At 46.1% G+C, this 57,671-nt stretch carries 49 protein-coding genes (2 of these 49 cut by a window edge); 22 read left to right on the forward strand and 27 right to left on the reverse strand.

The features are described 5' to 3' along the window. The 5 genes from FN831_RS08285 to FN831_RS08305 form a co-directional block, all read left to right on the forward strand. Positions 1 to 1,756 carry the 3' portion of a SusC/RagA family TonB-linked outer membrane protein gene (locus FN831_RS08285; RefSeq protein ID WP_185960423.1) on the forward strand. The gene continues 1,526 nt to the left of window position 1, outside the view, so the window shows 1,756 of its 3,282 coding nt (coding positions 1,527–3,282); its start codon lies beyond the left edge, outside the window; its stop codon occupies positions 1,754 to 1,756. 23 nt (positions 1,757 to 1,779) lie between these two features. Then, positions 1,780 to 3,219: a RagB/SusD family nutrient uptake outer membrane protein gene (locus FN831_RS08290; RefSeq protein WP_142527759.1), complete on the forward strand. Its 1,440-nt coding sequence runs from the start codon at positions 1,780 to 1,782 to the stop codon at positions 3,217 to 3,219. A 17-nt stretch (positions 3,220 to 3,236) separates the two neighbouring features. Continuing rightward, positions 3,237 to 5,807 carry a zinc-dependent metalloprotease gene (locus FN831_RS08295; RefSeq protein WP_142527760.1) on the forward strand — a complete coding sequence of 857 codons (2,571 nt, stop codon included), beginning with the start codon at positions 3,237 to 3,239 and terminating at the stop codon, positions 5,805 to 5,807. 82 nt (positions 5,808 to 5,889) lie between these two features. Continuing rightward, positions 5,890 to 7,536, forward strand: a complete 1,647-nt coding sequence (locus FN831_RS08300) for an amidohydrolase (protein WP_142527761.1) — start codon at positions 5,890 to 5,892, stop codon at positions 7,534 to 7,536. 35 nt (positions 7,537 to 7,571) lie between these two features. Then, on the forward strand, positions 7,572 to 9,194 hold the full coding sequence (locus tag FN831_RS08305; RefSeq protein ID WP_142527762.1) for a peptidase dimerization domain-containing protein: 1,623 nt from the start codon (positions 7,572 to 7,574) through the stop codon (positions 9,192 to 9,194). A 92-nt stretch (positions 9,195 to 9,286) separates the two neighbouring features. Here FN831_RS08305 and FN831_RS08310 read toward each other — a convergent pair whose 3' ends face one another. The 6 genes from FN831_RS08310 to FN831_RS08335 all read right to left on the reverse strand — a co-directional run bounded on the left by FN831_RS08310 (position 9,287) and on the right by FN831_RS08335 (position 16,774). Next, complete coding sequence (locus tag FN831_RS08310; protein WP_142527763.1) at positions 9,287 to 9,526, reverse strand: hypothetical protein; 240 nt, start codon at positions 9,524 to 9,526, stop codon at positions 9,287 to 9,289. Then, the gene (locus tag FN831_RS08315; RefSeq protein ID WP_142527764.1) at positions 9,501 to 11,018 is read right to left on the reverse strand and encodes a S8 family serine peptidase; all 1,518 of its coding nucleotides are present in this window, start codon (positions 11,016 to 11,018) and stop codon (positions 9,501 to 9,503) included. Before FN831_RS08315 ends, FN831_RS08310 begins: the two co-directional genes overlap by 26 nt. An 80-nt stretch (positions 11,019 to 11,098) precedes the next feature. Beyond that, positions 11,099 to 12,175 (reverse strand): hypothetical protein, encoded by a 1,077-nt coding sequence (locus FN831_RS08320; protein ID WP_142527765.1) that lies wholly within the window; start codon positions 12,173 to 12,175, stop codon positions 11,099 to 11,101. After that, complete coding sequence (locus FN831_RS08325; RefSeq protein WP_142527766.1) at positions 12,172 to 12,546, reverse strand: hypothetical protein; 375 nt, start codon at positions 12,544 to 12,546, stop codon at positions 12,172 to 12,174. Before FN831_RS08325 ends, FN831_RS08320 begins: the two co-directional genes overlap by 4 nt. Before the next feature lie 227 nt (positions 12,547 to 12,773). Beyond that, entirely contained in the window at positions 12,774 to 15,335 is a 2,562-nt protein-coding gene (uvrA, locus tag FN831_RS08330; protein WP_142527767.1) for an excinuclease ABC subunit UvrA, read from the reverse strand. A 101-nt stretch (positions 15,336 to 15,436) separates the two neighbouring features. Further along, positions 15,437 to 16,774 carry an APC family permease gene (locus tag FN831_RS08335; RefSeq protein ID WP_142527768.1) on the reverse strand — a complete coding sequence of 446 codons (1,338 nt, stop codon included), beginning with the start codon at positions 16,772 to 16,774 and terminating at the stop codon, positions 15,437 to 15,439. A 112-nt stretch (positions 16,775 to 16,886) separates the two neighbouring features. Between FN831_RS08335 and FN831_RS08340 the strand changes: the two genes are divergently transcribed. After that, the gene (locus FN831_RS08340) at positions 16,887 to 17,192 is read left to right on the forward strand and encodes a GNAT family N-acetyltransferase (RefSeq protein ID WP_142527769.1); all 306 of its coding nucleotides are present in this window, start codon (positions 16,887 to 16,889) and stop codon (positions 17,190 to 17,192) included. Positions 17,193 to 17,334: 142 nt separating this feature from the next. Beyond that, on the forward strand, positions 17,335 to 18,096 hold the full coding sequence (locus FN831_RS08345; RefSeq protein WP_142527770.1) for a 5'-methylthioadenosine/adenosylhomocysteine nucleosidase: 762 nt from the start codon (positions 17,335 to 17,337) through the stop codon (positions 18,094 to 18,096). A 12-nt stretch (positions 18,097 to 18,108) separates the two neighbouring features. On the opposite strand, the gene FN831_RS08350 is transcribed toward FN831_RS08345, so the two are convergent. The 4 genes from FN831_RS08350 to FN831_RS08365 all read right to left on the reverse strand — a co-directional run bounded on the left by FN831_RS08350 (position 18,109) and on the right by FN831_RS08365 (position 22,258). After that, positions 18,109 to 18,567, reverse strand: a complete 459-nt coding sequence (locus FN831_RS08350) for a MarR family winged helix-turn-helix transcriptional regulator (RefSeq protein WP_185960424.1) — start codon at positions 18,565 to 18,567, stop codon at positions 18,109 to 18,111. 28 nt (positions 18,568 to 18,595) lie between these two features. Continuing rightward, complete coding sequence (locus tag FN831_RS08355) at positions 18,596 to 20,176, reverse strand: DHA2 family efflux MFS transporter permease subunit (protein WP_142527772.1); 1,581 nt, start codon at positions 20,174 to 20,176, stop codon at positions 18,596 to 18,598. 123 nt (positions 20,177 to 20,299) lie between these two features. Further along, positions 20,300 to 20,566 carry a hypothetical protein gene (locus FN831_RS08360; protein WP_142527773.1) on the reverse strand — a complete coding sequence of 89 codons (267 nt, stop codon included), beginning with the start codon at positions 20,564 to 20,566 and terminating at the stop codon, positions 20,300 to 20,302. Positions 20,567 to 20,698: 132 nt separating this feature from the next. Further along, positions 20,699 to 22,258, reverse strand: coding sequence for an aminotransferase class V-fold PLP-dependent enzyme (locus tag FN831_RS08365; protein ID WP_142527774.1), 1,560 nt, complete (start codon positions 22,256 to 22,258; stop codon positions 20,699 to 20,701). Between the two features lie 147 nt (positions 22,259 to 22,405). Here FN831_RS08365 and FN831_RS08370 point away from each other — a divergent pair, with 147 nt between their 5' ends. Beyond that, complete coding sequence (locus FN831_RS08370; RefSeq protein ID WP_142527775.1) at positions 22,406 to 24,583, forward strand: outer membrane protein assembly factor BamB family protein; 2,178 nt, start codon at positions 22,406 to 22,408, stop codon at positions 24,581 to 24,583. 3 nt (positions 24,584 to 24,586) lie between these two features. On the opposite strand, the gene rpiA is transcribed toward FN831_RS08370, so the two are convergent. Both rpiA and FN831_RS08380 read right to left on the reverse strand, forming a co-directional pair. Then, the gene (gene rpiA, locus FN831_RS08375) at positions 24,587 to 25,276 is read right to left on the reverse strand and encodes a ribose 5-phosphate isomerase A (RefSeq protein WP_142527776.1); all 690 of its coding nucleotides are present in this window, start codon (positions 25,274 to 25,276) and stop codon (positions 24,587 to 24,589) included. Positions 25,277 to 25,374: 98 nt separating this feature from the next. After that, the gene (locus tag FN831_RS08380) at positions 25,375 to 26,733 is read right to left on the reverse strand and encodes a BamA/TamA family outer membrane protein (protein WP_246101431.1); all 1,359 of its coding nucleotides are present in this window, start codon (positions 26,731 to 26,733) and stop codon (positions 25,375 to 25,377) included. A 165-nt stretch (positions 26,734 to 26,898) separates the two neighbouring features. Between FN831_RS08380 and FN831_RS08385 the strand changes: the two genes are divergently transcribed. Together FN831_RS08385 and FN831_RS08390 are read left to right on the forward strand one after the other, a co-directional pair. After that, a complete protein-coding gene (locus FN831_RS08385; RefSeq protein WP_142527777.1) occupies positions 26,899 to 27,483 on the forward strand; it encodes a GNAT family N-acetyltransferase in 585 nt (194 codons plus the stop codon). Positions 27,484 to 27,582: 99 nt separating this feature from the next. Next, entirely contained in the window at positions 27,583 to 30,015 is a 2,433-nt protein-coding gene (locus tag FN831_RS08390) for an ABC transporter permease (protein WP_142527778.1), read from the forward strand. 62 nt (positions 30,016 to 30,077) lie between these two features. On the opposite strand, the gene FN831_RS08395 is transcribed toward FN831_RS08390, so the two are convergent. The 7 genes from FN831_RS08395 to FN831_RS08425 all read right to left on the reverse strand — a co-directional run bounded on the left by FN831_RS08395 (position 30,078) and on the right by FN831_RS08425 (position 35,292). Further along, positions 30,078 to 30,305 carry a hypothetical protein gene (locus FN831_RS08395; protein ID WP_142527779.1) on the reverse strand — a complete coding sequence of 76 codons (228 nt, stop codon included), beginning with the start codon at positions 30,303 to 30,305 and terminating at the stop codon, positions 30,078 to 30,080. A 173-nt stretch (positions 30,306 to 30,478) separates the two neighbouring features. After that, positions 30,479 to 30,958, reverse strand: a complete 480-nt coding sequence (locus FN831_RS08400) for a hypothetical protein (protein WP_246101432.1) — start codon at positions 30,956 to 30,958, stop codon at positions 30,479 to 30,481. 30 nt (positions 30,959 to 30,988) lie between these two features. Continuing rightward, positions 30,989 to 31,672 (reverse strand): DUF6266 family protein, encoded by a 684-nt coding sequence (locus FN831_RS08405; RefSeq protein WP_142527780.1) that lies wholly within the window; start codon positions 31,670 to 31,672, stop codon positions 30,989 to 30,991. 3 nt (positions 31,673 to 31,675) lie between these two features. After that, on the reverse strand, positions 31,676 to 32,320 hold the full coding sequence (locus FN831_RS08410; RefSeq protein WP_142527781.1) for a DUF6266 family protein: 645 nt from the start codon (positions 32,318 to 32,320) through the stop codon (positions 31,676 to 31,678). 417 nt (positions 32,321 to 32,737) lie between these two features. Further along, complete coding sequence (locus FN831_RS08415; protein ID WP_142527782.1) at positions 32,738 to 33,790, reverse strand: N-acetylmuramoyl-L-alanine amidase family protein; 1,053 nt, start codon at positions 33,788 to 33,790, stop codon at positions 32,738 to 32,740. A gap of 87 nt (positions 33,791 to 33,877) precedes the next feature. Further along, positions 33,878 to 34,591, reverse strand: coding sequence for a DUF4142 domain-containing protein (locus FN831_RS08420; RefSeq protein ID WP_142527783.1), 714 nt, complete (start codon positions 34,589 to 34,591; stop codon positions 33,878 to 33,880). 140 nt (positions 34,592 to 34,731) lie between these two features. Continuing rightward, positions 34,732 to 35,292 carry a DUF4142 domain-containing protein gene (locus FN831_RS08425; protein ID WP_185960425.1) on the reverse strand — a complete coding sequence of 187 codons (561 nt, stop codon included), beginning with the start codon at positions 35,290 to 35,292 and terminating at the stop codon, positions 34,732 to 34,734. A gap of 337 nt (positions 35,293 to 35,629) precedes the next feature. Between FN831_RS08425 and FN831_RS08430 the strand changes: the two genes are divergently transcribed. Then, a complete protein-coding gene (locus tag FN831_RS08430) occupies positions 35,630 to 36,412 on the forward strand; it encodes an HAD-IIA family hydrolase (protein WP_142527785.1) in 783 nt (260 codons plus the stop codon). Here the strand turns inward: FN831_RS08430 and FN831_RS08435 are convergent, their stop codons facing one another. From FN831_RS08435 to FN831_RS08445, 3 genes are all read right to left on the reverse strand, one after another. Continuing rightward, positions 36,413 to 36,790, reverse strand: a complete 378-nt coding sequence (locus FN831_RS08435; RefSeq protein WP_142527786.1) for an iron chaperone — start codon at positions 36,788 to 36,790, stop codon at positions 36,413 to 36,415. Positions 36,791 to 36,809: 19 nt separating this feature from the next. Continuing rightward, positions 36,810 to 37,415 (reverse strand): acetate uptake transporter, encoded by a 606-nt coding sequence (locus FN831_RS08440; RefSeq protein WP_142527787.1) that lies wholly within the window; start codon positions 37,413 to 37,415, stop codon positions 36,810 to 36,812. 140 nt (positions 37,416 to 37,555) lie between these two features. Then, positions 37,556 to 37,936 (reverse strand): DoxX family protein, encoded by a 381-nt coding sequence (locus tag FN831_RS08445; RefSeq protein WP_142527788.1) that lies wholly within the window; start codon positions 37,934 to 37,936, stop codon positions 37,556 to 37,558. A 183-nt stretch (positions 37,937 to 38,119) separates the two neighbouring features. Here FN831_RS08445 and FN831_RS08450 point away from each other — a divergent pair, with 183 nt between their 5' ends. The 8 genes from FN831_RS08450 to FN831_RS08485 all read left to right on the forward strand — a co-directional run bounded on the left by FN831_RS08450 (position 38,120) and on the right by FN831_RS08485 (position 46,678). Then, positions 38,120 to 39,175, forward strand: coding sequence for an AAA family ATPase (locus tag FN831_RS08450; RefSeq protein WP_142527789.1), 1,056 nt, complete (start codon positions 38,120 to 38,122; stop codon positions 39,173 to 39,175). 62 nt (positions 39,176 to 39,237) lie between these two features. Then, positions 39,238 to 40,119, forward strand: coding sequence for a DUF58 domain-containing protein (locus FN831_RS08455; RefSeq protein ID WP_142527790.1), 882 nt, complete (start codon positions 39,238 to 39,240; stop codon positions 40,117 to 40,119). A gap of 8 nt (positions 40,120 to 40,127) precedes the next feature. Continuing rightward, entirely contained in the window at positions 40,128 to 41,177 is a 1,050-nt protein-coding gene (locus tag FN831_RS08460) for a BatD family protein (RefSeq protein WP_185960426.1), read from the forward strand. Then, positions 41,170 to 42,168 (forward strand): vWA domain-containing protein, encoded by a 999-nt coding sequence (locus tag FN831_RS08465; RefSeq protein WP_221931312.1) that lies wholly within the window; start codon positions 41,170 to 41,172, stop codon positions 42,166 to 42,168. The genes FN831_RS08460 and FN831_RS08465 overlap by 8 nt, the downstream gene beginning before the upstream one ends. A gap of 4 nt (positions 42,169 to 42,172) precedes the next feature. After that, positions 42,173 to 43,270, forward strand: a complete 1,098-nt coding sequence (locus FN831_RS08470; protein ID WP_142527791.1) for a VWA domain-containing protein — start codon at positions 42,173 to 42,175, stop codon at positions 43,268 to 43,270. Positions 43,271 to 43,324: 54 nt separating this feature from the next. After that, positions 43,325 to 44,098 carry a tetratricopeptide repeat protein gene (locus FN831_RS08475; RefSeq protein ID WP_142527792.1) on the forward strand — a complete coding sequence of 258 codons (774 nt, stop codon included), beginning with the start codon at positions 43,325 to 43,327 and terminating at the stop codon, positions 44,096 to 44,098. A 20-nt stretch (positions 44,099 to 44,118) separates the two neighbouring features. Further along, the gene (locus FN831_RS08480; RefSeq protein ID WP_142527793.1) at positions 44,119 to 45,918 is read left to right on the forward strand and encodes a BatD family protein; all 1,800 of its coding nucleotides are present in this window, start codon (positions 44,119 to 44,121) and stop codon (positions 45,916 to 45,918) included. Continuing rightward, positions 45,908 to 46,678, forward strand: coding sequence for an SH3 domain-containing protein (locus FN831_RS08485; RefSeq protein WP_142527794.1), 771 nt, complete (start codon positions 45,908 to 45,910; stop codon positions 46,676 to 46,678). The genes FN831_RS08480 and FN831_RS08485 overlap by 11 nt, the downstream gene beginning before the upstream one ends. Positions 46,679 to 46,701: 23 nt before the next feature. On the opposite strand, the gene FN831_RS08490 is transcribed toward FN831_RS08485, so the two are convergent. From FN831_RS08490 to FN831_RS08500, 3 genes are all read right to left on the reverse strand, one after another. Beyond that, on the reverse strand, positions 46,702 to 47,970 hold the full coding sequence (locus FN831_RS08490; RefSeq protein WP_142527795.1) for a glycosyltransferase: 1,269 nt from the start codon (positions 47,968 to 47,970) through the stop codon (positions 46,702 to 46,704). 93 nt (positions 47,971 to 48,063) lie between these two features. Continuing rightward, positions 48,064 to 48,780: a LytR/AlgR family response regulator transcription factor gene (locus FN831_RS08495; RefSeq protein WP_142527796.1), complete on the reverse strand. Its 717-nt coding sequence runs from the start codon at positions 48,778 to 48,780 to the stop codon at positions 48,064 to 48,066. Continuing rightward, a complete protein-coding gene (locus FN831_RS08500; RefSeq protein WP_142527797.1) occupies positions 48,781 to 49,818 on the reverse strand; it encodes a sensor histidine kinase in 1,038 nt (345 codons plus the stop codon). A gap of 243 nt (positions 49,819 to 50,061) precedes the next feature. On the opposite strand from FN831_RS08500, the gene FN831_RS08505 reads away from it, so the two are divergent. After that, positions 50,062 to 52,503, forward strand: a complete 2,442-nt coding sequence (locus FN831_RS08505; protein ID WP_142527798.1) for an outer membrane beta-barrel protein — start codon at positions 50,062 to 50,064, stop codon at positions 52,501 to 52,503. 25 nt (positions 52,504 to 52,528) lie between these two features. Here the strand turns inward: FN831_RS08505 and FN831_RS08510 are convergent, their stop codons facing one another. Beyond that, positions 52,529 to 53,929 (reverse strand): sigma-54-dependent transcriptional regulator, encoded by a 1,401-nt coding sequence (locus tag FN831_RS08510; RefSeq protein ID WP_142527799.1) that lies wholly within the window; start codon positions 53,927 to 53,929, stop codon positions 52,529 to 52,531. A 278-nt stretch (positions 53,930 to 54,207) separates the two neighbouring features. Here FN831_RS08510 and FN831_RS08515 point away from each other — a divergent pair, with 278 nt between their 5' ends. Beyond that, on the forward strand, positions 54,208 to 55,026 hold the full coding sequence (locus FN831_RS08515) for a hypothetical protein (RefSeq protein WP_142527800.1): 819 nt from the start codon (positions 54,208 to 54,210) through the stop codon (positions 55,024 to 55,026). On the opposite strand, the gene FN831_RS08520 is transcribed toward FN831_RS08515, so the two are convergent. Beyond that, positions 55,027 to 56,316, reverse strand: coding sequence for an MgtC/SapB family protein (locus FN831_RS08520; protein ID WP_142527801.1), 1,290 nt, complete (start codon positions 56,314 to 56,316; stop codon positions 55,027 to 55,029). It abuts the gene before it with no gap. Positions 56,317 to 56,420: 104 nt separating this feature from the next. Here FN831_RS08520 and FN831_RS08525 point away from each other — a divergent pair, with 104 nt between their 5' ends. Then, positions 56,421 to 57,671: the 5' end (the start) of a hypothetical protein gene (locus FN831_RS08525; protein WP_142527802.1), read on the forward strand. 2,037 nt of this gene lie beyond the right edge of the window; the window shows 1,251 of its 3,288 coding nt (coding positions 1–1,251); it begins with the start codon at positions 56,421 to 56,423; its stop codon lies beyond the right edge, outside the window.

Consider the following 57,671-nt stretch of genomic DNA (forward strand, 5'->3'; position numbering starts at 1 on the left):
CGTGAACCTTGCAAAAGGGCTGACTTACAGGTTAAGTTATGGTGTAGACCGCCTGAGGATCGAGAATAAATCGTTTGAGAGCGCTATCCACGGACCGGGTTTTGCCAATGGCGGCCAGGCAACCAATAACAGTGTACTGATCGATAACTGGAACCTTACACATACCCTCAATTATGCCGCTAAAATGGGCGACAAAAATAACTTCAGTTTATTGGCAGGTTATGACGTTCAGAAATTCAGAAACACGATGTGGGGCGCGCAGCGTACAGGATTGTCTGATTCATTTTACGATACCTTTGAAGGTTCTTACCAGAACATCGTGCCCGGAACAACCAACAATTCCCGCAGTGAGAAAGCCTTCGCCTCGATCTTTGGAAGGGTAAGTTATGATTTTGACAAGAAATACTTCGCTACCATCAACTATCGCCGTGACGGTAACTCAGCACTGGGCACGGGCAAGAAATACGGTAACTTTGGCGGGGTATCAGGTGGCTGGGCCTTGTCTGGCGAGGATTTCTACAAGAATTCTCATTTGGCCGAAATCATGAACAGCGTAAAACTGCGTGCCAGCTGGGGCAGGGTAGGTAACGGAAACTTAGCCAATAACTATGGTTCCCTGTCATTATATACTTCAAGTTTATACGGAACAGTACCAACCTTTGCCTTTAATCAGGGTGGTAACCCAGATCTGGGATGGGAAACGAGCAAACAGACCAACGTTGGTGCAGACATCGGTTTCTTCAAAGACCGTGTAACGATCGATGTTACCTATTACAATAACAACGTGGACGGACTGATCCTCAACGTACCTCAGTCGCCCTCAAAAGGTATTCCCGGAAATGCAATCCTTCAGAACGTAGGTGCAATGTATAACCGTGGTTTAGAGTTTGGTATTACCGCACTGGTTTATCAGAAAGGAAACTTCTCCTGGAATACAAACTTTAACTATACACATAACAAAAACATGGTTACCGACCTGTTCGGTACCGGTGCTGAAATCGTAGGCGCAACGGCTACCTCTTCGGAAACCACCAACATCACACGCGTAGGTTACTCTGTAGGTAGTTTATATGGAGCGGTTACCAATGGCGTTAATCCTGCCAACGGACAAAGGATCTTTATCAATGCCGCAGGACAGCAGGTGCAGTACAGCCAGTCGATCCCTACAGGAGGAAGCCGCTGGACATATCTTGATGGTACTGCCGCCCCGGCCATCAGCGTTAAGGATTACAAGATCCTTGGAAATGCATTGCCTACATTCTATGGTGGTTTCAACAACACATTCAAATACAAAAGTTTTGACCTGGGCGTAAACTTTACCTATTCTGGTGGTAATTACATTCAGAACGGTACAAAAGCAACATGGCGCGATCAGCGTTTCTGGAACAACAGCACAGAAGTGTTAACACGCTGGACTACCCCCGGACAGGTAACTGATATTCCAAGGGTTGTGCTGGGAGATTTGCTGTCAAACGGTTCATCATTCCCGATCTCTGCCAACGTAGAGAAAGCTGATTTTATCCGTTTGCAGACTGCCTCGTTCGGATACAGGTTTAACCCTGCCATATTTGGTAAATCAGGTATTTCTTCACTCAGAATCTATACACAGGTATTCAATGCTTTCCTGATCACCAAATACTCAGGTCAGGATCCCGATATCTCTGTTAACGGAAACACAAATACTACCCCGGGCGTGGATAAGAACTCTGTACCACAGGGCAGGACATTTACTTTCGGTATGAACATAGGTTTCTAGTCTAATATTAAAATATACAAGCCATGAACAAGATCAACTTCAAATCATACATATTTAAACTCAGCTGTCTTACAGTTGGCCTCGGTACGGTTCTTCCAGCCTGCAAGGAGTCGGAATTATTAAATCCTATCCCCGAAACATCGGTTTCGGCAGACCTGGTATTCTCTACGCCTACAAGGGTGCTGGCCCAGGTAAACGGAATGTACAAGGCACTAAAAAGCGGCGATTTCCTTGGCGGGCGTAACCTGATGCTCAACGATATCAGGGGCGAGGAATTCCTCAACCGTCTGCAGAATATCTTTACAGGATACGATGCCTGGAACCATACCATCAACTCTGGTTCTGCCGATGCACTTTCTTCATGGAGCGCCGGCTATGCTGCGATCAACTCAGCAAATCTTGTGATTGACGGACTGGCGGTAAATACAACCGTGGTACCTGCGGCTACTTCCGTGCAATATGTTGCCGAAGCAAAATTTGTCAGGGCCCTTGCTTATTACTCGCTGATCACTTTATATGGGCAGCCTTATGTGAAAGATGCAGGTGCATCGCCCGGTATTCCGCTGCGTCTGAAAGGACAGATGTCTACCACAGACAATGATCTCGCACGAAGCACTGTTGCCCAGGTATATACGCAGATCCTGCAGGACCTGAACGATGCTGAGGTCGGACTGCCCTTAACTTACACAACCGCTGCACTGAATACCACCAGAGCGCACCGGAATACGGCTATTGCCTTAAAAACCCGGGTTTATTTAACCATGGGAATGAACGCAAACGTAATCACGGAAGCACAAAAAATCGTACCTGCATCCGCGCCATACGTAGCTGCTACAGGCGTGGCCAATACCATGCAGCCGAGTATCCTAACAATTTTTTCTGCGAATTATGTATCCAACGAGTCGATCTTCTCGCTGCCAATGGCCGCCCTTGATTTTGTATCGGGCCAGAATTCACTGGGGTACAACTACAATACCAACCAGGAATACAGTTTAAACCCGGCAGGGATTTATGGCAATGCTACATGGCCGGCAACTGATGCCAGAAAAACACTGGTAAAAACAAATACAAATGGAGCATTTCTTACCAAATACCAGAATTCACTGTTCCTGGATTATATTCCTATCCTTAGATATTCTGAAGTACTCCTGAACTACGCAGAAGCTGCGGCGAAAACGGGCAACCTGGCAAAAGGAACCGAATTACTGACCGCTGTCCGCAAACGTTCTGACGCCAGCTATACCTTCCCGGCAGCAGCGACTGCAACGCAGACGGCTCTGGTCAATACAATTCTTGTAGAAAGAAGAATAGAGTTTCTGGGTGAAGGTTTGCGTTCCAATGATCTGCTGAGAAACCTGCTGACGATACCCGCAAAAGGTACCTCGCCTTCGGTTACACCAAGCCAGACAGAATATATTTTCCCGATACCAAACGCAGAAATTTCTTCAAACAAAGCTTTATAGTTAAAAACCAATTACTGATGAAATTATATTGTACCATCGCATTAGGCTTAATTGCAGCAGGCAAGATGAGCTATGCACAGACTCAGGCTCCCGCAGGTATGGGCGCAGGTAAACAGGCCGATGCAAAACCTCAGGCGCCCTCCATGCAGAACCTGAAAAAGTTTGAGGGCTACTTTGATTTTTATTATGATGAAAAAAGCGGTAAGATCTATCTGGAGGTAGATAAACTGGATAAAGAGTTCCTGTACTTCAGATCGCTCTCCAATGGCGTAGGAAACGGCGGCCCCGAAAGGGGCCAGGCCTCTTCCGCCATTGCCAAGTTTGTAAAATCAGGCCCAAAAATCATGCTGGTAGAGCCGGTATATAACTACCGTGCCATCACTACCAATGCAGATGAGATCAAAGCGGTAGAGAACAACTTCGCCAAGTCGGTCATCTTTGCATTTGTTCCGGTATCCGCCGGCGGAGGCAAGTACCTGATCGATATGACACCTTTTATCATCCGCGACAGCCAGGGCATCACCTCGAGGCTTGGCGTATCAAGGGTAAGCGGCCCGGTAACGGTTCGGCCATCCGCCGCAGGAGCGGGCGCGAGCTACAGACTGGATGAAACACGTTCCGTAGTGTATATGGAAAACACAAAAAACTTTCCTAAAAACTCTGAATTTGAATCGATGCTCACGTTTACCGGCGGAAATCCAAACTCAGGCGGATATGAACGCGGCAATGACATCGCACCAGACCCGACAGCCATCACGATCAATATGCACCAGTCGTTCATTGAGCTGCCTGACAGTAACTATGCGCCGCGCAAGTTTGACGCACGTTCTGCATTTGGCCAGTTTGCCTATATGGACTTTTCTGCACCGATGACAGAGCCGATCATGAAAAGATTTATCCGCCGTCACCGTTTGCAGAAAAAAGATCCGAATGCCGCCATGAGCGAAGCGGTTAAACCGATTGTTTATTATGTAGACCGCGGTGCTCCGGAGCTGATCAAGAAAGCACTGATCGAAGGGGGTGCCTGGTGGAACCAGGCCTTTGAAGCCGCAGGCTTCAAAAATGCCTTCCAGATCATGGAACTTCCGGCGGGGGCAGACCCAATGGACATCCGTTACAATATGGTCAACTGGATTAACCGCTCGGGCAATCCGGCTCGTGCATTTTCTTCGGGTGCTTCTTTCCTTGACCCAAGGACAGGCGAGATCATCAAGGGAGTAGTTACCCTGGGCTCAGACCGCCACCGTCAGGATTACCTGATGGCAGAAGGACTGCTGCAGCCCTATTCCGCGGGAAAACCTGTTCCCAAAGAGATGCAGGAGATTGCGCTCTCCAGGATCAGGCAGCTTTCTGCACACGAAATTGGCCATACTTTAGGCTTCAACCACAATTTTGCAGCAAGCCCTAAAGACCGCGCGTCGGTAATGGATTATCCCTATCCAAAGTTCTCACTAAAGAAAGATGGTACCGTAGATCTTTCTGATGCCTATGCGAAAGGTATTGGCAGCTGGGATAAGCGGGCCGTAATGTGGGGCTATACAGAATTTAAAAAGGGAACAGATGAAAATGCTGCCCTGGAAAAGATCATGCACGAAACGCTCGACCAGGGATTTATCTTTATCCCTGATATCGGTGGAAATGCACACCCTACTTCCCACCAGTGGGATGATGGTGCCGATCCGATCGATCAGATGACCAACATCATGACCGTACGCCGTAAGGTACTGGATAATTTCTCTGAGAAATCAATTATCGATGGCGAACCGATGGCTACCATTGAAGAAGTACTGGTTCCTGCATATCTGCTGCACCGTTACCAGATCGAAGCGGTAGCGAAATCAATTGGCGGACTGTATTTTACGCATGCAATCAAAAACGACGGACAGGTGATCACACGTATGGTAGAGCCTAAGGAGCAATGGCGCGCATTTGAATCGCTCATGAGCACGGTGACGCCCGAAGCTCTGGCATTGCCGGAAAAACTGATCAAAATGATCCCGCCTCGTCCCTCAGGATATCCTGCCGGTGTAGAAACATTTAATAGGTATACAGGGCCAACGTTCGACCCGATTGCGGCGGCAGAATCTGCTGCCAGTACAACTATGGCCTATATGCTGGATGACGAAAGGGCAAGCCGCCTGATTGAGTACAATGCCAGGGACAGCAAATATCCGGGCTTTATTGATATCGCTGATAAACTGATCGATCAAACCTGGAATGCACCGGTAGCGGATGGTTATAAAGGCGAGCTGCAGACAGTAGTCAACAATCAGGTCGTTAAATACCTGCTGATGCTGGCCGCAAACAGCCGTACTTCAGAAGTGGTGCGGGGGCAGGCACTGTATGAAATCGAAAACCTCAAACAAATGCTCAGTTCTAAATTGTCCGCAGCACCTGCAAAACAAAAAGCCAATATTCTTTTTGCTTTGTCGCAGTTCGAAGCATTTAAATCCGATCCCAACAAATTCCAGCCGCCTGCGTCAACTGATATGCCGCCGGGAGCGCCAATCGGAATGCCTGGTATGGATTTCCTCCATGGCGGAGAGGTCAACAATTCTGGCTTCAGTGCCACCTTCGATAATCTATAAGATGCTTTTATAAAGGAGACCTGTGGCATAATGCTTTTCAAGGCAGTATGCTGCAGGTTTTATTACCGCTAAAATGATACATATGAACAGAAAAATACAATCCTCGTTTAAGAAGGTACTTTGTTTTGGCGCATCCTGTGTTTTAGGATTTGGGCTATTAGCTCCCGGAGAGGCAGCTGCCCAGACAATGGATGCAGCTAAAGTTGAAGCTCTGAAAACAGAGCTGATGAAAGAAATAGACAAGCAGCAGAAGCAGACCCAGGTCATGGTAGATATGGTGTATAGCTTTGGCGAACTGGGCTTTCAGGAATTTGAAACCTCAAAATACCTTACTGATATCTTACAAAAAAATGGATTTGCCGTAGAACATGGTATCTCTGGTATCCCTACGGCCTGGATGGCCAAATGGGGCTCGGGAAAACCGGTAATCGCCATTGGCAGCGACATTGATTGTATTCCAAAAGCTTCCCAGAAACCGGGTGTGGCCTATCATGACCCGCTGATTGACGGTGCCCCCGGGCATGGCGAAGGCCATAACTCTGGTATGCCGCTAAACATCACTGCGATGCTGGCATTAAAGAAGATCATGGAAAAGGAAAAGATCCAGGGAACACTGGTCTTATGGCCGGGCGTTGCCGAAGAGCAACTGGCTACCAAGGCATATTACGTCAGAGATGGCTATTTCAAAGATGTTGATGCCTGTATCTTCACGCACGTAGGTAACAACCTGAGCACTGGTTATGGCCCTATTGGTACCAGTGGAATGATCTCCGTAAAATTTAATTTTGAAGGAGAGGCTGCCCATTCTGCCGGCGCACCCTGGAAAGGCCGGAGTGCCCTGGATGCCGTTGAGCTGATGGATGCTGCCTGGAACCTGCACCGTGAACATATGCTGCCAAGCCAGCGTTCACACTATGTGATCACCGATGGGGGAGACCAGCCCAATGTTGTACCTTCAAAAGCTTCTGTATGGTACTACTTCCGCGAACAGGATTACCCAAAAGTGATGCAGATGTACAAGGATGGGATCAAGATGGCAGAAGCTGCGGCTTCGATGACCGATACCAAAATGACCTACGAAGTACTGGGTAGTGCCTGGCCGGGTTATATGAATAAATCGATAGCCGAAGCGATGTATAGCAATATCAAACAGGTAGGCTTACCCGCTTGGTCGGAAGCAGATAAACAACTGGCTTTAGCTACACAAAAAGAGCTGAACCCCAATGCACCGGAAATGGTGAAGGGACTGCCTACCAAAGTAGATACATTGCGCAGGCCGGTTCCCGGTGCCGCATGGAACGGCGGAGGCTCTGATGATATCGGCGATATCTCCTGGAATGTGCCTACAATCGTATTGGGTTACCCCTCCAATGTGTCTGGCCTGAAAGGGCACGACTGGGCAAGTGGCATTACGATGGCTACACCGATCGCCCACAAGGGAGCAACTGCAGGCGCGAAAGCAGAAGCCTTGACAGTGCTTGATATGCTGGTAAAACCGGAGATTATCAAGGAAGCATGGACGTATTTCAATGACGTGCAAACCAAGGATATCAAATACACACCGATGATCTCAAAAACTGATAAACCGGCGATCGGACTCAATAAAAAGATCATGGCCGAATTCCGTCCGGAGATGCAGAAAATGTATTACAATCCTAAGAAATACGATTCATATCTCGAACAACTGGGAATCAAATATCCAACGGTACGTACAGACGGTACTAAATAATCATCCTTACTGATATTATCCTACACCCATATAAAATGGAAACGAAAGAAAGATCTTATTTAAAACAAGCATTGATTTCCTGCAGTACAATGGCAGTCGCTGCTTTTTGTGCGATGAACCCGCTGACCGCAAATGCACAGCTTGCACCGGCAAAACTGGAGGCGCTAAAAACCGAGCTGGGCAAAGAAATTGATAAACAGCAGAAAAACACCCAGGTGATGGTGGATATGGTTTTTAGTTTTGGCGAACTGGGCTTCCAGGAGTTTGAAACCTCAAAATACCTGACTGATATTTTAAAGAAAAATGGCTTTACCATAGAGCAGGGCATCGCAGGTATTCCTACCGCCTGGACAGCAAAATGGGGTTCGGGAAAACCTCTTATCGCCATTGGCAGCGATATTGACTGTATACCCAAAGCATCCCAGAAACCGGGAGTTGGCTATCATGACCCGATTATCGCCGGTGCTCCCGGACACGGCGAAGGCCATAACAGTGGAGAGCCTTTAAACATCACGGCAGTTCTTGCCCTGAAAAAAATCATGGAAAGAGAAAAGATTCCCGGAACGATAATGCTCTGGCCCGGTGTTGCCGAAGAACAGCTGGGCACAAAAGCTTACTACGTTCGTGACGGTTATTTCAAAGATGTTGATGCCTGTATTTTTACCCACGTGGCAAATAACCTTGCAACGAGTTATGGTGACAGTGGCGGTAACGGAATGATCTCGGTGAGATTTGACTTTGAGGGAGAATCAGCACATTCTGCAGGCGCGCCCTGGAAGGGTAAGAGTGCCCTGGATGCGGTAGAACTGATGGATCTGGGCTGGAACTATCACCGTGAGCATATGGAAACTACACAGCGTTCACATTATGTGATCACCGATGGGGGAGATCAGCCGAATGTGGTGCCTTCAAAATCTTCTGTCTGGTATTATTTCCGTGAAAGGTCATATCCAAAGATCATGCAGATGTATAAGGACGGGATTAAAATTGCCGAAGCAGCTGCTAAAATGACGGATACCAAAATGACTTATACAGTACTGGGCAGTGCCTGGCCAGGCCATTTTAACCAGCCTATGGCCGAAGCCATCTACCAGAATATCAAGTCTGTGGGACTGCCCGGCTGGTCGGCCGAAGATCAGGCACTGGCCCACGGTATTCAAAAAGAACTGAAGTCGCCCGAAGAAGGGCTGCCAACTACTTTAAGTGTTCTGGCAAAACCTTCTGCCTCTCTCTCCTCAGGCGGCGGAGGTTCTGACGATATCGCTGATATCTCATGGACGGTACCTACAATTGTACTGCGGTATCCCTCAAATATTCCCGGACTGCCAGGGCACAACTGGGCAAATGCCATCTCGATGGCCACGCCGATTGCGCATAAGGGCGTAACCGCAGGTGCAAAAGCTGAGGCGATGACATTGCTTGAACTTTTTACCAATCCGGAATTGCTGAAGAATGCCAAAACCTACTTTACAGATGTGCAGACAAAAGAAACAAAATACATCCCCCTTGTTTCCAAAACTGATAAACCTGCCATTGAGCTGAACAGGAAGATCATGGAAGAGTTCAGGCCTGCGATGAAGAAATACTATTACAATCCTGCAAAGTACAATACATACCTTGAGCAGCTGGGTATTAAGTATCCAACCGTAAGAAACTAAAGCATACGCAATTATCGATATCTCGTTGAAGATGCCCGGGAACCTGCCCGCCACGTTATTGTGATGCGGGCAGTTCCCATGGCTTAAAACCTTTATTTTTTTATTTTCTTTTGGGTTCCCGGAACACTGTAACTCTTCTCCGGATAGATAGTCCATTCTGTACCCAGGTCTGTCCGGACGCCTGCAAGGGAAGATTCATCCAGCTCCAATAAAGCGGTTCGCGGTAAGAGACTGCCATCCAGCACCCTTACCCCATGCGCATCTAACACGGCAGTCATTTTTTTGATGTCTGGCTCAGTACTTTCCTTATGTTTCAGAATGAAGTTCGTCATTGGTGTATAACATTCCCTTTCCTTCAAAGTTAGCACCAAATCCTAAAAGTTTTGTATAAATCGCAAGATATTTAACCATCTCATCCGCCCGGATCTGATTTCTGGGTAAATTGAGTATTTCTTCACTTCCAGAAAGTATCCTTGCGGCCATGCCTGTTGCGGCAGGGCAGGACATACTTGTTCCGTCCATTACAGCGTAGTGGTCACCAGGGTAAGTAGAGATAATCCCGACACCCGGGGCCGTGAGGTCTGTTTCTATTCCCTGGTTAGAAAAATCCGCAATAAAATTGGCCGGGTCTGTACCATAGGGTTCCTGAACAGAACCCGCTTGTACGCTGTTTTCAGGAAAAGTCCCCTTTCTGCCCATAGCAGATACGGCAAGTGCGAGGCTGTAGGCTGCCGGAAAACTCACAGGCCCCCTGTTATCATTACCGCTGGCGGCAAAACAAAGGATGCCGGCATTGTACGCTTCTTTGATATAGCTACTGATCGCTTCGTCATCCTGTGCTTCTCCCAAACTCATATTGATTAGATCGCAGTTATCTTTAATCGCCTGATCAATAGCTTTGATAATATCGAAATTGGAGGCACCCTGTCCTTTTGCAAAAACCCGGTAACTCATGATATCGGCACCTTCGGCTACGCCTTTTAGTTCCCCCGCGGCTGCAATGATCCCGGCAACATGGGTTCCATGCCCCTCATCATCAGTATAGTCGTTTTCATTTTCACCTCTCACCAGGTTTTTTCCGCCCAGGACGCTGAGGTCTTTATGCGGCCCGATACCGGTATCTATTATCCCTATTTTGATCTTGCGGGGCAGTGGCTGCCAGGCTGATGTCTGGTAAAAAAATCTCAGGGCATCCTGATAGCCGGCTGCAATGGGCTCAAGGGTAAAACTCATCTCGCTGCTGAGCGCTACATCCGTTTTAAATTGTCCCCAATAACTATGTCCCGGGTAAAGATATATCCGCTCGGCTACATTGCTGCTCAGTTTAAGGACCACCGTACCACTTGCATCAGTTACGCCGGATGCGCCCCTGCTTGCAGAATAATCACTAAAAAACACTGCGGTCACATCCGGAATTCCCTGCTGCTGCTGATCAAGGATCCTGAGTGTAACTGTGCTGAGCGCCTGCGGCTCTGTCAGGTGGATTTTGATGATCTCACGCGAAGCGATAGCCGGGTTATAGAATTTTTCAGGGATGATCCGTATGCCGGGATAGGAAAACCTGAAGCTGGCAAGCTCTTCGTTGCTGATGCTGATGAGTTTAGCTCCTTCAGTATCAATGGAATCCAGCACGGTTACGGTGATTTCATCGCTGGGCTGTGCTGGTCTTTTCCTTACGTTAAGGCTGAGCGCTGTAGGGGCTTCAGAGGACGACTGAAGCTGGGTGAAAAATTTTGCTACTTTAGGGGTGTCTTGTGGGTTTACACGGGTTTTTGATACAGGTAGCAGGATGTAATTTTCAGGGAACTTACGTTGCTTGTTCATGATGCTAAGATTTGAGAAATGCGCCTAAAATGTTTTCGCTGTCATTTGCCGGTAATCGGGTTTAATTTTATAATGTTCTTTTATTTCGGGAAATCCCTGCTCATAATGCTGCTGAAAGCATATTTTGCTACGAAACCAAAAGATATTCTTTCATGAAAGCGATCAGAACTGTGCAGGTTGTTAAACAGGTCATCCGACTGCGCATACAGCCCGCCTGCAAATTTTCCTTCGCTCTTATAAAAATTAACCGCTGTGCCTGCCTGTACTAAGCGATTAATCCTGTTTTCACTGAGCGGAAGGTATACTCTTGTAAAAAGGGTATTCCATACCAGACGATAGTCATCGCTTACTTTTGCAAAATAAAGCGCATCGGTCTTAAAATTAATTCTGTTGTAGGCAATGTATTCACCAGCATAAGCATGGTAAGTGGTTTCGGTAGACAGCTGTGAGTTTCCAATAACTGTGGTATTGCTGAGTTTATAATCTCTGGCGCTCAGCGAATCCAGGTTATTATAGCGTTCATAACCTGCGGATAAACCAAATGTCCACCTTCGGCCATATTCATAATTCAGCCCGGCAGATACAAATGCCCCCCTGAAACTCACCTTACTGAACCTGCCACCCAGGGAACCGCTGTTCTCCTCAGTATATCGCCTGAAATTATCCGTGTTCAATCCTGCACTGATATAACTGGTAAGGGCCTTTGAAGGCTGCTGTGACCGCATGCTTTTGATCTGATCATTCAACTGTCTTACTGTATTGATCGCCGCTTCATTAGGAAAATCTTCTGATGCCTGGATATCACGTATCCGTTTTAACAGTTCGAAGGTTGAGTTCTGGTAGTTTCTGCGCAGCGCGATAAAAGCACCGATCCTTGACTGAGGGGTAAACTGTCCGCCATTAAACAGTTCAGACAGGCCTTCACTGTTGCTGCCGCGGGCAGCGATTCCCCAGAGCATTTGATGTGGCTTTTCTACCGCCAGTTTTCTGAAGTTGTTCCAGTTTGCAGAAAGGGCCGCTTCTGAAAGATTGAAAGATATACTGGATGCATTCAGCAGGATCGACGATTCTCCGCTGGCATCTTCGGCCACCAGCTGTGCCTTCGTGATGTAATGCATTGTCAGTACAGTAAGCAGGGTAAGAAAAAGTGTTTTCATAGCGCTCTGATCAACTGGTTAAAATCCAAATGGCCCTGAGCATCAGTTTCCACCCTGATAGGGTTTAGAGGAGCAGCTTTTCCGTCAATTTCCAGCTCCAGCGTCCAGAAATCTCCTGCCTTCCCTTCAGCATACAGCGTAACCTGCAGGCCCTGGTCTTGCAGCAGGCAGGAGTAAGATTTTCCGGGCTTTGTTGAGAAACTGTTTGGGTCGGCATCCTGGTCTGCTGCCAGATCAATATTGACATAGCCCATACTGAAGCCGTTATCCAATAAGCTTACAAAGGGTGATTTCTTGAGTTTGTATGTAACCGGAACGGTCATTCCCGGAGGTTTTCCCGTTCCATTGTTTTCTGGCGTTATGGTTCTCATTTGGTTGGTTTTTGTAACATTAAGTTAATCAAAACGAACCATATATGCAAAAGTTTATATTGTATTGTGACAATTAATTATCGGATGACCGCAGATGCGGAGGCGGTGTTATCATTTTATTATAATAATGATAAATCAAAATGGTATAAATGATAAAAAAATAGTCAAAATATATGATGACTCAACAGGGTACAAATATGATCGATCTTTACAGTTTCAGCCCTGCCTTATTTTTCCAAATATTTCGATAGGTAAGGCGCAGTATGGCTGTTTTTCGCTTTTGCAAAATCGGCAGGAATACCTGCTGTAACTACTTTTCCTCCTTTTTCGCCTGCTTCGGGGCCAATCTCTATAATCCAGTCACTTTTTGAAATTACATGCATATCGTGCTCGACCACGATAATCGTATTTCCTTGTTCTACAAGACGGTCAAGTTGCGCCATCAGTTTTTCAACATCCGCAGGGTGCAGACCGGTAGTGGGCTCATCGAGGATATACAGGGTGCTCCCATGCTGGCTGCGCTGCAGCTCTGTCGCCAGTTTAATCCGCTGGGCCTCGCCTCCTGAGAGTTCTGTTGCCGGCTGTCCGAGTTTGAGATAGCCTAAACCTACCTGACGAACTATGTCAAGACCCCGGTGGATAGCCGGATCCGCTTTAAAGAATTCCCAGGCGGCATCAACTGTCATATCGAGCACCTCCGCTATATTTTTATCCTGATAAGTTACCTCCAGGGTTTTGGCATTGTAGCGTGTGCCCATACAAGTGGGACAGGGGGTATATACACTGGGGAGGAATAATAACTCTACCATCACAAATCCTTCGCCCTGGCAATGCGGGCAGCGGCCCTTGGCCACGTTAAATGAAAACCGGCCGGCGTCGAACTTTTTCTTCCGCGCATCCGGCGTAGCCGCAAACAATTTGCGTATGGGATCGAAAAGCCCTGTATAGGTAGCAAGATTTGATCTTGGAGTACGGCCAATGGGCTTCTGGTCTACCTGGACCAGCCTTTTAATACCTTCTGCACCTGATGTAATTGCGCCTGAGACAGTTTTTGTACTGTCTTTTTCCAGATCCAGTATTGTTACATCCAGTCCATCAGCATCCTGATCTTCCCTGACTGCAAATTTCTGACCCAGATGCTGGCTGATCAGTTCTACCAGTATCTGGCTGACCAGCGTGCTTTTTCCTGAGCCAGAGATACCGGTTACGCTGGTAAATACGCCCAGCGGGAAATTGATATCCAGGCCATTTAAATTATTCTTTGATAAGTTTTCCAGTTTCAGCCAGCCTGCCGGCGTCCTTGGTACAGCTTCAGTATGGTGGTTGATGCTGTAGATATAATCCTTGGTTTTTGAATCAGCGACATGCTGCAATCCCTCCGGAACGCCGCTGTATAAAATCTGTCCCCCATGAACCCCGGCACCTGGACCAACATCTACGATCCAGTCGGCATGACGGATCACATCAATCTCGTGTTCTACCACAAAGATAGAATTACCCGAAGCTTTCAGCTTGTCAAGCGCCCTCAGCAATGCCTGCGTGTCCGCGGGATGTAAGCCTGCCGAAGGCTCATCAAGCACGTAAACCACGCCAAACAGGTTGGAGCGGATCTGCGTAGCCAGCCTCAACCGCTGTAATTCCCCGGGCGAAAGGGTAGGTGTGCTCCGCTCCAGGCTAAGGTAACCAAGGCCGAGATCAAGCATAACTTCCAGCCTGGAGGCCATATCCTCGGCGATGCGCCTGGCTACAATCACCTTTTCGGGATGTCCGCCGGCAGTGTTTTTGTGTAGTTTCTTGTTCCCTTTTGCATATGAGCTGAAAATATCATGCAGGCCGCTCAATGGTAGTCTCGACAATTCTGTGATGTCCATTTGGTTAAACCTTATGGACAACGATTCTTTTCTCAGCCGTTTACCATGACAGACCGGGCATTCGCTGCTGAGCATATACTGGCTGACCCGTTTTTTCATCAGCTGGCTCTGGCTGTTCGCAAAAGTTTGCATCACATATTTTCTTGCGCCGGTAAATGTGCCCATATAATCCGGCTGCATTTTATTTTTGATTGCTTTTTGTACCTGTTCAACTGTAAAACGCGGGTACACAGGTACCACAGGCTGTTCTTCTGTAAATAAAATCCAGTCGCGTTCCTTTTTTGGAATATTCTTCCAGGGGACATCCACGTTATAGCCCATGGTAATCAGGATGTCCCTCAGATTCTGGCCCTGCCAGGCTGTAGGCCATGCCGCAACCGCCCGTTCCCGGATCGTAAGGGAATCATCAGGAACCATCGATTTCTCGGTGACTTCATAAACACGGCCCAGCCCATGGCATTCAGGGCAGGCGCCTTCGGGTGTGTTTGCTGAGAAAGATTCTGCATACAGGATGTCCTGTCCCTGGGGATAATCTCCGGCCCTGGAGTACAACATCCTGAGCAGGTTAGATAAGGTGGTCACACTGCCTACCGATGATCTGGTACTTGAGGCACCGCGCTGCTGCTGCAGGGCAATAGCTGGCGGCAGGCCCTCAATCTCGTCTACTTCGGGTACCGACATCTGGTTAAACAAACGGCGGGCATATGGGGAAACTGATTCCAGGTAACGCCGCTGCGCTTCTGCATACAGCGTTCCAAAGGCCAGGGATGATTTTCCTGAGCCTGATACACCAGTGAATACCACCAGTGCATCGCGTGGAATCTGAAGGTCAACATTTTTGAGGTTATTTTCTCTCGCTCCTTTTACCTGAACGTAGCCACTGAATCCATTTTTGCTGTCTGTTGCCTTCCTCGCCATAAACTATCTTAAATCTTGTTCGTATCTGATCTGAAAGCAACAGCAAAGAGCGATTTAAGTTTTAAAGAGTTCATTCGCTATAAAAGCCCCAAATGGAGACACTATTCTGCGTGCTGTTTTTTGCTGTTTAACAGCCGGTAGAACGGGTAAGATAGAAGAAACAGCGCCGCAACGATGAGGAAGCTCCTGGTATCACTGATGGCAAATCCAACAAATAGCACCAGGGTTACGGTCAGTGCGAGAATCGTCATGTATGGATAGCCCCAGACTTTGTAGGGGCGGGGCAGATCAGGCTCTTTTTTGCGCAGCATCAGCAGGGATGCAAAGGAACAGGAGGTAACAACGGTCAGCATCACCGCAGCCAGTGCGAAAACCTGTTCAAAAGTGTTATAGGTAATAAATATGATAGTGATCACATAACAGATCAGGAGCGCAATATAGGGTGTTCCTCCTTTGTTTAGACGCGCGGCCTCGGGAATAAAATAACCTTCCCGGCTTAAGCCCAGAAGTATACGCGAGGGAATCAGCATATAGGCATTGAGGATGCTGATCACCACAAATACCGCAATAACTTCAATCACGAAAGAACTCCAGCTGCCAAAGGCTACGGCAGCAGCTGCTGAAGCGGCCAGCGGCGAATGCGCTATATCATCAAGGGGCAGCACATACATGATTGCACCGTTGATCAGCAGATAAAGTGCAATAACTGTTGCCGCACCAATGAAGTAAGACCGTGGTATGTTTTTACCCGGATTTTCGTCTTCCTCTGCAAAGAATGAAACCGCCATCCAGCCATCGTAGGTGCTTAGGATCAGTTGCATAGCCTTGAAGAATGCGATGACCAGCGTTCCGTTGAACACGGTGGCAGCTGGTATTAAAGTGGCCACATGCTGCTGCGGTTTTGCCAGAAAACATCCGGCTACCAGGGCCAGCAATAGCAGCACCTTTAATATACTTGTGATTTTTTGGGTGGCACTGCTCATTTTTATCCCCGGCAGGTTCAGCAGGGTAAATACTGTCAGGTAACCAATCCCGACCTGCTTGCTGAACCCGGCAAACTGCGGGAAAAGCAATATGGTGTATTCACCCAGAACAATGCAGAAAAATGCTGGTGCACCCACGTTGAGTATAAAGTCGAACCAGCCCGCAGCAAAACCTACATAATTACCAAAGGCTCTTTTTACATAGTTAAAAGAACCACCTGCTTTTGGCAGCATGGTAGTTAGTTCTGCATAGGAGCTTGCACAAAGTAAAATATATAAACCTGTGACCAGCCAGCAGGCAAGAATCAGCAGTTTGTCTGGCAATAAGGCTGCAATGCTTGCAGGAACACGAAAAATACCGGCTCCAATGGTGCTGCCTACTACGATGGATATCCCAAATACTACGCCTAAAACTTTTTTTAATGGTGCTTTGATCTGCTGTTCTGTTTTAAGCATATTTATTCTGATGGGTGTAGGCGTCAAAGATAATATTTGCGAAGATACTTGTAATGTTTATCAAACCAATATCGCTTATATTCGTTACTTATTACATTTAGCCCTTACTATCATGACAGAAATTAAATTTGAATCTCCGGAAAATGAACCCTCAGCGTTTAACCTCTACCTTGAAGGAAAAAAAATAGGCGAAATGATCGTAGAGATCAGGGATGGGGACATGACTGTCTTTCATACAGAAGTTGATCCTGAGCAGGAAGGCAAGGGCTATGCAGCGCAGCTGCTCGAAGCCATGACAAGCTATGTACGCGCACATGATTTAAAAGTGGTTCCGATGTGCACTTATGTACATGTCCAGTTTGACAGGCATGCCGAGCAGTATGAAGACATCCTGAGTAAAAATGGATCCAGGTTTTAATGGCGGCTGACCAATGTTTTATTGAGATCAAGATTTTGGGGATGCGTTCCGTTCAAATAACATCTTATCTTGCGATCACATTGGGTCTGCGCTTACTGACAGTGGCAGAAGAACAAAATCGTAATGAATAGCGAAATTAAAGATGAATAACAGAGTGATTGGAATCATGGGGGCCATGCACGAAGAAATCAATGGCATCCTTCAACTCATGGAAAATGTGAAGGAAGTTGCGCATGGGATGAGGTCTTATTATACCGGCACAATCAATGGCATCAAGGCAGTTGTTGTTTTTTCACGCTGGGGCAAGGTAGCGGCTGCAATCACGGTGTCGAGCCTCATCATCGAATTTAAAATAACAGATCTGATCTTTATCGGAGTGGCGGGAGCTATACATCCGGAACTGAAAATAGGTGATATTGTGATAGGCGACAAGCTGATCCAGCATGATATGGACGCAAGGCCACTGATGCCCAGGCATGAAATCCCACTGCTGGGTGTCACCTGGTTTGAAAGCGATGCACAACATGTGGCACTGGCAGATAAGGCTGCTGAGCTGTTAAAAGATAGCGGGATTGATCACATTATTGATCAGCAGCATATCAGCCGCTTTTCGCTGAGGAGCCCAGCGATATTCAAAGGAGCGATTGCGAGCGGCGACAAGTTCTTTTCTGAGCAGCATGATAAAGATGCGTTGCTTGGGGCTCTGCCTGAAGTGCTGTGTGTAGAAATGGAGGGCGCTGCGGTAGCCCAGGCTTGTTATGAATATGGAATTCCTTTTGTTGTCAGCCGGATTATTTCAGATGAATCCAACGAGCATTCTGTTATTGATTTCCCGGATTTCATCCTGAACATCTCCAGTAAGTATGGTGCTGAAATCATCAGAAATATTTTTTCCCTGATCTGATGAGGTTCCTTGTTAAACAATGACTTCCAACAGGGAACTGTTCATCCTGCTGAGTATTTCAATGCCCGACTTAACCTGATTTTCGCGCACATCTTTTGCCAGTGTCAGAAAACAGTCCTGTGCAAGCGGGGCGAGGCGGTGGTTAAGTTCGCGGGATTGCTCAGTCAAGAATATCAGCTTGATCCGTCGGTTCGACTCATCTTCTTTCCTGGTCACCCATCCGGCCTTCACCATATTGTCGATCAGATAGGTCATATTGGACTTATCCTTAAAGAGCACATCAGCAAGTTCCTGTTGTATCATCCCGTCTCGCTTTAACAGCAGCTTCATAATCTCCAGCACCTCGAAACTGATATCAATATCAGCCTCTTTCAGTTTCACCTGAAACATCTTGCGCAGCCTGTATCTGAGTTCCAGTATCAACTGGCAAAATTCTGCAACCAGTTCCGCCTTTTCCTTGGTATCCATCATACAAAAGTAGTCATTTATTTGAGCAGATCTAATGTGCCGCATCGGCCAGGTTTACCTTGGCATTCGATTTTTTTACAAAAAACATCACCAGCGGGACAAAGATGATAAACACAATGCCAACGAACATGAAGATATCCATATAGGAAAGCAGGGTAGCCTGTTTGGTAACAATACCGTCCAGCATCCCGTAAGCCATATTTCTGGCAGTGCTGAAGTCAAAGCCCCGGTGCTGCATTCCTGAAGCAAGCTGCGACACGCGGTCCTGCACATTCATATCATTCACATTCATGTGGCTCACCAGAGAAGTCCTGTGGATACTCGTTTCCCGGGTGAGCATCGTAGAGATTAGCGCTACACCGAAAGAACCGCCCAGCTGCCGCATCATACTCGTAAATGCAGCACCCTGTCCGATTTCCTGTCCCTTCAGTGTCGACAGGGACATGGTGCTCACAGGTACTGAAAGCAGGCCAAGGCCTAATCCGCGTACCATCAGCGGCCAGAAGAAGTCGTCAGAACTCGTATCCGGAACAATGATCTTGTAACAAAGCATACAGAAGATATAAAAGATAAACATCCCTGCGGCAATCAGATATTTTTGCTGCACGCCCCTCTGGATCAGGATCGCTACCACCGGCATCATTACCGCAACAAACAAGGTGCTGGGGAGCTGAAGCATACCAGCCTGCTGCGCACTCCAGCCCAGGATAGACTGCGTGAACTGCGGGATCACAAAGGTAGAGCCAAATGTACCAAAGCCCATCACAAAGGAGAGCATGACGCCCATCCGCAGGTTCCCGTTTTTAAGCACTCTCAGGTTTACTACAGGATATTTAGCTTCCAGCTGACGCCAGACGAACAGGTATAAACCTAAAACTGCGGTTACACATAGTGTAATGATCAGCTTGCTGTTAAACCAGTCGTCTTCCTGGCCTTTTTCCAAAACGTACTGCAGGGACGAAATTCCCACAGTAAGCAGAATAATGCCAAGCCAGTCGACCTCACTCGCAGAACGTTTTGTGCCATATTTTGGGCTGCGCACAAACTGTATAGTTAAAATTGCAGCAAGTATGCCTACTGGAATATTAATGTAAAATATAAAGGGCCAGGAATAATTATCGACGATATAGCCACCAAGCGGGGGGCCAAGCGTGGGGCCAACAATAATTCCAAGTACATAGATGGCCTGCGCCATTGCCCTTTTTTCGGGTGGCCAGCTTTCTGTAATGATGGTTTGTGAGGTGACGAGCAATGCACCGCCGCCCATACCCTGCAGAAACCTGAAAATGATCAGCTCGGTGATTGACGTTGCGTTTCCGCAAAGAAAAGAACAAACAGTAAAGATGACGATGGAAGCGGCAAAGTAATTCCGCCGGCCAAATTGCTGGGACAGCCAGCTTGTTAAAGGAATTACGATGACATTGGCCAGGGAGTAGGCTGTAATGACCCAGCTGATTTCGTTCAGGGTTGCCCCTAAACTGCCGCGCATATTATTCAAGGCCACGTTGACAATCGTGGTATCAATGATTTCAAGCAATGCGCAGAAAACTGCAGTAATGGTAATGATGGCCAGACGAGGGCCATGCTCGATTAAAGATTCACCTTGTTCCATGTTGAATGATCAGGCAACAAAGTTAAAATTTAAACTGTTTTAATTTTTACTTTGTTGCCTTTTATTTCAATTGAATGATAATCGGGAACAGGGTCAGGCTAAATGAGCCTGTATGAGCAGAAATTAGTTAACGAGGTTATGAATGAATTTCCGGCTCGACTGGTACAGGTCTTCATGAGCAGCGAGCTGGTTAATCCGCACATCACTGTCTGTTACCACAATATCCATGATAGCTTCGGCATCCATACTGATGGTGATCACATCGTTTTCACGCTTATAGTACAATACATTCTGATCACAGTTCTCTTTGCAATAGTCTGTAAATAAGGAGGCCAGGTTGATGAAAATAATAGATGAAGTAAGTTTCTTTTCGTTAGGAATGATGTTCATGAAAAATGAGTTTAAATACGTTTAACATGGATTGCAGGGTATTGTTTGCCCTTTTTTAAAATATCTGCGCATGTGTGTATTACTAACACTAAGTTAAACATTTTTTCCTGTTAAAATACTTTGATCAAAAAACTATTTCATCTTAAATATATGCCGTTTTGCTTTCCAGGTTGCTTTGCCGTATTCACCAACGCTCAGTTCGCCTTCCATCGTATCGCCGCTGATCTTTCCTGTAAAGAAGGAATGCACACGCGCACCATCAAGACCAATCGTACTGCGTATGATGATTTCTCCTCCGCTTAACGAACCTGTCAGGTCCCGGGGTCCGAGGCTGCCGGTGTATGTTCCTTGTAGCGTATTGCCGGATTGCTCAAACATAAAAGTCTGGTATACCGTACTGGCATAAAACTTTGTTTCCACATCCCATTGTCCGCTCAGATCGGCGGATGCCGGCGCATTTTCTTTTGCTGTGCCAACAGGTTTTGACAGTATTGCGGCAATATAGGCAGCAACTATGTTTGCTTCTCCATCGCTCAGCTGTGAGGAGTTTACGAGTATGCTGTTTTTCTGATTGGGCTGAAAGTAACTTCCTGCAGCACCCACTGCTATGCGTGGAGTACCGTTCCAGAGCAGGTCCTCTACTTCCTGCCCGCTATAAGATATCCTTGCCGGATCCCAAGATACAATCATATCCGGACTTGGGTTTGACCGGCCCTGAGGCTGTTTGATCAGGATGTTCAGGCCTGGTATAGTTTGAAGATGCCGGGCCATGCGCTCCAGTCGGGTATTCCAGAGTTTCTTTTCACTGGCATGGTCACGCTTGAACCACATCTCGGCTGCTGTCAGCATACCGATTACTTCTTCGCGGCCTACCTTAAAACCACGCCCAAAGCCATGGTGCGGTCCGGTGTTCATTCTTGCTGCCATAATCAGGTCATGCCGGCCAATGAGCAGTCCGGCACACTGTGGCCCACGCAAGTATTTGCCTCCACTATAGGCCACCAGATCAGCGCCCTGTACAATATGCGGGTTTGGGTTTTCCGGGCCTTCGGCGGCAGCATCCACGAGAATCGGGATACCCAGCGGTTTAGTAAGCGATGCGATTGCCCTCAGAGATAAAGGGCCATCCTCGGATTCTGCTCCTGAAAGCAGGTAAACCATCGCCGTTCTTGGCCCCAGTGCAGCCTGCAGCTCGTTGATGTCAGATACCTGAATCATTCTTACCCCAACAGCTTTGCATCCGGCATCATATGCAGAACGGGAATAGGAGGTGATCACCACTTCATCTTTCATGCCTTTGAGATTTGGGATCATCCAGATCTTATCCGGATCTCCGCCCGTTACACAACCTGCAGTGGCCGCTGTGATTGCAGCAGATGCGCCAGCGGTTACGCAGCCGGACTCCGTGCCCATCAGCTCTCCGAGTCTTTTGCCCACACCGTCCATCAGTTCGTCAATTTGTACAAATTCATCAATTGCTGCATCCATCGCTGTTCTTACTTCGGGCAATACCTTGCTGGCACCGATCACAGTTACGGTACCCCGTGCATTGATCAGGGGCTTAACACCAATAGCCTCATATACACTTTTTCTTTTTGGCACAGGAGGGGACATCGCCGCATTTACTGACTGGGGAATGGCAGCAGACACTGGCAGGATGGCCAGGCTTTTGATTACATCTCTTCTTTTCATCGCTAAACTTATTTTTTTTCAGACGGAGCCTGTGATGATTCACAAGGTCAGGGGAGCTCAATATCAGGATTTTTATTTTCTGTGCAGGTAAAATTTATGATATTGCAGACAGGCAGGAAATAGCGGGGCCGGGATAACGTTTATTCAATGATGGTAATTACAAAAACAAAAATCGGATTTATTCTGGCTGCGGTGGCGGTGATCTTAGTGTTTGCAGTGTATCTCTTCGGAAATCAAAACCAGGGCTGGAAGATTTACGGCGGCAGCACTGAGAATATGAAGTATTCTTCGCTGAAGCAGATCGATACCTCCAATGTAAGGCAACTAAGGGTAGCCTGGGTCTATCATGCTGAAAACAGCGATACTTCCCGCTATGGCATCATGGAATGCAACCCGATCGTAATTGGCCAGACCCTGTACGGCGTATCTCCGCGGATGAAACTTTTTGCTGTAGATGCAGCCACCGGGAAGGAAAAATGGCATTTTGACCCTGCAGATTCGCTGAACAACAAAACCTGGCACAGGAACAGCGTTAACATGAACCGGGGAGTATCTTACTGGACTGAAGGTAATGACGAGCGGATTATTTACACCGTAGGTCCCATCGTTTTTGAGGTAAATGCCGAAACAGGAAAGCTGATCACTACATTTGGCAAAGATGGCGGCATTGATCTCCGGAAAGGGCTTGGAAGGGATGAAAAAGACATGTCAATTTCTCCCACATCACCTGTGCTCATTTATAAGGACTTATTGATCACCAGCGGAGCGGTGAGCGAGACTACGCCCGGGCATATCAGGGCTTTCGATGTTAAAACGGGTGTACAGAAGTGGATCTTTCATACTGTTCCCTATCCGGGAGAACCAGGATTCGAAAGCTGGAATGATCCAACTGCTTATCAGCGCATGGGCTCTACCAATGCCTGGTCGGGTTTTAGTCTCGACAGTAAAACCGGACTTCTCTTTGCCGGAGTAGGGAGTCCTACAAATGATTTTTATGGGGGCGACCGCGCAGGCAAAGGCCTGTACGGAAATTCTGTGGTGGCAATCGATGCTGAAACAGGGAAACTGAAATGGCATTTCCAGGCGATACATCACGACGTGTGGGACATGGATATTTCCAGTCCGCCGGTACTGGTTACTCTTCCGCGTGAGGGCAAAAACGTCAATGCTGTGGTACAGACCACAAAAACAGGTTTAATCTTTGTGTTTGAACGCAACACCGGCAAACCGCTTTTCCCTATTGTCGAACGCAAGGTGCCCACCAATGGTGCCGTAGCAGGGGAGCAGCTGAGCCCTACGCAACCGTTTCCTGTATGGCCAAAGCCCTTTGTCAGAACGATCATGACAGAAAAAGATCTCAATCGGCTGGGCAGTGATTCTTCGTATCAGGATATTAAACGGAGGTTCCATACTTACCGCTCAGAAGGTATATACACACCGCCAACCGAAAAAGGAACGATCATTTTGCCAGGATATGACGGAGGGGCAAACTGGGGAGGCCCGGCCGTAGACCCTGAAACAAATATCCTGTATATCAATGCCAATGAAATGGCCTGGGTGCTGAATATGGTCAAGGATACCGCTTCAGACCAGAAAGAGATGACCAATCATCAGGCTGCCGCACTGCTTTATAGTAAGAATTGCATGGGTTGCCACGGACCGGAGCGTCTGGGGGGCGGAGATTATCCCTCGCTGGTTGGTGTCGGCAGCAAATACAGCCCGACCCAGTTTACCGAGCTGTTGTCAACCGGAAGAAGGATGATGCCCGGGTTTAATCACTTGTCCAGGGATGAAAAACATGCGCTGGCCGCAATGGTTCTGGAGCTGAAAGCCGAACAGCTTAAGCCCTATAAAGGACCGCCAATTGCAAGTACCACGAAATCATCAAAGCCATCCTTTACCTTCACCGGATATAATAAATTTTTAACAAAAGAGGGCTATCCTGCGATCAGCCCGCCCTGGGGAACGATCAGTGCTATAGACCTCAATACAGGCAAATATGTATGGCAAGTGCCGTTCGGCGAATTTGAGGAGCTGAAGAAAAAAGGAATCCCTGCCACAGGACGGGAGAATTTCGGTGCGCCTGTGGTTACCGCTGGTGGGCTGTTGTTTATCGGGGCCTCGGCCGATGGATATTTCAGGGCCATTGATAAGATGACTGGTAAAACCTTATGGAAATACCAGCTTTCGGCAGCTGCGATGTCTACTCCGGCGATTTATGAACTACATGGCAGGCAATACATCGTGATTGCCTGCGGCGGAGCTAAATCTGGGGGCAAATCGGGGGACGCCTATGTCGCTTTTGCCCTGCCTGAAAAGCATTAGCGCTTAACGCTGTGGTGTCAGTATTTTTACCCCGTCCTGTCCCGCGATGATAGCCATTGCGGCCATGCGGTAAAACAGTGAATGCGCCACAACTCCCGGGATCAGTGCAATCTTTGTGTTGAGTTCCTCAAGGGGCAGAAGCGCAGCGAAATGAATGTCAACGAGATAGTTGCCATGGTCAGAAATTAATGCCCCGTCTTTCTGGCTGCTCATGCGCAGGTTTAAGCTGGCATCAGGGAAATTAATGTTCAGGTGCTTCATCACAAAGGGCAAAGCATTGGGAAGTACTTCTATTACCAATGGATAAGTGACGTCCAGTTGGGCTGAAAACTTTCCTGCATCGCCGATGAGGATAAATTCATGGGCCATAGCTGCAAGAATCTTTTCAGTCGTATGAATTCCTCCACCGCTTTTTAAAGCATTCAATTCCTCATCAAACTGATCACAACCATCAAAATAAAGGTCCAGTTCTTTAATTGTATTTGCCGACTGAAGTCTCAGGCCCTTTTCCAGGATCAGCTTTGCCGTTGTAAAAGATGAGGAAACCAGCGTGAGTGTAGAGGCCAGTGCAGGTTCTGCTGCAATCAGGTTGATGAGGTTTGCTATAGTGCTTCCGGCACCCACACCAACGGTTTGTCCTGTCTTGATATATTTCATTGCCGCTACGGCCGCTTCCAATTTGTAATCGCTCATAAATGCTGCTGATGTGTTGTTTTCTTCTAAAAAGCCAGAAATATACAGTTCTTTGGGCTGAATAAAAATCAAATCAGCAACAGAGACGCTGCATTTTTTTAAAATGCTTCGTTTAAGCCAAGGAAAAATCCTTTGTTGCCGTAATTTCCAAATGCATAATCCAAACACAGATTGGTACGTGTAGCTTTATTAAACAATACGCGTAAACCACCACCACCGCCCGGCTGCCATTTTTCAAAAAGGTTTGTGCCCAGGTTATCGTTGGCGGTTTGCATGTTAAAGAAGGTAACCCCGCTCAGGAACTTGTTTTTGGTAATCGGAAAGCGGTATTCCAGTTCAGAATAGGAATACTTGGTACCTTTAAAGTAACCCACAGTATATCCGCGTCCACTTCTGAATCCTGGATCTTTACCACTTCCAGGCAGTTCAAGATAGGGGACTGCACCGCTGATGAGGTATGAGCCCCAGTTCCAGAAAGCGATTACATGCTCCGGATTGCTGCTGGACAGACTCCAGTATTTTCTGAAATCAGATGTAAATTGAAGTGCATTTTTTGTACTGCCCATCCAGGTCTGGTTGCCCCTGAAGCCTACATCGGCATAAAGGCCTTTATATGCGCGGTTTTGGTTGTCGCGTGTGGTGTACTGGACGTTAAAAAGCAGTCCGTTTGACATATAATGATCCGGGTCGAAGCCGTACCGGTCATTATAAATATTGTAAGGGGTAAGATCAGTTGTAGAAACCTTGTCTTCAATTTTTCTCCTTACATCAAATGATACACCTCCCCCCACAAACAGGTGCTCATCAATCTGTTTATATACTTTTTCCCTGAAACTGTAGTACTGGGCGTGATAAACATAGCCCTTGCGCTCGGGATTGCTCAGCACATGGTCGGCTTCACTGGCATCTGAACCTTCACCGATTCCTAAACCAAAGTCTGGCGTCACAGTTTTTGCCGCCACCAGGCTTCCCTGAAAGTTCCATTTATTCCCGGGAGTATATACATTATGGTTGATGTAGAAATATAAAATGCCTTTTGTGGTGATGGAAGCAGATGTTGAGGCTACCGACATCAGTGTATTGGGATCGCTGCCCAGTTTTCTGCCTGCAACGGCCTTGATTCCGATCTGTGCACCGATACTCGGGTTGTAGGCAATATTGGGGATCACAGTAATACCGGATTTCTTACCGGTTTTGGGCTTGCTTTTCGGATGGGCAATTTTCCGGATAAAATCAGAAATATCATATTGTTTATTGATACTGTCCGTTTCTATTTGAGTTTTCTTTGCAACTTTGTCTAACGAATCAGCTTTTATGGAATCAACTGGCAGTGTCTGGCCGAAAGTATAGCTGCTAAAGCTGATCATCAGCATCAGTAGTACTAACTTATATATGGATTTCCTGCTCAGTTCTGCCTCGCGGTATTGGCCTTGGTAAAATAGATGTTTAGCTTTCAAATCGGGAATCTTTTGTTGAGGTTCAATTTTAACTGATAAAACCCTGAAAGAGCCCTTATTGTTTTAAGCTAAAACCATTAACTTGCCTTGCCGGAATTTAACCTGCACAATAGCGTGATTAATTCAGCATCACAGGGCATGTCCGGCAGTATAATCTTTATGGAAATGAATCAGGATAAGGTACCCCTAGTTTTTAGCAATGCCAGCACAGACTCGCATTTTGATCAGATACTTAGCTTACAACAACAAAATCATTACAGCTCGGTTCCTGCCGGGCAGCAGCAGGACAACGGTTTTGTATTTGCCAGTCACACCCAGGCACTGCTGAAAAAAATGGCTGCCGTAGTTCCGCAGGTCATCGCGCTCAGCGGAGACCGGGTAGTGGGCTATAATCTTGCGATGACAAGTGACATGAAGAACGAACTGCCAAGCCTGATCCCAATGTTTGAAGAGTTTGAAAAATGGAAATACAATGGTAAGCCATTAATGGATTATCAGTTCGTGATAGGAGGGCAGGTTTGTGTTGACAAAGAATTCCGGGGACAGGGGCTGATCAGCAGGCTTTACCAGCAAACGAGGGATAGCGTGCCCGGCAATTACCAGTTGTGTGTTACAGAAATCTCCGTCAGGAACCTGACTTCGCTCAAAGCCCATCAGCGTATGGGTTTCGAGATCATCGGTACATACTATGACGGAATCGAGAACTGGAACTTAGTGGTGTGGGACTGGCACAGGGCGCAAGAGCTATAGCTTTCAGCTTGTCCAGACCTGTACGTTATTGCACAGGCGCTGTTCATTAACGAACATTCTGCTATAGTACGGCTATTTAAGTCGCTGATAAATAGTATTTTGGGTACGTATTTTATACTGGCACGCTCTTCGTCCCGCAGAAGCAAATATATCATTATGCTGTACCTCAACTTTAAAATCGCCTTAAGGAACATCCTGAAGAAACCCGGGTTTTCACTGATCAATATTGGTGGCCTTGCCATCGGGCTTTCCTGTTGCCTGATGCTGCTCTTATATGTGAATTATGAACTGGGCTACGATCAACAGTTTAAGGATGTAGAAGATATCTATCTGGCGGAGGTGAACCTGAAGTTGAACGATGGAATTGTTACCACCGAATCTGTACCTGTCCTGCTTGCCGGAACAGCATTGCAGAGCATTCCGGGAGTTGCTGCTGCGGCGCGTTTTCAGGGTGACGGACGTCAGATGCTTTTTAGCAGGGCTGAAAATAAATTTAAACTGGAAGCACTGAATGCTGATCCTTCTTTCCTAAAAATCCTGGATTATCACTTTCTGCAGGGTGATCCGAATACTGCCTTGAGTACCCCAAATGCTGCGGTGATTACCCGGAGTACGGCCAGTAAATTATTTGGCGGTCAAAATCCATTAGGCCAAACCATCAAATGGGACAACCGGGATCTGCTAAAGGTCACAGCGGTGATCGAAGATCTGCCGAAAAATCAAAGTATACAGTTTGATGTGCTGCAAAGCTGGGCATTTCTGGAGCGGCAAAACCCGGGTATCAAAAACAGCGGCTGGGGTGCCATTAATTGCGGAACTGTTCTCAAACTGAAACCAGGTACATCCTTTCAGGATGCGGATGCGGCTATGAGGAAGCTGATCCGCAAAGTGGATCCCCAAACGATACTGGAGGCTTTCCTGTTTCCAATGTCAGACCTGCACCTGTACGATCATTTTGAAAATGGCAAGTCGGCCGGAGGTAACATTGATACCGTAAGGCTGTTCGTCTTCCTTGCTTTTTGTGTATTGCTGATCGCCAGTATCAACTACATGAACCTGTCGACGGCCCAGTCAGAAAAAAGGGCCAAAGAAGTTGGGGTTCGTAAGGCCCTGGGTTCTGACCGTAAAAGTCTAATGGGACAGTTTTTTATTGAATCACTTTTACTATCCTTCCTTGCAATGGTAATCGCTTTTGCTTTGCTGGAACTGGCTCTGCCATATTTTAACAACTTACTCGATATCTCTATCCGGATTGGCTATCAGTCATATCCATTCTGGGCTACACTGTTGGGTCTGGTACTGTTTACCGGCATCCTCGCAGGCAGCTATCCAGCGTTTTACCTGTCCTCTTTTGCTCCGGTGAAAGTCTTGAAGGGCTTTACCGGCATAGGAAGATCTTCATTGCCTGTCCGCAAAATTCTGGTTGTATTCCAGTTTAGCCTATCCATATGCATGATCATCTGTGCGATTGTGATCTACTCCCAGATTCAGTTTGTCAGGAATAAACCGCTGGGTTTTGATCAGAATAATCTGGTGCAGATCGAACGTGAGGGGAACTTTCTTCAGCCGGGTAAATTATCCCTGTTGAAATCCGAATTATTTAAATCCGGAGCAATTGTATCCGCTACGGAATATTCCTATGATTTTACCTCGGGCGGTGGAAATATTACAGGCGACCTGTCCTGGCCTGGAAAGAATATCAAGGACGTCTATTCCATAAACTACAGAAGCATTGGTTATGACTTCGCAAAAACTGTCGGTGCAAAGATGCTCATGGGAAAAGATCTCAGTCCAGTTTATCCTGAGGATCCCGGCACGGATATCCTGCTGAATGAGGCTGCTTTGAAGTTAAAGGGATTGAAAAATCCTGTCGGACAAAAGATCAGATGGGGAAATTCAGACATTAGAATTGTAGGAGTGATTCAGGATTATCAGAATATGACCGTTACCAGTAAACCCCAGCCTACAATCTTCCACTATGAGATTGCGGAAAGTCACAAAATATTGTTGAGGCTCAATCCCGTACAATCTCTTGGTACCTCGGTCAAATCCATACAGGACATTGCCGCCCGAATCAATCCTGCCTATCCTGTAAATATTGCTTTTATATCAGCTGGAATGGAAGGTAAACTTAAAACCGAAAGGATACTTGGCGTATTGTCCAACTTATTTGGGGCTTTCGCAATCCTGATCTCCTGTCTCGGATTACTTGGACTTGCCTTGTATATGGCAGAGCAGCGCCGGAAGGAAATCAGTATCAGAAAGGTGCTGGGTGCTGACCTGCGAAGTATTCTTCTGCTGTTGAACAGGGACTTTATAAAACTGGTTATTCTCTCCAACATCATTGCATACCCTGTTGCCTATCTGCTGGCGATCAACTGGCTTCGAAAGTACGATTATAAAGTTGAACTTGCAGTATGGCCTTTTCTTATCGCAGGATCAGTATCGTTGCTCATTGCGCTGCTGACGGTCAGTATACAAAGTTTCAAAGTAGCCCGGGCAAATCCTGTTGATGCACTGAGGGCCGATTAAACTTCGAAAGTGCCGGCAGGAGGGTAGACAGGATAGCCGGATAGGCTGTCCTGCAGAATAAATTAATGTGATTTCTGATAGGCCTGTATGCCTTCCCTGATCGCATTGATCAGCGGCAAATCCAGCTCGCAGTCAGATACCAGGCAATGCTCATGGTTATCTTCATCAAGTTCAATTGAACCTATTTTATCCTCGTCTGTATAAATATCATACTTGTTGTTTTCCAGCGGGCGGATATTAAAATTATGTGCCTGGCCATCTGTTGCTACTTCGATTCTGAATTGATTCATTGAATTTATTTTAACTGTTATTTGAAGATAACAACGTGCAGGGTTTTTTGTTCAGTAGCGTAGATCGAATCAGGGTATCTATCTTAAAAATTTATGGTGGTATTTGCTGCTAAAATGGAGAAAGGGCAGATTGTAATCTCCTATCACTGCAAAATTAACACGTATATCAGATCTTAATGATCGGTTCTCAAATACTTTTCGGTGATTGTTTGCTCTATGCCTTCACTTTCAATTTTCTCGATACCTGTCTGTACCAGGGTATCTTTTTTGATGTACACTTTAAATGTGAACGATTTGCCTTCCCAGTTCCTGTCATTGTAGTATTCCAGATGTTCCGTATACTGATCTCCTTTTAATTCGTACTTTCCGCCTCCGGCGTCGAAGTTATTTTTTCCTTCTGCATCGGGCTGGAGGTTGTGTTTCAGAAATGCGAAATGAGTATCATTGATGATTTTGATCATCTGCTGGTTCTTGGTGTAGTCGGTATGTGTGGTAAGCCCTTTTGACAGTTTTGTGCCGGAGATCAATTTCCAGGTGCCTTTCAGGTCAATGCGCTGAACAGTACTGTCAGACTTTAGCTCTTTGCCAGGATCATTGGTACAGGAAATGATGAAAAATAAGGGGATCAGCACTATTAACAAGCGTAATGTCATGGTGATATGGATTGAGTTCTGTTTGTAAACTTATTTGTTGATATCTGGAAAGGGAATGACTATCGAGCCAACATAATCACTCCTGGACCTGCTTTTTTGATCGGCTGAGACAAAAAACAGGTATGCGTGGATAATACTTCCAAAATTTCGATCGTAAATCTCTGTGCGTAGAGACAAAGCTGACCTTGGTACTTTTTCGCCGCTATAGAGCGTTTTTTGTATGGTCTCGTCGTACAGCAGTATGTAAGCCAGATCATTTCCGATTTCTCTGATGTTTGCAGTATCTGGTATTTCCCAGCTGACGGTGATGAACTTACTGTCATCATAGGTAATGGCACTTGACCAGGCCATTTCCCGGTTGCCCTGGCTGATGACAACCTCAGGGTAGTTGATCGAAAAATTCGGGTGCAAACCAGCAACAGCATGTGCAAGATTATATTGCACTGCCAGGGGAAACTCTGCCTTGCCATTTCTATTTTTGCCAAAGCCGATTTCAGTGTATTCTTTAATCGCTGCTATAAAGCTTGAAATCAAACCCATTTTAAGGTTTTGAGCTGGTTTAGTCTTGCCCTTGTTTTTTCTTCTGCGCGCTTTTCTATCGATTGCAGGCCTGAGTTTAAGAACGTTTACACCGCGCGTTTCTGTTACAACTACCGGGCCGATCACACCTTTTACATCTCCGAACAAGGGATCCGTTTTTCTAAAAATAGCCATAACTTATTGTTTATCCCAGATGATCTGGCCCAGGTAAATACTTGATGATACACGTTCGCGGTCTTCGGAAATGAAGGCCATATATGTTTCAATCACCATCTTTTTTTTAAAGGAGGGTAAAAGAATATCGTGTTTGGCTGCGGTTCTCGGTGATCCGTTTTGTACGGTAAGTGCCTGGAAGGTCGTGGGGAAATATGCTACCAGCATCACCTGATCCGAAGGATCATTCTCTTCGTTTTCAAGGTTCGGATCCCAGCTAAACTGCAGCCGGTTATCAGCAAGTTTCACCTCTGCGCTGACGGGAAGAGGTAAACTGCCCATTGAAAAGACTACCCGCGAAAAGTCGATTGCGATATCCGGATATTTTCCCGACATTGCATTTTTCTTATTGAGAGAAAAAGCTACCGAATGAAATGTATGTCCCGCTTTTTTAGGTGTAGTCCTGAATCCCGCCCGGATAAACTTCTGTACGGGATTGAGCAGGAGGGTCGCCAATCCAAATTCCATCTGATTGCCCAGTTGAGCATCTGAAAATTTATCGACCACCCCAATTCTCCGACCTATAATTTGTCCGTTCAGTTCGTAGAAAACCATATTTCCTACGCGGCCTATGACGGTGCCTAAAGCACCAGGTATTAATCTAGCCATGATTTATATTTGGTTAATGAAAAGATAGACCTAAGATAATAAAGGATTTTGTGAGAAACAAATTTAAATAAAACTTTGACAAAAGTTAAACTCGTATCGTCTAACTGACTGATAGGTAGATGATAGCGGCTTGTTAGGTGTTTTAACCCTAACGATACCCTGCGAGAGCCCTACCAACCCCCTGGCAACCCCCTGGAAGAATCTGGTTTAGCCTTAATTCTTGGTTCATTGAGATCCCGTTCTCAGATACGCCTTATAATGTTCATGCTTAACAAATCAGGGAGAGTACTGATCAGGTATTGCAGGATGCAGCGGGGAGCTTACCTGACAAGTACAATATAAGCTTTTGGCTTTAAATTATCACCAAATGAGATTAATGAAGTGATTGACAAGATACAGTAACAGGAGCTTGCAAAATTATTTTGTATTGTATTTAGGGGTTGCAGGTACAAAGAATTCCGCTGTGCGCCTTTCTTCTGTCGCTGCTGCATCCGACTTTTTCATTTTTCTGAGCAGTATCGCCATCTGCTCATGGCAGTATGCTGACACATAAGAATCAGGAAATGAAGTAGCTGAGCGTTTGAACAATTCAAAAGCAGATCTGAGTGAAAGGGTATCATTTTTCAAACTCAGCTTTTTTCCTTCGTTATAATCGGACAGCCAGTTCCGTGCGATGCTGTTTGTTCGCTGGGCTTCCTCCAGTACAGGGAAAGGGGGGATCTTTAGAGAGATGTTCTCAGGCCTGACCTCTGTTTGCTTTTGCAAAAAGTACGATTGTATGCCCATCAGGTATGCCTGTGCTTCCGCCTCGTTGTAAGCAGCTTGTTTCAACCGTTGTTCTTCGCCCGGATTAGTAAAGAATGAAGCTTCTGCAAGGACACCGGGAATGCCGTAGCTGTTACGCAATACAGATGATCCCTTTGAAGGAAAAATCACATAGTCTGAAAGCAGGCTCCTGGGGATTGGCCTGCGGTAGAAATATTTCTCGAAAGCCAGGCCAAGGGCTTCTCCAAATGCAACTCCCGCGAGGTTCTCTGAAACAGCGCCGTGAAAATATATGATAGGGAAATTGACAGCAGTGTCAGCCGTTGCGTTGTGATGAATAGAAATCAGGAGATCGGCTTTCTGCTGAACTGCAATTGCAGCACGCTCTTCCAGTTTCACAAGAATATCGGTATCACGCGTAAGGATTACTTTGGCGCCTCTGGCTTCCAGTTTTTTTTTCAGCAGCAAGGCTACACGCAGGTTGATCCATTCTTCCCTCTCACCGTTGATGCCCTGGCGATAGTGATCGGTTGCTGCAGTTCCTCCGTGACCAGGATCTACACAGATAGTCTTGTTGTGAAGCAACAGCGAATCACTTGAAGGGAAACTGTGACTATGTAAGTCGGTTAGTGCTGAAGTATGAACATGTGCCAGGCAACAAAATGAGGACATCAGGAATAATAGCAGCACAAGACAATTCTTCATTACAAAAGGGATTGGGGAGAAAATCGTTTTATAGTTATACTGCAAATTAATAAATGATCCTGAATTATTTACTCAACTCATACGCTTTTACTTCAGCTTCCTGCCTAAAGTGACCGCCTGTTTTTCCTGATTTCTCAAAGCCGGTGCATATTTGCCCACATACGCTTTCAGTGAGGGGTCTGTATACTGAGAAGCCTGTTTAAAAAGAGCCAGCGCTTTCTGCTGCTCCAGTGCGATCATCTTTAAATAAGCCTGATCGAAATCATTTGCGGGCAAGGCAGATAATGTTTTGAGGCCTGGAGTATTGCTTTGCGGTAGCGAAATGCCTTTAGCTACTGCCAGATCTTTCAGTTCATCATTCGCCTTTCCATAGTCCCTGACTACTGTGGAGGCCAGATTTTTTACAGCCCCGTTCTGTGCACTATTAGTCGCCAGGTCGCTCAGTTCAATGACAGACAAGAGCCTGACTGAGGCCTGAGTGATGAAATTTGTATTTTCCCTGTTCCTCTCATCTGCTTCCAGATCCTCGCCGGATATACCGCTTGATGTAGAATTTGCTGTACCCATAGATGGCGGGCCAGCTGAGAAGGGGGTAGTTCCGCTGTTGGCACCTGTTGGGGTAGCACCGGTAAATGTGGTGCCGTCTGTAGGACGCGAGTTTACAGGGTCTGTAGATGAGGTGGATACACCTGAGGTGTTGGATGCTGGAACATAGCTTCCGGCATCATATTTCGGAAGTGAACAGGCCTGTGCAGCAATACCTATTATTGCAGGCAGGACAAAGCTCATTGGGTTTTTCATGGTAATTGGTTTATAGCAGAGGAGAGGATCATCACCATCTTTATCCTATAATGTGTAAGTCGCTTAAAATGTTTTGAATTCGATAAATTCACTGAATCGTACCAGGGTCATTTTTGCATCACTGATATTTCTGTGTAATATTATAATTCGTTTTTGATGGATTTTGCAGAATCAAGCTGCATTTTTAATGCAGGAAGCGTTTTGACGATAAAAGCATTAAAAGCGCTGTCTTTCAAATCTTTTGCTGCCTTTTCAAAGAGGTTGATGTCTTTTTGCTGATTGTCTGCCGCAATGATCATATATCGCCTGTCAAATTCAGCACCTTTCAATTTGCTGAGCTCGTTTATGCGCAACTGCATCCGGGCGGGTATTTCAGCTGGGACCATAATATGTTTGTCTGCAGTAATGTCCATCAATTTCTTTCCTGATTTTGTGTGTTCTTTAATCAGGAGGACACCAAACTTTTTAACTCTCTCATTTTGCGCATTTTCCTGTGCAAGCTGTCCTAAGACCATGTTCATTAAATTCCTGGCTGAAGCCTTTATTGCAAAAGTAGAGACCTTTGTGGTGGCGGTATCTGCCGGATCTGATATATTGGAGTCTGGCTGTTGCGCAGGCAGGCTGTCAGCCGATAGTGAACTGGCGTCGACTGCAGGTTTCGGGTTGGTACTGCAGGCAGTAATCATAAAAAAAACGATCATGACCGAAAGGAATAGATTTGTATTTTTCATCATCATTGCTTCACTCCTTGTAATAAACTATAAATATCGTTGTTTACAGATTATTTTTGTCAAAATAAGCAAATTAAGTGATAACTCTATGTGACTACTGCCACATAATTCAGGCCGTCTGTAGAGAAGATCTTCCCGACTGCCTGCACAGAGCGAAGCAAGAGCCAGGAAGACAAGAAGAATTCAAGCCTCAGTTAGACTGGACAGAAGATAAAATTAATGTCCTTTCTTTATGAAAAGGAGTACACAACGATTATATTCGTGCATCAGTCAAATGTAACGCTCCCTTTAATTATAACAACGAATTATGCAACAAGGACTATTGATAGATATGGATGGTGTCATTTACAATGGCGAGACACTGATCCAGGGTGCTGATACTTTTATAGCAAAGTTAATTAAAGAAGATATCCCTTTCGCTTTCATGACAAATAACAGCCAGCGTACCAGCCTGGAAGTGACCAGAAAGCTGAAACGGCTAGGTATCGAGGTTACCAAAGAACATGTGTACACCAGCGCAATGGCCACAGGTAAATTTCTGGGCGACCAGGGGCATAGCGGAACAGCTTATGTACTGGGTGAAGGAGGCTTACTTACCAGCCTGCATGAGAATGGAATCACGCTCGTAGATACTGATCCGGAGTTTGTTGTCTTGGGCGAAGGCAGGAACTTCACGCTGGAAATGGTGCAGCGTGCTGTGGACATGATTCTGGCGGGTGCAAAATTTATCACCACCAACAGGGACCCCTCTCCAAAGAAACCGGGATGGAACAATCTGGGTATTGCCGCAACCACGGCGATGATCGAAGAGGCGAGTGGGGTGAAAGCATTTGTAATCGGAAAGCCCAGCCCTGTTATGATGCGTTCTGCACGGAAGTTTTTAGGACTGGAAACAGCAGGTACAACCGTAATCGGCGACACGATGGAGACCGATATCCAGGGTGGTGTTCAAATGGGTTACAAAACCATTCTGGTGCTTTCAGGGATTGCCAGTAAGGAACGTCTGGGGAAATATGCATTTAAACCAGACCTGATCGTTGGTTCGGTTGATAAGCTGGAGTTTCCGCTCAAATGGTGGGACATTAAATAATTATTTCTTTTTGGCTTTTGCCAGATTTTCCTTCACCCTGAACCTGACAATTTCCTTAACAAGGTCTAATGGCATGGGCATACCGATAGGGAATTGCACAGAGCCTTTGCCCGTTTTGTACCCGGACAGTTCTTCTTTGAAATGATCTGTCATACCTGATCCGGGGTAAAAGCCGATGTGATGCTGATAACCTGCAAAATGGACGAGGTTTCCCTTCAGTTTATAGGTAGGCATCAGGTAACTGATGGCTTCTTCAGCTTCAGGAGCTGCTTCCCCAATGGTCTTTCTCAGGCTGCTCAGCAGTACCTGAGTTTCCTTCGGGAAAGCAGCTATGTATTCATCAATATTTTTAGGTTTCAACTGATCTGGCGTCATCATACCAAATGTGTCATTGTTTTTATCCTACAGTAGATTTTACCGGCCCTATCGGCAGCACTACGCGGCCGTAGACCTCATTCAGCACATTAGCGATGCCAGTGTAAATTGCTGAGGCGCCGCAGATAATTCCTTCGTATCCGGCCAGATGGTCAATTGCAGGATTACCTGTTACTTTACCTGCAACCAATAAGAAGAACAGGATGGTGAGAGAGCCGAACACAAATTGAAGTGCGCGGTTTAACCTGAGTGTACCGAAGAACAGCAGGAATGTGAAAACACCCCAGATGCTTAGATATGCAGCCATCGCTCCGGCAGTTGTTGGGGCTGCCCAGCCCAGTTTCGGCATTACGATCAGTCCAACCAGCGAAAGCCAGAAGAAACCGTAAGAGGTAAAAGCAGTAAGGCCGAAAGTATTGTTCTTCTTTGCTTCGATAATTCCGGCGATCACCTGGGCCAGTCCGCCGTAAAAAATGCCCATGGCCAGGATCATCGAGTTCATTTCAAAAAAACCGGCATTATGAATGTTCAGCAGCACTGTAGTCATTCCGAAAGCACAAAGTCCTAATGGTGCTGGATTGGCGGTCTCGTTTACAACGGCCACAATTTGGGGAGTAGGTTCTGTCATACAGGTAAATTGGTTCGCAAAAAGATTGCGGTGATCTGATATTTGGTTAAAGTTCTAATGATAAATATAATATGATCAGCCTTCTTTTATTGTAACATATTTGAGACTTCGCTTTGCTGACCGGACTGCCCGTCATACGATCAGAGTTTTGCCTCCTGCAGTTGATGATACGTCACATAGGATATGAGCAGAATGACAAAAAATACCAGTGGAAAATACCACATGGACGCCATCCCGTCGACAGCAAGGTGAGCGATCACTGCGGAGAGAAAATCAATACCAAAAGCAACATAAGCCCATTCTTTAATCCTTTTTGGAAACAAGGGAAGGATCAGTATTACTGCGCCGATAAACTTGCCGACACTTACTTCATAGTGAAACCATAAAGGAAGTCCGAGATGTGCAGTTCCATCCAGTGCCTCTTTGCTGTTCATGAAAAAAATGCCGGGTAAAGTGAAAGCAGCCAGGATACCCGTGCTTACCCAATAAATGATTTTAGTGGTTTTGTTTGTCGAACTCATACAAGATTTTTTAAGGTATGATAAATATATCGCGCTGAATATTGCTTTTTGCGGTGCGAAAGTGACAATGAGAAGGGCTGAATGAGACAAATTTTAACACTTTTTAACATTTATATCTGATATTTTTTTGGTGAAAAATGGATATACTGATTAAGTTTGCCTATCTAAAAAATTAAAGGATTAATGGAAGAATTAAAGAGTAATACGGAGCATCAGTCATCGGATGCTATATCTGCTAATTCATCGTATTCGACAGATATCAGGGCTATCAATGAAATGATTCAGCGTGAAAGTGCCTTTGTTGACCTTCTGAAAATGGAGATGGATAAGGTGATCGTTGGTCAGAAATATATGGTAGAACGCCTCCTGATTGGTTTACTTGCTGATGGACATATTTTGCTGGAAGGTGTTCCGGGTTTGGCGAAAACCCTGGCGATCAATACGCTGGCCAAAGCGATACAAGCTGATTTCAGCCGTATTCAGTTCACTCCCGATCTTTTACCGGCGGATTTGATCGGTACGATGATCTACAATCAGAAAAAAGAAGAATTTGTGGTGAGACAGGGACCTGTATTTTCAAATTTTATCCTTGCTGATGAGATCAACCGTGCGCCGGCAAAGGTGCAGAGCGCGCTGCTTGAAGCCATGCAGGAAAGACAGGTAACGATTGGTGACCAGACCTTTCCTCTGCCAACGCCCTTCCTGGTACTGGCTACCCAGAACCCGATCGAACAGGAGGGAACTTACCCGCTGCCGGAAGCTCAGGTTGACCGCTTTATGCTTAAAGTGGTGATCGGCTATCCTACTAAGGAAGATGAAAAAAGAATTGTAAGAGCAAATATTGCCCCTGGCGGAATGTTAAAGCCTAACGCTATAGTACATCCTGATGATATCATCCGGGCTCGTAAAGTAGTGAAAGAAGTGTATATGGATGAAAAGATTGAACAGTATATAATTGATATTGTGTTTGCCACGCGCTTCCCGGATCAGTATAAACTGGATAATTATAAAAACCTGATCAGTTTTGGGGCTTCGCCAAGAGCAAGTATCAACCTGGCACTGGCATCAAAGGCTTACGCTTTTATCAAAAGGAGGGGATATGTGATCCCTGAAGATGTAAGAGCAATTTGTCATGATGTCCTCAGGCACCGTATAGGCTTAACTTATGAGGCTGAAGCAGAAAATATGACCACTGAAGATATCATTACAGGGATATTAAACGCTGTAGAAGTACCTTAAAGCGTTGGGGCTGAATTATTCAGTATTATCATTTTAAATTAACCTGGAATCACCTCTGGATTATGGCAAGAGACACCAAAGAGCTGCTGAAGAAAGTACGGAAGATTGAGATTAAAACCCGCGGACTGAGCAACCACCTGTTTTCGGGCGAGTACCATTCTGCCTTTAAGGGAAGAGGTATGGCCTTCAATGAAGTGCGTGAGTACCAGGCAGGGGACGAAATCAGAACGATCGACTGGAATGTGACGGCGCGTTTTAATCATCCTTATGTGAAGGTTTTTGACGAGGAAAGGGAGCTTACAGTGATGTTGCTGATGGATGTGAGTGCTTCTGAAAACTTTGGTACACAGAACCAGCAGAAACAGGACCTTGCAACGGAGCTATGTGCGGTACTTGCTTTTTCGGCGATACAGAACAATGATAAGGTGGGAGTAATCTTCTTTAGTGACCGTGTCGAAAAGTTTATACCACCTAAAAAGGGCCGAAGCCATATCCTCATGATCATCAGGGAGCTGATCGATTTTAAGCCGCAAAGCAAAGGAACTGATGTAGCCGAGGCATTGCGATATTTTACCAGTGCGATCAAAAAAAAGTGTACAGCATTTATCCTGTCGGATTTTATGAGCCCCAGCTTTGAACAGCAGCTTAAACTGGCCAATAAAAAACACGATGTCATCGCTCTGCGCTTATACGATAAAACCGAGGAGGAGTTCCCTGACCTTGGACTGATCCCGGTAAAAGATGAGGAATCCGGTTTGATCTCCTGGATCAATACAGGCGATAGAGCCGTGAGGATCGCCTTTAAAGCAGAGGCACTGAAAAGAAATGCAGGCTTAAAGGATGTTTTTAGTAAATCGGGAGTAGACTTTACGTCAATTGGCACACATGAATCTTATATTACGCCATTAAGAACATTATTTAAAAAGCGGGAACGCAAACGTTAACAAACGATATGACCAAGCCTTTTATTCATTATATCCTGGGTTTACTGCTCTGCCTGTCCTGTTTTACCACAGGAGCGCTAGCGCAGGCGATCTCAAAGCTTGACCAGTCTGCGATCCGCATAGGGGATCAGACCAAACTGCATCTGACGGTTTACCAGCTGGCAAAGGACCAGTTTGTTTTTCCGGCTCTTGCGGATACGCTGAGCGGAGGAAAGCTGCAGGTGATCAGCAGCGGTAAGCAGGATACCATTCGCGACCAGAATGATCCCGAAAAGATTACGGTAACTAAAAGCTTCATCATCACAGGTTTCGATGCCGGTACATACACTATTCCTGCATTTGAATTCCGCGGGAAAACAGGTTCGCTGAAAAGCAGCGCGCTGAACCTGGTAGTACAATCTGTAAAGGTAGATACTACTAAAAGTATTTTCGATATTAAGCAACCGCTGGCAGTGTCTTATACTTTTGGCGACTGGATGAGGGACAACTGGCAACTGGTACTGTTCCCTTTGCTGGCTGTAGTGCTGATTGCAGCAGGTATATATTATTGGATCAGACAAAAAAAAACTCAGCCTCTGAGGGAGCTGATCGTACCTGTTTTGCCGCCACATACGATAGCGCTGAATCAGCTTACAGCGCTGAAAGATAAAAAACTCTGGCAGCAGGAACGTGTAAAAGAATATTACAGCGAGCTGAGTGATGTGATGCGTGAATATCTTGAAAAACGATATGCGATTAAAGCGCTGGAAAAAACAACTGATGAAATTCTTGCCGGTTTAAGGCATGCTGATATCACCACTGAAAACAGGAGCATGCTTCAGCAGCTTTTAACTTTGGCCGATCTCGTGAAATTTGCAAAGGAAAAACCAGTTGCAATAGAGAATGAACGCAGTATTGAGGATGCCGTATTGTTTGTATCCAGTACAAGAAAAATGGTGACAGAAGCCCCGGGCGTTCCGCTGAATGAACAGTATTTAAGCCGTAAAGTGACAGATCAACCTGGTAATGATCAGTCAAATCAACCAGGAGAACATAAAACCGGAGGTATAGGTGTTTAGTGAGATAGAATTTGCAAACCCGGGATTTTTCTGGCTGCTGCTGCTGATTCCGGCAACGGTGGCCTGGTACATCTGGCGGGAACAGAAATTACAGGGAAGCCTGAGCGTATCTGCTGTAAAAGGTTTTGCCCTGCCGGTGAAAAGTATTGTCCCACGCCTCCGGCACCTGGGGATTATCCTGAGGTCCCTGGCCTTGCTGGCGCTGATTATTGCATTGGCGCGACCGCAATCGGCATTGAGCTGGCAGAATTCTACTACCCAGGGTATTGATATTGTGATCGCTTCTGATATTTCAGGCAGTATGCTGGCCGAGGATTTTAAGCCCAACAGGCTGGAAGCCGGAAAAAATATCGCAATTGATTTTATCAAAGACCGTCCTGATGACCGGATCGGGCTGGTGATCTTTAGCGGCGAAGCCTTTACGCAATGCCCGCTGACGATTGATCATGATGTGCTGGTTAACTTGTTTGGCGCCATCAAAAATGGTATGGTGGATGATGGTACTGCAATCGGCATGGGACTGGCAACGGCCGTAAACCGGTTAAAGGACAGTGAAGCCAAAAGCAAGGTGGTGATCCTGCTGACAGATGGTTCCAATAATGCAGGTTCTATTCCGCCCGTAACCGCCGCAGAGATTGCCAAACAGTTTAATGTGCGGGTGTATACCGTGGGAATCGGTACAAGGGGCTATGCTCCTTACCCGGTGCAAACCTCAATGGGCGTGCGGTACCAGAATATGCCGGTCGACGTGGATGAAGGGACACTGACGAAGATTGCCCGGGTTACCGGAGGAAAATATTTCAGGGCAACAGACAATGAAAAGCTGAAGAGCATTTATGAGCAGATCGACCAGCTGGAAAAAGCTAAGATAGACGTCACGCAGTACCACGAAAAAACAGAAAGCTTTCTGCCCTTTGCGATCATTGCTCTGTGGTTATTATTAATCGAGTTTATACTTAAAAATACTTTGCTCAAAGGGGCTTTAACATAACAAGATGCTACGTTTTGCACATATAGAATTTTTGTGGGGACTGGCAGCTGTCCCCTTACTGGCGGCACTGTTTTACGCGGTAAGCAGCTGGAAGAAGAAGGCTGTAGCGCGGTTGGGCGACAGGAAAGTGGTGGATTTGATTATCCCTGAGGTATCTTTCTCCAGGCCATGGATCAAGTTTATCCTGTTTGCTGTTGCTTATGCCATGCTGGTAGTAGGCATTGCAGATCCGCGGATGGGCTCCAAACTGGAAGAAGTAAAACAAAAAAGCGCAGACCTGATGATTTTGCTGGATGTTTCTAACAGCATGCTGGCGAAGGACATTGCACCAAGCAGGCTCGAAAATGCAAAGCGGTCTATCGCACAACTGATCGATAATTTGCACAACGACCGTATCGGTATCATCGTTTTTGCGGGCGAAGCCTATGTTCAGCTGCCTGTTACTACCGACTATTCCGCCGCAAAATTATTTTTGAACACCATCACTACCGATATGGTGCCCACGCAGGGTACAGCAATAGGTGCCGCAATCGATCTGGGCATGCGTTCTTTTGATTTCAAGAATGGTACCGGTAAAGCGATGATCGTAATCACAGATGGTGAAAACCACGAAGATGATGCTGTGGCCGCTGCAAAAAGTGCTGCGGATAAGGACGTGATGATCAATGTGATCGGTATCGGTTCGCTGGAAGGTGCACCGGTACCTGTTTATGAAAATGGTAAAGAAACAGGCTTCCACACAGATAGCCTTGGAAAACCGGTGGTAAGCAAGCTGAATGAAGAGATGGGCAAAGAAGTTGCCATTGCCGGAAAAGGAGCATACGTAAGGGCTACGAATGCAAACAGCGGAATGGGCATTGTGATGGACCAGATTGCCAGGGTGCAGCGTAAAACGGTAGATTCCAGGAACTATAAAGATTATGAAGACCGCTTTCAGTTCTTTCTCGGCCTTGCATTTCTTTTGCTGATCGTGGAGTTCTTTATCTCTAACCGTAAAAGTTTGAGGTTAAGCAACGTGAGGTTATTTGAAGTAAAATCACCTACACCGGCGGCAGGGACAGGGCCCACGCAGAACAGGATCAATACGGGTAAAAGCAGATAGTCTTTAAACGAGGATGAATACTTTGAAAAACACATTATTACGTTAAAAAGGAACATGAAGTATTTAGTGATCATATTATTATTTTTATTACAGGGGCCGTTGCTTTTTGCTCAGCAGGGGAAGCGTTATATTAAAAAAGGTAATGATCTGTATAAACAGCAGAACTATGCCGAGGCCGAAGCTAATTACCGCAAATCGGTGGCGCAGAAAAATCAGGAGCCTCAGAAAGGCCAGCCACTGGAAGGTAATTTTAACCTGGGTGATGCCCTGTATAAACAAAAGAAATTTGCAGATGCACGCGGGCAGTTTACACAGATTGCTGAAGGTGCAAATCAAAGCAAAGCAGTAAAAGCGCAGGCTTATCATAATCTTGGCAATTCATATCTGAATGACAAAAAGCTGGAAGAAGGAATTGCGGCCTATAAAAAGGCTTTGCTGAATAATCCGAAGGATGAAGAAACGCGCTACAATCTTGCTTACGCACAGGAGATGTTGAAAAAGCAACAGAATAAAGATAAGAAGGACAATAAAGATCAGAAAAACAAAGACAACAAAGACAATAAGGATAACAAAGACAATAAGGACAACAAAGAGAATAAGGATAAAGACAAGGATAAAGACAAGGATAAAAAGGACCAGCCCAAGGACAATAAAGACCCTGGCAAAAAGGATCAGGGCCAGGAACCTAAACCACAGCCGGGACAGTTATCAAAAGAAGATGCACAGCGAATGCTGGATGCGATGAACAATAATGAGAAGCAGACCCAGGATAAACTGAAGAACAAGAAGTTTAAAGGGGAAAAAGTACGCGTCGCTAAAGACTGGTAACCGCTGTAATGTATAAAAGAATGAAGACCCGATATTATATCACACTGCTGCTGCTCCTTTGCACAAACTTTTTGTTTGCGCAGGACGCGCGGTTTACAGCATCCGTGAGTTCAACACAGGTAGGTACAGGAGAGCAGTTTGAAGTAACGTTTTCTGTAAATGGCAATGGAGACCGTTTCACGCCGCCAGACTTTAATGGATTCCAGGTACTTTCAGGCCCCAATGTATCCAACAGTATTACTTCCATCAACGGGAATACTACAGTGAGCAATGCTTACAGCTATATCCTTGCTGCTGTGAAGGAGGGTACAATAACGATTGGTACGGCAAGTATGGTGGTCAACGGCCGCCGCCTGCAGACCAGTCCTATCCGCATGACGGTGGTAAAAGGGCAGCCGGTGCAGCAAAATAATCAGGCACAGAATGCGCCGGATAACAGCATTGCTGAAGAAGCTCCTGCGGATCTTTCCAAATCGCTTTTTATCCGCGCTGTTGCCGATCAAACCACTGTATATCAGGGCCAGCAAATCGTCCTCACTTACAGGCTATATACCAGGGTGGGGATTGTGGACAGCAGGCTTGATAAACTACCTGATCTGACGGGGTTTTGGAGCCAGGAAGTAAAAGACAATCAGCAGCAGGCGCAGTGGCGTGTGGAAACCTATAAGGGACAGAAGTATAATGTTGCCGATGTAAGGCAAAGCATTTTGTTCGCAGAACATTCGGGAAATATCACGATCGACCCATTTGAAATGACTTTTATTGCCCGGGTAACTGCACCTGCCAGGGATATTATGGACCAGTTTTTTGGCTCTTATAAGGATGTGAAGTATGCTGTGAAAAGCCCGCCGCTGGTGATCCATGTAAAACCACTGCCGGAAAATGGTAAGCCGGCAGGCTTTACCGGCGCTGTAGGTAATTTCATTATGAGCACTGATGTGGATAAAACCGAGCTGAAAGCCAACGAATCGCTTACCTACAAGGTTAAGGTTTCTGGCTCTGGCAATATCAAACTGCTGAAGGACCTGAATGTGAACTTTCCGCCCGATTTTGAAAAGTACGATCCAAAAATCACGGATACGGTTACAGAAAGTACAAAGGGCGTTTCTGGCAGCAGGTTATATACTTTTCTTGTTATTCCCCGGCACCAGGGAGATTTTAAAATAGATCCTTTAAAGTTTTCGTATTTCAATCCCTCAACAGGCAGATATGTGGTACTGCCGGGCAAAACATTCAGTATCAAAGTGAACAGGGGCACTGCCGAAAGTAATGTCACTGCATTTTCTGCCGTCAATAAGGAAGATGTAAAAGTGCTGGATAAAGACATCAGGTATATCAAAACCGGAGAGCCCGGACTGAGCCGCAAAGGGGAAGGTTTTTATAGCTCTCCCTGGTATTTCCTGCTGCTTGCTGCGGGACCCCTGGCCTGTGTTGCCGCCTTTATCTATAGAAACCGGGAGCGCAGAAACAACAGTGATGTAGTAAAGGTGAAAAGCCGTAAGGCCGGAAAAGTTGCAGCGCGGCATCTGGCAATTGCAGAAAAACTGCTGGGCAACCGTAATGAATTTTACGAGGCGATATTTAAGGGCTTATATGGATATCTGAGCGACAAGCTGAATATATCTATGGCCGACCTGAACAGGGAAACGATATCCTCCGCTTTAAACAACAGAATGATTGATCAGAATCTGGTCGCTCAGCTGCTGGAAACACTGGATATCTGCGAGATGGCGCGTTATTCCCCGGTAACCTCGATGTCTGAGCAGGAGGTACTGGAGAAAGCCAAAACAATTATTAACCGTATTGAAGATGAGATTTAAAAATATCATACCGGTTTTGTGTTTATGGACAGTGATTTTACTGCCCCTGTGCTCGTCAGCTAATGAGCAGTCAGAGGATCTGTTTACACGGGCCAATGCCTTATATGCAAAAGCACAGTACCAGCAGGCGCTGAACAGTTATCAAAAGATTATTGCAGCTGGAGAACATTCTGCGGCAGTATATTTCAATATGGGCAATGCCAATTATAAACTGGGTGATCTTCCCTCCGCATTGCTGTATTATGAAAGGGCGCACCGGCTTTCGCCCAATGATGAAGATATCAATGCGAATATCAGGCTGGCCAATTCCAAAACCCGTGATAAAATAGAGGAGCTCCCTGAGTTTTTCCTGAGCAGATGGTGGACATCTGTGTATCTTAGCTTTTCAGCCAATGTTTTTGCTGTATGCGGTGTAGTCCTGTTGCTGGCAGCCTCTGCTTTTCTGATAGTTTACTTTTTTGCTCATCGCATAACCATTAAGAAGCCTTCATTTTTTATTGCGGTAACTTTCTTTGCGCTGGGTTTTTGTGCCATTTTTATGCTCAGCCAGCAGATCAGCTATTTTGACCAGAAACATGCGATTGTATTCAATAGTCCCGTATATGTGAAGAGCGCACCTGCAGAAACAGCGCGTGACCTGTTGCTGATACACGAAGGGGTAAAGGTTACTGTTCTTGAAGACAAGCAACAATGGCTGCGGGTAAGGCTGGCCAATGGCAGTGAGGGATGGATGAAAGCCGCTGATCTGAAAGAGATCTGATCAGCTTTTCATATTCAATTTGATCAGTCTTCCTGATCCAGTAATTCTCTGATGTATTTCAGGCTCAGTGCGAGTGAATCATAGCTTTTCAGATCTTCGGCTAAATTCACAATGTTGTTCTTGTAGATCCTATTTTGAAGAATCTCCTGAACTGCGTCATAAATAGCTTTTGCGCCCGGCTTCTCGGTTTTCAAATCGATTCCTATTTTAAAATAACCAATTCTTGCACAGACCTCGTTTTTCCCTTCGTGTACGCCTGCAGCAACTAATGGCAGCCTGTTCTGAATACTCAGTATCGTGCCGCCGTAACCGCCGTTGGTAATATAGGCACTGGCATAAGGCATTACATCAGCATATGGGATGTAATCTTCTATAATCAGATTGTTTGCAGCATATTTTTCTTTGAGCTGTGCAGTACCTTTACCTCCCGTTGTTGCGATTACCAGGGTATCTGTGTTGATGAAAGCCTGCAGGGTAGGCTCGATTAATTTTGCAGTATCAGATTCTACAGTGCCCTGGGTGACGAAGACGATCCTGTCATACTCGTTCAGCCGTTGGTCATACCATTTCCTTTCAGTAACGGCTTTTACATAAGGTGGGAGTGCCCCGACATACCGGATATTATGTCCAAGATGATCATGCTGGTATTCAAATTTAGGGCTTCCGATTTGCAGGTATAGATTTGCCTGCCGGGTCAGAAAGGATAAAATGTTCACGATTTCAGCTTTTTTAAAGGGAACCCCCTGCGCTGTAAGTAATTCAGCATAAGGGTTACTGCCATCTTTAAAGTTGATAGGGTTGCCGGTATCTGTCTGAGATGTTTTAGCGGTTCCTCCTTCGTCTTCTGCGAGAGGGATCACGCCTACAGACACCACTGGTACTTGAAACTTATATCTGATCAGGGGAATGGAAAGATAAGCACAGGTGGTGATCACCAGGTCGAAAGGGAATGACCGATAGATATCTTGTATATCATCAAATGAATCTTTGGCTGTTTTTACCAATATTTTTTGATATATCTTATGTTTTTCAACCGGATCGTTCACTGTAGCTAATTCGGGATACTGCTTTCTTACAGTCTCACTGTTAGTATCATTGGATTTGCTGATCGGATAGTAATCAATACCTAAGCTCTTCATTCTGGCATCGAAATGATCAGATAAATAAAACCTTACGTCACAACCCTGTTCCTGTAAATATTTGGCAAGTCCGGTAAGCGGGTTTATGTGTCCTTCAGAAGAGTAAGTTGCAAATAAAATTTTTTTTGATTCTAATTTACTGTTTGTCATCATCTCAATAAGATATATCAATGATACAAAGTCGGCTGATTTTTATTCAATAGCTATCCCCAAAAACGGGGGAATAAGAAAAGTTGAGGTATACTGTTACTTACTGAAACCCAGATCAGTCATCAGGCTATCCCTGTAATTGCTGCCAATTGGGATTTCTGTGCCGTTGATAAACACGCGGTTTCCTTCGATATGGCTGATTCGGGATTTGTTAATGATGAAAGAACGGTGTGCCCTTAGGAACATATTTTTTGGCAGCATTTCCTCAAAAGCGGTAAATGGCATTTTGGGCGATAAGGTTTGGCTGCCTGTAATGATTTTCGTGTAATTGCCCTGGGCTTCGGCATATAGCAGATCCGCATATTTAATTTTAAAAATTTTGCCTTCAGTTCTGATGAAAACAAAATCTTCAGTGATCCGGTCAGGATTAGCTGCAGTTTTTTCCGGCAGCGGGCTGATCTTTTCTATGGCTTTGTCTACCGCAATAATAAACCTGTCGAACGAGAAAGGTTTCAGTAAATAATCGCAGGCTGCCAGATCAAACGCATGATGGGCATGTTCCTTATAGGCAGTGGTAAAGATAACCTGCGGAGGGTTTTTCAGCGTTTTTACAAAGGAGATCCCATCCATGACGGGCATATTGATATCCAGAAAAAGAATGTCTATTTTCTGCTGCTGCAACACCTGTTTGGCCTCAAGTGCATTTCCACATGATGCTGCTACCTGCAATTGCTCCAGGTGGCCGCAATAGGTTTGGATAATGTCCCGGGCAATGGGTTCATCATCAACGATCAGGCAACTGTATTTATCCATTTATTTTGTTTTTAGCTGCAGTTCTACCTCATACTGCAGGGTTTCCGTTTGTATATTGATCAGGTGGGCCCCAGGGTACAGTAACTGCAGGCGCTTGTTTACGTTATTTAACCCTAAACCACTGTTCCTGTTAAATTGTGTTTTTTCCTGTTCCTCTTTCCCATAGCTGTTTTTTACCGAGAAAAGGATTGAATTTCCCCAGGTACGCAGCTTAATGTCAATATAGATATGCTCGTCGGTGGTGTTTTTGGAATGTTTAAAGGCATTTTCGATAAAAACAATCAGCAGCATCGGGGCAATCCTGATACGGGCATCCGTGATGTCTTCTATATCGGTACTGAGCACCAGCCTTTCGCCAATGCGGATCTTTTCAAATTCAATGTAATTATGGATGTAGCTGAGCTCATCCCTGAGGGGCACATATGTTTCTGTAGCATCATATACCGAATATCGCAATAACTCCGACAATTTTAACAGCAGGTCCGGGATTTTCTGGTGATCAGTGATTGAAATCCCGTACATATTGTTGAGGGTGTTGAAGAGGAAGTGCGGGCTGAGCTGAGACTGCAGCAGGTGCAGCTCGCTTTTGCTGTGCGTGGCGATAGTCTGTGCTTCCCGGAGCTGGTTTTCTGTTACCGCATGAATAACCTTGATCAGGATTCCGGTGAGAATGCTTACAACCGCGAAGGGGATCCAGAATAGCATCAGGTTGATGCCTGTGCGGCCCTGCAGGGGGAAGTCGGCATGAAAGAACAGCCAGGCAACGCAGAGCACGATGATCGTGGCCAGTGCGGTAACCTCTATTTTGGGGAGCGACCGCAGGCCTGCCGACCAGAACTGTGAGACGTATCTTCCTGCAAAAACGCCCATCATAAAACATACGGTAGAGGCAAAGGATACTGATTCGTCTTCCTGCACCCCGATCGACTCTACATAGGAATGGATTGTCAGATATACGGGGATCGATACCAGGAATGCCAGGAAGAGATACAGGTTGTTTCCGAAGAAACCCAGTGGGTATTTTGTTTTGTTGGTCATTGTATTTGCTGTTACGGTTAATTGAATTACCGGTACAAATCTGGGCAGGCTTTGTTGAAATTAATCTATGTTATTGACGAACAGTCCAAAATCAGTGACAGAACCATATTTAAGGGTTTCCATGCTTTTGATCACCATCAAATGGCAGTCTGTCCTCTGTTAGCCAAGTTACGACATATTTTTTCCCCGGGCTATTGCTGATCATCAATATTTGTATCATCATTTACCAGCAATCTAAAAAAAATGAAAAGATTATTGATGTTCTGCTTCGTCCTGTTCCTTTCTGTCAAAGCTGTCGCCCAGGTTGGCCAGCACAGCATTTCGTCCGTCATTAAAACCAGGGGCAATGATCCGGTGGCGGATGCAAATGTACGGCTGCTGGCCGCGAAAGATTTATCCCTTGTAAGCACTGCAACCACTGACGGCAGCGGCAGGTTTATTTTCAGCGGAATCGCCAAGGGGGATTATATACTTGCCATTTCTGCCCTTGGCCATCAGCCCTATCAGGCCCCGGTGCTGCTGGATGGCAAAACGGCCGCAACTGTGCTGCCGGCGTTTGTTCTTGTGCCCGACCGGAAGAACAACCTCGCCGAAGTAGTGATTGCGGGGAAAAAGCCACTGATACAGATGGAAATGGACAAAACGGTGGTGAACGTGGAAGCAATGATCAGCAGTGCGGGCAGTAACACGCTGGAGGTGCTCGAAAAAACTCCCGGGGTAACGGTAGGCGCCAATGGCGAAATCGGCTTAAACGGCAGGGGCGGGGTACTGGTACTGATTGACGGGCGGTCCAAATACATGTCGGCACCGGACCTGGCTTCTTATCTGAAATCTATTCCGGGATCTCTGCTGGATCAGATCGAATTAATTGATAACCCTTCTGCACGCTATGATGCAGCGGGCAATGCGATCATCAACATCCGCTTAAAGAAAAACCGCGCAGGCGGCTTCAGCGGAAGTGCTTCTACGGGCTTTACGCAAGGGAAATACCTGAGAAGCAATAACAGCCTCAACCTTAACTATAATTATAAAAAGATCAATGTGTTTGCAAATGCCGGATATACCTATGATAAAGGATACACGGATGATGAGTATGACCGCCTGTTTTTTTCTCCGGGCAACAGTAACCCTGTTTCATCAATATCCCTGCTGAACAGTCAGCGCAGCAGGAGCAATGGCCTGAACACCAGCTTTGGGGCAGACTATACTGCCAGTGCCAGCACTACCTACAGCGTTCAGCTCAACATAAACCATACGCGCAGACATGAAAATCTGGATTATCGCAGCGGAAACCACAGCGCTGATGTTTTGGATAGTTCTGGCAGGGGCGATAACCGGAGCAGCTACGATAAAACAAATTTGAGTACGGGCATGAGTATGGTACATAAGTTTGATAAAAAAGGCAGGGAGTTGTCGGCCGATATAAATTATCTGAATTATGAAGGGGACAACAACCAATCCCTTCAAAATTTTACTTATCGGCCGGATGGTGTGCAGAGCGGCGCAAGGCAGTTTTTTTATCATTTGCCATCCGGTTCAAACATCTACACGGCAAAGGCTGATTATGTACATCCGATTCAGGGCAAAGCTAAAGTTGAGGCCGGCTTTAAATCCAGCTGGGTAAACAACAATAATGTATCTGATTATTACAATGTGATCAATGATGAGCAGCTGATTGATAACGGGCAATCCAATCATTTCAAATACCGGGAGAATATCAACGCTGTCTATCTTAACACCCAAAAGAGCTGGAAGTACTGGGGTGTTCAGCTGGGCCTGCGGGTAGAAAATACCAGTGCCAAAGGCGAGCAGATGGGTAATGATGTGGTTGCAGGCAGCAGCTTTGATAAGAACTATACAAAGTTTTTCCCGGCGGTTTTCTTTAATTACAAGCTCGATACACTGGGCAATAATTCCTTCAGCCTGGGGATCACCAGAAGGATCAGCAGGCCAAACTACCAGCTGCTGAATGAGTTTCTGATCCAGCGGGACCAGTACTCCTACGGCACGGGGAATGCAATGCTTAATCCCCAGTACCAGAACAGGTATGAGATTAAATTTCAGCATAAACAGCTGTTACGTATGGCTTTAAGTTACAACCGCTTTAGCAACCTGATCTTTGTGACTACCAGGGTGCAGAATGACGTTTTCATCACACGCCCGGAAAACATTGGTACCGGATATATGCTGCTGCTCAATACCGGGCTGTCTTTGTCGCCCGCAAAATTCTGGGCACTGAATACGGATGTACTGCTTTCGAGAATGGGGCTTCATGGAGAGTCCAATGGCGTTTTGTTTGATCCTGCAACCTATGTAGCGAGGATCAATGTTTTAAACCAGTTTAAGTTTGGGGCCGGTTGGAGCGCCGAACTAGGCGGTTATTATGCAAGCAGGGACCTTAACGGGCAAACGTTTACCGGGGGGATGTACCGCCTGAATACAGGTGTTCAAAAGAAAATCCTGAAAGGACAGGGTAGCCTGAGGTTTGGGGCTGATGATATTTTTCACACCTGGGTATACCATAACCATTCCATCGGCTTGCAGGATGCTGATTATGCACAGACCAGCAGTTCCGATACCCAGCGATTCGGTTTTGCGTTTACGTACCGGTTTGGGAAAGAGATTTTCTCCAGGAAGAACAAACACCAGAACAATTCTCTTGATGAAGAAGCCGGGAGAATGTAATGCAGCAGGGGAACTCTGCCCTGTTTCAGCTGCTGTGCCTGTCCCGCTGCAGGATTGATTTTCTTTCAATACCCAGCTTCTTCATCCTGGAGCTGAGGGTGGAAGAGTTGATCTCCAGTATTTCTGCCGCACCGCCCTGTCCGTATATTTTCCAGTCACAGCGCTCCAGCACCGCCAAAATATGGTCACGTTCATTTTCCGTGATGGTCTTCATATTTCCGTTATCCTGAAGAACGGGTGTTTTTTGTGTAGATGCAGATAAATACAGGGAGCTGATCTGCGTTCCGCGGGCCAGCAATACGCTTCTTGCCATCAGGTTTTCCAGCTCCCTGACATTTCCGGGCCAGTGGTAATTCATCATGTCCTGTATCACCCGGTCTGTCAGCCCTCTAATTACCTTGCCCTCCTTATTTGCATAAACCTGTACAAAATGGTTGGCGAGCAGGGGGATATCTTCTTTTCGCTCACGTAATGGCGGGAGTGTAACGGGGAACACGTTGAGCCTGTAATAAAGGTCCATCCTGAATCTGCCGGACGCGATTTCTTCTTCGAGATTGCGGTTGGTGGCCGCGATAATGCGGACGTCTATTTTTTTCTTTCTGCCGCCGATAGGCTCTATCTCCTTTTCCTGCAGCACCCTCAGAAACTTTTGCTGGAGGTCTGGCGGGAGCTCGCCCACTTCATCGAGAAAGATCGTACCCTGGTCTGCCTGTTCAAACTTTCCTGTTCTTTTTTCTGTAGCGCCTGTAAATGCGCCTTTTTCATGTCCAAACAGTTCTGATTCGATGAGGCTTGCCGGCAGTGCAGCGCAGTTAACCACGATAAGGGGCTTAGTTTTACGGGGAGACATCTGGTGGATACACTGTGCAACCAGCTCTTTTCCTGTACCGGTTTCGCCCAAAATAAGGGCGGAGGTATCTGAGGGTGCAATGATCTTTACGTTTTCCAGTAAGTTGCGGATAGGTTTGCTGTTTCCCACAATGCCTTTAAACTCCTGTCCCGTTAGTATAGCCGGGGATCTTGACTGTACGATCTTCATATAATCAGACTCCTGTTTCTGCAGGTGCAGGTACCAGGCAACATCCAGCATTACCATTACATCTTTTTCGCGGAAGGGTTTTACGAGGAAGCCATAGGGCCTGGTGGATTTGGCGGCATTCAGGATTTGTTTATCAGAATGATCAGACAGGAACACAAAAGCGATATTCCTGTCGTTCAATATCATGGCCAGGTCTATTGCATCTAACCTGCCTTTCAGTTGAATATCCAGCAATACGAGGTCGGGCTGTTCATCCGCGATAATCTCCAGGGCCCCTGAACCTGTGCCTGCGATGGGGCACAAGGTATAACCCGACTGCTTTAGAATTGTCCTCAACTGATCAGCCTCATTGAACTGGTCTTCTACAATAAGTATTTTTGCTTTCACCTTAAAATCTCCTCTTCTAATGTTACAGCCAGGCGGCTGTTCTACGTAGGAAGCAGGCTCTGCCCAGATTTACTGATAATGAATTGTTGCTATTATCAGATGATAGTATAGATTATCATAAATATCTACTTTTTAATAAACGTTTTATAATTTATTTTGTGATAGTTATTTAATTACAGTTATAAGTGATAGCGTATGTTAGGATACTGTAATGATTGGGAAAAAGTATTTTATGCTCCTGATTAATTTCTTAGTTTTAAACCATATCCTACACGACTATGAAATTACGTTTATTGACGCTTTTATTTGCTGTCGCTTTATATAGCTGTACACAGAAAGAACAGGGGAAAATATATTCTCCCAGAAGCTTAACGGAAAAAGAAAATTTTAACCAGTTTCAAAAAGGAACTGAACAGCCACTTACCATTTATAAGTATGCTGAGCAGGAAGGCAAAGCTCAGGGGGGCGAACACGATAGATTTGGCGTAAAGTTTAGGGATACCACCGTGCGTATCCAGCTTGATCCGCAGGATAAAGATGCCGTGGCTGACCATTTTGCACTGGCCGAATTTCTGAATACGCAGAAAACATCATTGCTGGTGCAGATAGCTGATCATTCAGGTTTAACGGCTCCTTTTTATTTGATTTCTGTGAAAGATGGCAAGCTGGAGGTAGTCAGTATTTATCGCCCCTCTAGTGGCGGGGACGATCAGCGCTTTACCAGGGGGCTCAGCAGGGTTGGCCGTTCCGGATACCTGATCAACAATGATTTCTTTATCACCACGGTTGATGCAAAAGTATATGCGATCAAAAGACAAAATCCAGATGAAAGGATACAGGGCCTGTACTTTATAAATTCAACTGATAAGAAGACGCTCGTATTTCTGCTTTCTTCATCCCTTTACCAGGTGAATTATCCTACGGGGGAGGTTTATACACAGCCCCTGCCTGCCGGGATGCCCAAAGCTGCGGCACAGGTATTCCCCTGGGTGCAGAATAATTTCAGCTGGCAGACAGACAGCAGGGGAATATCCTTCCTGAAAAAAAATAAAGACGACAACAGGATTATCGACATCAAAGATTTTAAAAAGTCCTGATTATCTTTTTAGCAGCATTTCTGAGATCAGGAACACCCTGTCTAGCACCACTACGGCAATCCCCACGGTAACTACGAGCAGGAGTTCTATGGTGAGTTTTTTGAGTACGGCTTTATCTTTAATTGTTTTCCAGACGATCGGCAGGCTTACTACAGCACTTGCCAGTGAAGAGATAATTGCTACGCTGCCGGCTAATGATGCGCTGATCTTGCCGTGCATGGCCATTGTGGCTGCCGCGGCCGTGGTACTGGCACTGCTTACCAGTCCCCCGATAATTCCTGTAGCAAGAATACCGCTGCTGCCAAAGAATTTGGTAAGAATAGTACCGCTTACCTGTATCAGGATGAAAAGCACACCAAACCAGAGCACTTTTTTTAATGAAATCGGAGAGTCCAGCTCCAGCGGCGCAGAGGGCACCGAGATCTTGCTTTGCAATACTTTGTCACGCAGGATAAACAGCGCGGCCACAAGAGACATCGCCAGCAGTGGCATCAGTGTTGCCGTGATCGATAAAGGGACAAAAAGTGTAGCGATAAGCAGGTTCCTTGCAAACATGGATATGGTTGTGAGCAAACAGAGCGTTGTCATTTTAGAAGTGAGCCCTGTAGCCTGTACGCGTGTACTCATTTCGGCCACCGTGGCACTGCTGTTTACCAGTCCCCCGAATATCGCTCCGAGATAAAGTCCGCTGGTGCTGAAAATACGCAGAAATACATAGTTTACAAAGCCTATACCTGCAATGGCAATGATACTCACCCAGGCATCACTGGGGTTAAAAAGCGACCAGGGATCGATATATACATTCGGAAGAATGGGGTAGATCACGAAGCCGATCAGTCCGAGCAGGATGGCGCTCCGGATCTCTGAAGGCAGCAGCCCCCCGGCAAAACGGTTCAGTTCTGTTTTCCAGGCCAGCAGCATAGTCATCACGATAGATCCTGCTACGGGGGTGAAAATATGGCCCAGTCCTACCAGTACGCCCAGGAGGTAATTCACAATCAATGCTGCAGAGGTAGTGATTTCCAAAGATTCATCAGCCATCAGGCTGCGCGTATTAAGTGCTATCACAAGAATAAACACGCCGATCATTGAAGTGATTACAAAATCCTGCCCGATAAGGGACGAAAGCATTCCCAGTAAGGCAACGATAGAGAATGTACGGATTCCGGCTTCTTTATGAGACCATTTGCGTTCCATGCCCACCAGCATGCCTATGCCTACGGAGACTGCCATCTTTAATGCTACCGGTGCAGCCGGATAATGTAAAAATTCATTGTTTATGTTAACCATTGTTGTTGGGAATATAATCAAAAAAAAATAATTATTTGGGCTATTACGATACTTATTTGTCCGTTTTACTGTTAATACATTGATCCCGTTTAAGTTATATCAAGATGACAAGATTGAAAGCATTTCTGAGCTGTATACTGTCTGCTGCCGCATTTGGCCTGCAGGCGCAAAGCGCCAGGCCTCCTATAGCAGTGAATTTTAATTTAAAAGAGGCGGGATATGTAACACTTGTAATTGAGGACGGGAATGGGCAGCGTGTGAGGAACTTAGTTTCGGACACATTTTTTAAAGGGGGCAATAATACCGTATGGTGGGATGGGCTTAACGATCTTGGCCGTGACCTGGATGCGGCACATCACGGTGTTTATGCAGTTCCTCCGGCACTGGTAGCTCCGGGTAAATACACTGTCCGCGGGCTGCTGCACCAGCAAGTTAAAACAGCTTATCAACTTTCTGTGTATGCAAACGGAAATCCGCCATGGGATACTAAAGACCATACGGGTGCCTGGCTTGCAAATCATACACCGCCCCAGGCGGCGGCTTTTGTGCCGGCAGAATTATCGCCAGGCAAACAGCCGGCAGTTTTTCTGGGCGCTTATATTACCGAGGGACCTGATGGTCTGATCTGGGTGGATCTTGACGGCAAGAAAATGGGCGGCAAGACCTGGGTAGGCGGAGTATGGACGGCCGCGCCCTATATGGCCAGGGATGGGGGCAAGGTTGCCCTGCCGGGTATTTCTGTGTATGTGGCCTCGGTATGGGAAACATCCGGCAATTCCGGCCAGGGAACTGTCCGCATCAGTGCCTTGCCAAAAAATGCCGATAAGCCTGTTTTTTTGTACCCAACCGGCCCGCTTATTCATGAAGCGGGCGCGATTATGTCTGAAATCGGGGGTTTTGCGGTTTATAACGGTATAGGTGTGGTAAGCCTGACCAAAAAGAACCAGCTGGTATTTACAGACCTCAAAAACGGTAAAGCATTGGGTACGCTGATAGTAGAAAACCCGCATGCGGCGTTGTTCGATAAAAAGGGAAGCCTTTTGTTACTGTCGGGGAATAAATTACTGCGTTATGAGCGGGCCGCTGATCCTGCTCATCCGGAGCCGGCATCTGTCCTGATCTCTTCGCAGCTTGAGGCACCGGTAGGTATTACACAGGATGCAGCAGGAAGATTATATATCAGCAACGGAGGCACAAGTCACCAGGTAAAAGTATTTACTGCTGAGGGAAAATTTCTCTATGCAATTGGTAAGCCAGGTGCTCCCGCAGCCGGAATGTATGATCCTTTACATATGAATAATCCTGCAGGGATGGCAATCGATTCGCGCAGCCAGCTGTGGGTAACTGAAAATGAT

Origin of the sequence: Pedobacter westerhofensis (assembly GCF_900182595.1) — a bacterium.
Lineage (GTDB): Bacteria > Bacteroidota > Bacteroidia > Sphingobacteriales > Sphingobacteriaceae > Pedobacter > Pedobacter westerhofensis.

Coding starts and splice junctions, on each gene's coding strand:
- FN831_RS08440 (WP_142527787.1), bottom strand. CDS start 37,415: ATGACAGAACCTACTCCCCAAATTGTGGCCGTTGTAAACGAGACCGCC.
- FN831_RS08355 (WP_142527772.1), bottom strand. CDS start 20,176: ATGGAACAAGGTGAATCTTTAATCGAGCATGGCCCTCGTCTGGCCATC.
- FN831_RS08435 (WP_142527786.1), bottom strand. CDS start 36,790: ATGATGACGCCAGATCAGTTGAAACCTAAAAATATTGATGAATACATA.
- FN831_RS08480 (WP_142527793.1), top strand. CDS start 44,119: ATGAAGACCCGATATTATATCACACTGCTGCTGCTCCTTTGCACAAAC.
- FN831_RS08340 (WP_142527769.1), top strand. CDS start 16,887: ATGACAGAAATTAAATTTGAATCTCCGGAAAATGAACCCTCAGCGTTT.
- FN831_RS08420 (WP_142527783.1), bottom strand. CDS start 34,591: ATGAAAAACCCAATGAGCTTTGTCCTGCCTGCAATAATAGGTATTGCT.
- FN831_RS08400 (WP_246101432.1), bottom strand. CDS start 30,958: ATGACATTACGCTTGTTAATAGTGCTGATCCCCTTATTTTTCATCATT.
- FN831_RS08385 (WP_142527777.1), top strand. CDS start 26,899: ATGAATCAGGATAAGGTACCCCTAGTTTTTAGCAATGCCAGCACAGAC.
- FN831_RS08505 (WP_142527798.1), top strand. CDS start 50,062: ATGAAAAGATTATTGATGTTCTGCTTCGTCCTGTTCCTTTCTGTCAAA.
- FN831_RS08485 (WP_142527794.1), top strand. CDS start 45,908: ATGAGATTTAAAAATATCATACCGGTTTTGTGTTTATGGACAGTGATT.
- FN831_RS08450 (WP_142527789.1), top strand. CDS start 38,120: ATGGAAGAATTAAAGAGTAATACGGAGCATCAGTCATCGGATGCTATA.
- FN831_RS08290 (WP_142527759.1), top strand. CDS start 1,780: ATGAACAAGATCAACTTCAAATCATACATATTTAAACTCAGCTGTCTT.
- FN831_RS08490 (WP_142527795.1), bottom strand. CDS start 47,970: ATGATGACAAACAGTAAATTAGAATCAAAAAAAATTTTATTTGCAACT.
- FN831_RS08415 (WP_142527782.1), bottom strand. CDS start 33,790: ATGAAGAATTGTCTTGTGCTGCTATTATTCCTGATGTCCTCATTTTGT.
- FN831_RS08495 (WP_142527796.1), bottom strand. CDS start 48,780: ATGGATAAATACAGTTGCCTGATCGTTGATGATGAACCCATTGCCCGG.
- FN831_RS08425 (WP_185960425.1), bottom strand. CDS start 35,292: ATGATCGTTTTTTTTATGATTACTGCCTGCAGTACCAACCCGAAACCT.
- FN831_RS08395 (WP_142527779.1), bottom strand. CDS start 30,305: ATGAATCAATTCAGAATCGAAGTAGCAACAGATGGCCAGGCACATAAT.
- FN831_RS08500 (WP_142527797.1), bottom strand. CDS start 49,818: ATGACCAACAAAACAAAATACCCACTGGGTTTCTTCGGAAACAACCTG.
- FN831_RS08430 (WP_142527785.1), top strand. CDS start 35,630: ATGCAACAAGGACTATTGATAGATATGGATGGTGTCATTTACAATGGC.
- FN831_RS08475 (WP_142527792.1), top strand. CDS start 43,325: ATGAAGTATTTAGTGATCATATTATTATTTTTATTACAGGGGCCGTTG.
- FN831_RS08335 (WP_142527768.1), bottom strand. CDS start 16,774: ATGCTTAAAACAGAACAGCAGATCAAAGCACCATTAAAAAAAGTTTTA.
- FN831_RS08405 (WP_142527780.1), bottom strand. CDS start 31,672: ATGGCTATTTTTAGAAAAACGGATCCCTTGTTCGGAGATGTAAAAGGT.
- FN831_RS08360 (WP_142527773.1), bottom strand. CDS start 20,566: ATGAACATCATTCCTAACGAAAAGAAACTTACTTCATCTATTATTTTC.
- FN831_RS08345 (WP_142527770.1), top strand. CDS start 17,335: ATGAATAACAGAGTGATTGGAATCATGGGGGCCATGCACGAAGAAATC.
- FN831_RS08455 (WP_142527790.1), top strand. CDS start 39,238: ATGGCAAGAGACACCAAAGAGCTGCTGAAGAAAGTACGGAAGATTGAG.
- FN831_RS08310 (WP_142527763.1), bottom strand. CDS start 9,526: ATGACGAACTTCATTCTGAAACATAAGGAAAGTACTGAGCCAGACATC.
- FN831_RS08410 (WP_142527781.1), bottom strand. CDS start 32,320: ATGGCTAGATTAATACCTGGTGCTTTAGGCACCGTCATAGGCCGCGTA.
- FN831_RS08315 (WP_142527764.1), bottom strand. CDS start 11,018: ATGAACAAGCAACGTAAGTTCCCTGAAAATTACATCCTGCTACCTGTA.
- FN831_RS08460 (WP_185960426.1), top strand. CDS start 40,128: ATGACCAAGCCTTTTATTCATTATATCCTGGGTTTACTGCTCTGCCTG.
- FN831_RS08445 (WP_142527788.1), bottom strand. CDS start 37,936: ATGAGTTCGACAAACAAAACCACTAAAATCATTTATTGGGTAAGCACG.
- FN831_RS08305 (WP_142527762.1), top strand. CDS start 7,572: ATGGAAACGAAAGAAAGATCTTATTTAAAACAAGCATTGATTTCCTGC.
- FN831_RS08370 (WP_142527775.1), top strand. CDS start 22,406: ATGATGGTAATTACAAAAACAAAAATCGGATTTATTCTGGCTGCGGTG.
- FN831_RS08365 (WP_142527774.1), bottom strand. CDS start 22,258: ATGAAAAGAAGAGATGTAATCAAAAGCCTGGCCATCCTGCCAGTGTCT.
- FN831_RS08470 (WP_142527791.1), top strand. CDS start 42,173: ATGCTACGTTTTGCACATATAGAATTTTTGTGGGGACTGGCAGCTGTC.
- FN831_RS08325 (WP_142527766.1), bottom strand. CDS start 12,546: ATGAGAACCATAACGCCAGAAAACAATGGAACGGGAAAACCTCCGGGA.
- FN831_RS08295 (WP_142527760.1), top strand. CDS start 3,237: ATGAAATTATATTGTACCATCGCATTAGGCTTAATTGCAGCAGGCAAG.
- rpiA (WP_142527776.1), bottom strand. CDS start 25,276: ATGAGCGATTACAAATTGGAAGCGGCCGTAGCGGCAATGAAATATATC.
- FN831_RS08520 (WP_142527801.1), bottom strand. CDS start 56,316: ATGGTTAACATAAACAATGAATTTTTACATTATCCGGCTGCACCGGTA.
- FN831_RS08350 (WP_185960424.1), bottom strand. CDS start 18,567: ATGATGGATACCAAGGAAAAGGCGGAACTGGTTGCAGAATTTTGCCAG.
- FN831_RS08515 (WP_142527800.1), top strand. CDS start 54,208: ATGAAATTACGTTTATTGACGCTTTTATTTGCTGTCGCTTTATATAGC.
- uvrA (WP_142527767.1), bottom strand. CDS start 15,335: ATGGCGAGGAAGGCAACAGACAGCAAAAATGGATTCAGTGGCTACGTT.
- FN831_RS08320 (WP_142527765.1), bottom strand. CDS start 12,175: ATGAAAACACTTTTTCTTACCCTGCTTACTGTACTGACAATGCATTAC.
- FN831_RS08300 (WP_142527761.1), top strand. CDS start 5,890: ATGAACAGAAAAATACAATCCTCGTTTAAGAAGGTACTTTGTTTTGGC.